46 protein-coding genes, 1 tRNA gene and 1 pseudogene (1 of these 48 running past the window's edge) are annotated in these 57,671 nt (G+C 65.5%); 24 read left to right on the top strand and 24 right to left on the bottom strand.

The window, feature by feature from the left end; translation table 11 throughout:
• The 4 genes from J6525_RS26675 to J6525_RS26660 form a co-directional block, all read left to right on the top strand.
• Positions 1–3,240 carry the 3' portion of a helicase-related protein gene (locus J6525_RS26675; RefSeq protein ID WP_225646891.1) on the top strand. The gene continues 294 nt to the left of window position 1, outside the view, so only the last 3,240 of its 3,534 coding nucleotides appear in the window; the start codon falls outside the window, past its left edge; its stop codon occupies positions 3,238–3,240.
• 30 nt (positions 3,241–3,270) lie between these two features.
• Positions 3,271–3,555: an RNA-binding S4 domain-containing protein gene (locus tag J6525_RS26670; RefSeq protein ID WP_225646890.1), complete on the top strand. Its 285-nt coding sequence runs from the start codon at positions 3,271–3,273 to the stop codon at positions 3,553–3,555.
• 136 nt (positions 3,556–3,691) lie between these two features.
• Positions 3,692–4,030 carry a ferredoxin FdxA gene (gene fdxA, locus J6525_RS26665; RefSeq protein WP_016844914.1) on the top strand — a complete coding sequence of 113 codons (339 nt, stop codon included), beginning with the start codon at positions 3,692–3,694 and terminating at the stop codon, positions 4,028–4,030.
• 411 nt (positions 4,031–4,441) lie between these two features.
• Positions 4,442–5,248: a CarD family transcriptional regulator gene (locus J6525_RS26660; protein ID WP_080686805.1), complete on the top strand. Its 807-nt coding sequence runs from the start codon at positions 4,442–4,444 to the stop codon at positions 5,246–5,248.
• Positions 5,249–5,360: 112 nt separating this feature from the next.
• Here J6525_RS26660 and J6525_RS26655 read toward each other — a convergent pair whose 3' ends face one another.
• From J6525_RS26655 to cyoA, 8 genes are all read right to left on the bottom strand, one after another.
• Positions 5,361–5,723, bottom strand: coding sequence for a hypothetical protein (locus J6525_RS26655; protein ID WP_225646889.1), 363 nt, complete (start codon positions 5,721–5,723; stop codon positions 5,361–5,363).
• A gap of 190 nt (positions 5,724–5,913) precedes the next feature.
• Positions 5,914–6,450 (bottom strand): response regulator transcription factor, encoded by a 537-nt coding sequence (locus J6525_RS26650; protein WP_057015515.1) that lies wholly within the window; start codon positions 6,448–6,450, stop codon positions 5,914–5,916.
• Positions 6,440–7,825 carry an ATP-binding protein gene (locus J6525_RS26645; protein WP_225646888.1) on the bottom strand — a complete coding sequence of 462 codons (1,386 nt, stop codon included), beginning with the start codon at positions 7,823–7,825 and terminating at the stop codon, positions 6,440–6,442. The genes J6525_RS26650 and J6525_RS26645 overlap by 11 nt, the downstream gene beginning before the upstream one ends.
• Entirely contained in the window at positions 7,797–8,627 is an 831-nt protein-coding gene (locus J6525_RS26640; protein WP_225646887.1) for an SURF1 family protein, read from the bottom strand. The genes J6525_RS26645 and J6525_RS26640 overlap by 29 nt, the downstream gene beginning before the upstream one ends.
• A 2-nt stretch (positions 8,628–8,629) precedes the next feature.
• Positions 8,630–9,031 carry a cytochrome o ubiquinol oxidase subunit IV gene (cyoD, locus tag J6525_RS26635; protein ID WP_076824778.1) on the bottom strand — a complete coding sequence of 134 codons (402 nt, stop codon included), beginning with the start codon at positions 9,029–9,031 and terminating at the stop codon, positions 8,630–8,632.
• Positions 9,028–9,660, bottom strand: a complete 633-nt coding sequence (cyoC, locus tag J6525_RS26630; protein WP_225163208.1) for a cytochrome o ubiquinol oxidase subunit III — start codon at positions 9,658–9,660, stop codon at positions 9,028–9,030. The genes cyoD and cyoC overlap by 4 nt, the downstream gene beginning before the upstream one ends.
• Positions 9,657–11,660 (bottom strand): cytochrome o ubiquinol oxidase subunit I, encoded by a 2,004-nt coding sequence (cyoB, locus tag J6525_RS26625; protein ID WP_225646886.1) that lies wholly within the window; start codon positions 11,658–11,660, stop codon positions 9,657–9,659. Before cyoB ends, cyoC begins: the two co-directional genes overlap by 4 nt.
• A 10-nt stretch (positions 11,661–11,670) precedes the next feature.
• A complete protein-coding gene (gene cyoA, locus J6525_RS26620; RefSeq protein WP_225646885.1) occupies positions 11,671–12,837 on the bottom strand; it encodes a ubiquinol oxidase subunit II in 1,167 nt (388 codons plus the stop codon).
• Positions 12,838–13,070: 233 nt separating this feature from the next.
• Between cyoA and J6525_RS26615 the strand changes: the two genes are divergently transcribed.
• Positions 13,071–14,360, top strand: a complete 1,290-nt coding sequence (locus tag J6525_RS26615; protein ID WP_168858674.1) for an MFS transporter — start codon at positions 13,071–13,073, stop codon at positions 14,358–14,360.
• Between the two features lie 137 nt (positions 14,361–14,497).
• Here the strand turns inward: J6525_RS26615 and J6525_RS26610 are convergent, their stop codons facing one another.
• Positions 14,498–15,307: a transporter gene (locus J6525_RS26610; protein WP_225646884.1), complete on the bottom strand. Its 810-nt coding sequence runs from the start codon at positions 15,305–15,307 to the stop codon at positions 14,498–14,500.
• Positions 15,308–15,499: 192 nt separating this feature from the next.
• On the opposite strand from J6525_RS26610, the gene J6525_RS26605 reads away from it, so the two are divergent.
• A complete protein-coding gene (locus J6525_RS26605) occupies positions 15,500–15,901 on the top strand; it encodes a c-type cytochrome (RefSeq protein ID WP_225646883.1) in 402 nt (133 codons plus the stop codon).
• A gap of 114 nt (positions 15,902–16,015) precedes the next feature.
• Here J6525_RS26605 and J6525_RS26600 read toward each other — a convergent pair whose 3' ends face one another.
• Positions 16,016–17,509 (bottom strand): M48 family metalloprotease, encoded by a 1,494-nt coding sequence (locus tag J6525_RS26600; RefSeq protein ID WP_225646882.1) that lies wholly within the window; start codon positions 17,507–17,509, stop codon positions 16,016–16,018.
• Positions 17,510–17,581: 72 nt separating this feature from the next.
• A complete protein-coding gene (locus tag J6525_RS26595; protein ID WP_225646916.1) occupies positions 17,582–18,328 on the bottom strand; it encodes a thermonuclease family protein in 747 nt (248 codons plus the stop codon).
• Positions 18,329–18,806: 478 nt separating this feature from the next.
• On the opposite strand from J6525_RS26595, the gene J6525_RS47290 reads away from it, so the two are divergent.
• From J6525_RS47290 to J6525_RS26550, 5 genes are all read left to right on the top strand, one after another.
• Positions 18,807–26,258 carry an Ig-like domain-containing protein gene (locus tag J6525_RS47290; RefSeq protein ID WP_312009833.1) on the top strand — a complete coding sequence of 2,484 codons (7,452 nt, stop codon included), beginning with the start codon at positions 18,807–18,809 and terminating at the stop codon, positions 26,256–26,258.
• A gap of 158 nt (positions 26,259–26,416) precedes the next feature.
• Positions 26,417–27,622: an ABC transporter substrate-binding protein gene (locus tag J6525_RS26565; RefSeq protein WP_225646879.1), complete on the top strand. Its 1,206-nt coding sequence runs from the start codon at positions 26,417–26,419 to the stop codon at positions 27,620–27,622.
• Between the two features lie 145 nt (positions 27,623–27,767).
• Positions 27,768–28,562 (top strand): enoyl-CoA hydratase, encoded by a 795-nt coding sequence (locus tag J6525_RS26560; RefSeq protein WP_028336217.1) that lies wholly within the window; start codon positions 27,768–27,770, stop codon positions 28,560–28,562.
• Between the two features lie 3 nt (positions 28,563–28,565).
• The gene (locus J6525_RS26555) at positions 28,566–29,321 is read left to right on the top strand and encodes a VOC family protein (RefSeq protein WP_092083163.1); all 756 of its coding nucleotides are present in this window, start codon (positions 28,566–28,568) and stop codon (positions 29,319–29,321) included.
• Between the two features lie 298 nt (positions 29,322–29,619).
• Positions 29,620–31,731: an acetate--CoA ligase family protein gene (locus tag J6525_RS26550; protein WP_225646878.1), complete on the top strand. Its 2,112-nt coding sequence runs from the start codon at positions 29,620–29,622 to the stop codon at positions 31,729–31,731.
• 148 nt (positions 31,732–31,879) lie between these two features.
• On the opposite strand, the gene J6525_RS26545 is transcribed toward J6525_RS26550, so the two are convergent.
• From J6525_RS26545 to J6525_RS26515, 7 genes are all read right to left on the bottom strand, one after another.
• On the bottom strand, positions 31,880–32,680 hold the full coding sequence (locus tag J6525_RS26545) for an enoyl-CoA hydratase/isomerase family protein (RefSeq protein WP_028341859.1): 801 nt from the start codon (positions 32,678–32,680) through the stop codon (positions 31,880–31,882).
• Between the two features lie 40 nt (positions 32,681–32,720).
• The gene (locus J6525_RS26540; RefSeq protein ID WP_225646877.1) at positions 32,721–33,881 is read right to left on the bottom strand and encodes an acyl-CoA dehydrogenase family protein; all 1,161 of its coding nucleotides are present in this window, start codon (positions 33,879–33,881) and stop codon (positions 32,721–32,723) included.
• 30 nt (positions 33,882–33,911) lie between these two features.
• The gene (locus tag J6525_RS26535; RefSeq protein ID WP_225646876.1) at positions 33,912–34,979 is read right to left on the bottom strand and encodes an acyl-CoA dehydrogenase family protein; all 1,068 of its coding nucleotides are present in this window, start codon (positions 34,977–34,979) and stop codon (positions 33,912–33,914) included.
• A gap of 230 nt (positions 34,980–35,209) precedes the next feature.
• On the bottom strand, positions 35,210–36,061 hold the full coding sequence (locus J6525_RS26530; protein WP_225646875.1) for an IclR family transcriptional regulator: 852 nt from the start codon (positions 36,059–36,061) through the stop codon (positions 35,210–35,212).
• A gap of 2 nt (positions 36,062–36,063) precedes the next feature.
• A complete protein-coding gene (locus J6525_RS26525) occupies positions 36,064–37,197 on the bottom strand; it encodes an NADH:flavin oxidoreductase/NADH oxidase (RefSeq protein WP_225646874.1) in 1,134 nt (377 codons plus the stop codon).
• A gap of 58 nt (positions 37,198–37,255) precedes the next feature.
• A complete protein-coding gene (locus tag J6525_RS26520; RefSeq protein WP_225646873.1) occupies positions 37,256–38,473 on the bottom strand; it encodes an ABC transporter substrate-binding protein in 1,218 nt (405 codons plus the stop codon).
• Positions 38,474–38,488: 15 nt separating this feature from the next.
• On the bottom strand, positions 38,489–40,117 hold the full coding sequence (locus tag J6525_RS26515) for an AMP-binding protein (RefSeq protein WP_225646872.1): 1,629 nt from the start codon (positions 40,115–40,117) through the stop codon (positions 38,489–38,491).
• A 200-nt stretch (positions 40,118–40,317) separates the two neighbouring features.
• Between J6525_RS26515 and J6525_RS26510 the strand changes: the two genes are divergently transcribed.
• Both J6525_RS26510 and J6525_RS26505 read left to right on the top strand, forming a co-directional pair.
• Entirely contained in the window at positions 40,318–41,079 is a 762-nt protein-coding gene (locus J6525_RS26510) for an N-acyl homoserine lactonase family protein (RefSeq protein WP_225646871.1), read from the top strand.
• 91 nt (positions 41,080–41,170) lie between these two features.
• Entirely contained in the window at positions 41,171–41,953 is a 783-nt protein-coding gene (locus tag J6525_RS26505) for an SDR family NAD(P)-dependent oxidoreductase (RefSeq protein WP_225164107.1), read from the top strand.
• A gap of 188 nt (positions 41,954–42,141) precedes the next feature.
• On the opposite strand, the gene J6525_RS26500 is transcribed toward J6525_RS26505, so the two are convergent.
• Both J6525_RS26500 and J6525_RS26495 read right to left on the bottom strand, forming a co-directional pair.
• The gene (locus tag J6525_RS26500) at positions 42,142–42,420 is read right to left on the bottom strand and encodes a GlsB/YeaQ/YmgE family stress response membrane protein (RefSeq protein WP_024582682.1); all 279 of its coding nucleotides are present in this window, start codon (positions 42,418–42,420) and stop codon (positions 42,142–42,144) included.
• A 36-nt stretch (positions 42,421–42,456) separates the two neighbouring features.
• Complete coding sequence (locus tag J6525_RS26495; protein WP_092083224.1) at positions 42,457–43,062, bottom strand: YidB family protein; 606 nt, start codon at positions 43,060–43,062, stop codon at positions 42,457–42,459.
• 151 nt (positions 43,063–43,213) lie between these two features.
• On the opposite strand from J6525_RS26495, the gene J6525_RS26490 reads away from it, so the two are divergent.
• From J6525_RS26490 to J6525_RS26480, 3 genes are read left to right on the top strand one after another with little or no spacing between them, the layout of a single operon-like run.
• Complete coding sequence (locus tag J6525_RS26490) at positions 43,214–44,236, top strand: 2-dehydropantoate 2-reductase (protein ID WP_225646870.1); 1,023 nt, start codon at positions 43,214–43,216, stop codon at positions 44,234–44,236.
• 40 nt (positions 44,237–44,276) lie between these two features.
• Positions 44,277–44,483, top strand: coding sequence for a hypothetical protein (locus tag J6525_RS26485; RefSeq protein ID WP_092083171.1), 207 nt, complete (start codon positions 44,277–44,279; stop codon positions 44,481–44,483).
• 22 nt (positions 44,484–44,505) lie between these two features.
• Positions 44,506–44,928, top strand: coding sequence for a CAP domain-containing protein (locus J6525_RS26480; RefSeq protein WP_092083172.1), 423 nt, complete (start codon positions 44,506–44,508; stop codon positions 44,926–44,928).
• A 108-nt stretch (positions 44,929–45,036) separates the two neighbouring features.
• Here J6525_RS26480 and J6525_RS26475 read toward each other — a convergent pair whose 3' ends face one another.
• From J6525_RS26475 to J6525_RS26465, 3 genes are all read right to left on the bottom strand, one after another.
• Entirely contained in the window at positions 45,037–45,702 is a 666-nt protein-coding gene (locus tag J6525_RS26475) for a hypothetical protein (protein ID WP_225646869.1), read from the bottom strand.
• A 192-nt stretch (positions 45,703–45,894) separates the two neighbouring features.
• Positions 45,895–46,992: a helix-turn-helix transcriptional regulator gene (locus J6525_RS26470; RefSeq protein WP_057020156.1), complete on the bottom strand. Its 1,098-nt coding sequence runs from the start codon at positions 46,990–46,992 to the stop codon at positions 45,895–45,897.
• A gap of 200 nt (positions 46,993–47,192) precedes the next feature.
• On the bottom strand, positions 47,193–47,843 hold the full coding sequence (locus J6525_RS26465; RefSeq protein ID WP_092083175.1) for a TetR/AcrR family transcriptional regulator: 651 nt from the start codon (positions 47,841–47,843) through the stop codon (positions 47,193–47,195).
• Between the two features lie 84 nt (positions 47,844–47,927).
• Here J6525_RS26465 and J6525_RS26460 point away from each other — a divergent pair, with 84 nt between their 5' ends.
• The 6 genes from J6525_RS26460 (at position 47,928) to J6525_RS26435 (ending at position 54,948) form a co-directional block, all read left to right on the top strand.
• Complete coding sequence (locus tag J6525_RS26460; protein ID WP_225646868.1) at positions 47,928–49,430, top strand: flavin-containing monooxygenase; 1,503 nt, start codon at positions 47,928–47,930, stop codon at positions 49,428–49,430.
• 118 nt (positions 49,431–49,548) lie between these two features.
• Positions 49,549–49,625, top strand: a tRNA-Arg gene (locus J6525_RS26455).
• Between the two features lie 157 nt (positions 49,626–49,782).
• On the top strand, positions 49,783–51,213 hold the full coding sequence (locus tag J6525_RS26450) for a UbiA family prenyltransferase (RefSeq protein ID WP_225646867.1): 1,431 nt from the start codon (positions 49,783–49,785) through the stop codon (positions 51,211–51,213).
• 32 nt (positions 51,214–51,245) lie between these two features.
• Positions 51,246–52,601, top strand: a complete 1,356-nt coding sequence (locus J6525_RS26445) for an FAD-binding oxidoreductase (protein ID WP_225646866.1) — start codon at positions 51,246–51,248, stop codon at positions 52,599–52,601.
• Complete coding sequence (locus J6525_RS26440; RefSeq protein WP_225646865.1) at positions 52,601–53,347, top strand: SDR family oxidoreductase; 747 nt, start codon at positions 52,601–52,603, stop codon at positions 53,345–53,347. The genes J6525_RS26445 and J6525_RS26440 overlap by 1 nt, the downstream gene beginning before the upstream one ends.
• Positions 53,347–54,948 carry a DUF8728 domain-containing protein gene (locus J6525_RS26435; RefSeq protein WP_225646864.1) on the top strand — a complete coding sequence of 534 codons (1,602 nt, stop codon included), beginning with the start codon at positions 53,347–53,349 and terminating at the stop codon, positions 54,946–54,948. Before J6525_RS26440 ends, J6525_RS26435 begins: the two co-directional genes overlap by 1 nt.
• A gap of 36 nt (positions 54,949–54,984) precedes the next feature.
• On the opposite strand, the gene J6525_RS26430 is transcribed toward J6525_RS26435, so the two are convergent.
• Positions 54,985–56,238, bottom strand: coding sequence for a glycosyltransferase family 87 protein (locus tag J6525_RS26430; protein WP_225646863.1), 1,254 nt, complete (start codon positions 56,236–56,238; stop codon positions 54,985–54,987).
• Positions 56,239–56,466: 228 nt separating this feature from the next.
• Between J6525_RS26430 and J6525_RS26425 the strand changes: the two genes are divergently transcribed.
• Together J6525_RS26425 and J6525_RS26420 are read left to right on the top strand one after the other, a co-directional pair.
• Positions 56,467–57,303 (top strand): tetratricopeptide repeat protein, encoded by an 837-nt coding sequence (locus J6525_RS26425; protein ID WP_225646862.1) that lies wholly within the window; start codon positions 56,467–56,469, stop codon positions 57,301–57,303.
• 255 nt (positions 57,304–57,558) lie between these two features.
• A pseudogene (locus J6525_RS26420) lies at positions 57,559–57,671 on the top strand (IS5/IS1182 family transposase); the annotation flags it as partial.

Raw genomic sequence — 57,671 nt, 5'->3', positions numbered from 1 at the left:
TCCTTTCTCGCGGTCGACGAGATCCAGATCGCGGCCGATCTCGAGCGCGGGCATGTGTTCACCGATCGCATCCTCAACCGCCGCGGCCGCGACGAGACGCTGCTGCTCGGCGCGGCGACGATGCGGCCGATGATCGAGCGGCTGTTGCCGGGTGCCTCGATCATCACGCGGCCGAGGCTGTCGCAGCTCGAATTCGCCGGCGACCGCAAGATCACGCGGCAGCCGCGCAGAACGGCAATCGTCGCGTTCTCGGCGGACGAGGTCTACGCGATCGCCGAATTGATCCGCCGACAGCATGGCGGCGCGGCCGTGGTGCTGGGCTCGCTCTCGCCACGCACGCGCAATGCGCAGGTCGCGATGTTCCAGAACGGCGACGTCGATTACCTCGTCGCCACCGACGCGGTCGGCATGGGGCTCAATCTCGACGTCGATCATGTCGCCTTCGCTTCCGACCGCAAATATGACGGCTATCAGTTCCGCCGCCTGACCCCGGCCGAATTCGCGCAGATCGCGGGCCGCGCCGGGCGCGCGACGCGCAACGGCACATTCGGCACCACCGGGCGCTGCGCGCCGTTCGAGCCGGAGCTCGTCAACGCGCTGCAGAACCACACCTTCGATGCCGTCAAGGTGCTGCAATGGCGCAACGCGAAATTGGACTTCGCCTCGCTCGGCGCGTTGCAGGTGTCGCTGGCGCTGTCGCCCAATCATGAGGCACTGACGCGGGCCCCGGTGGCCGAGGATCTGCGCGTGCTCGAGCATGTCGCGCGCGACGCCGAGGTGCGCGATCTCGCGCATGGGGCGGCCGCGGTGGAGCGGCTGTGGGAGGCCTGCCAGGTTCCAGACTACCGAAAGCTGTCGCCGGCCGCCCATGCCGAACTCGTGACCACGCTGTATGGCTTCCTGATGCAAAAGGGCCGTATCCCTGACGCATGGTTTGCCGCCCAGGTCGACCAGGCCAACCGGACCGACGGCGATATCGACACGCTATCGGGCCGGATCGCGCAGATCAGGACCTGGACCTTTGTTGCCAACCGGCCGGACTGGCTCTACGACCCGGACCACTGGCAGGGGATCACGCGCGAGCTCGAAAATAAATTGTCCGATGCGCTGCATGAACGGCTCACGGAGCGTTTCGTTGACAGGCGGACCAGTGTATTGATGCGCCGCCTGCGGGAGAACTCAGTTTTGAATACGGAAATTGGCAAGACCGGTGAAGTGATCGTGGAAGGCCACGTGATCGGCCGGCTCGATGGTTTCACCTTCGCACCTGATGCGGCCGAGGCCGGCAGCGACGCCAAGGCGCTGCAAGCCGCCGCCCAGCAGGTGCTGGCGCGCGAGATCGATGCGCGTGCCGAGAAACTGGGCGCCGCCCCCGACGAGCAGTTCGTGCTGACCTCCGACGGCACCATCCGCTGGACCGGCGATGCGGTGGCCAAGCTGGTGGCCGCCGAGGACGCGCTGCATCCGCGGCTGCGCATCATCTCCGACGAGCGGCTGACCGGCGCCCCACGCGAAGCGGTGCAGACCCGGCTCGATCTCTGGCTCAAGACGCATATCGAAAAGCTGCTCGGGCCGCTGTTCGAACTGTCCAAGGCCGAGGATCTGCAGGGCATTGCCCGCGGCATCGCGTTCCAGCTGGTCGAGGCGCTCGGCGTGCTCGAGCGCGCGAAGATCGCGGCCGAGATGAAGGATCTCGACCAGCCCTCGCGCGCGGCCCTGCGCAAATACGGGGTGCGGTTCGGCGCCTACCACATCTATTTCCCGCAGCTCTTGAAGCCCGCGGCGCGCTCGCTGGCCTCGCTGCTGTGGGCCGAGAAGCAGAGCAATGCCGACATGGCGGCGCTGTCGAATGTGCAGCATCTGGCCTCCAGCGGCCGCACGTCGTTCCCGGTCGATAAGGCGTTGCCGCGCGATGCCTATCGCGTGCTCGGCTATCGCCAGTGCGGCGAGCGCGCGGTGCGCGTCGACATCCTGGAGCGGCTCGCCGACCTGATCCGCCCCGCTCTGGCCTGGCGCGAGACCTCGCCGGGCGAGAAGCCTGCGGGCGCGTTCGACGGCCGCGGCTTTGTCGTGACGCAGGCGATGACCTCGCTGACCGGCTCCGCCGGCGAGGACTTTGCCTCGATCCTGCGCGCGCTCGGCTACCGCATGGACCGCCGTCCGCCGCTGCCGCCGAAGCCCGTCGAGGCCGCGCCGGCCGAGACCACGGAGGCCGTCGCCGAGACCACGGAGGCCGTAGCCGAGACCACCGAGACGGTCGCCGCCGAGACGCCGCCAGTCGAGGCGACCTCTGAGGCCGCCGTGGATGCGCCGGTTGGTGCCACCGCCGAGGTTGTGGCCGAAGCGCCGGAGGCCGCCACGGATCAGCCGGTGTCCGGCGATCCCGCACCGTCGGCCGCGCTGCTGCCCGATGTCGGCTTTGCCGAGGTGGTGTCCAGCGAGGCGACGCCGGTCGTCGTCGAGACCAAGCCCGAGCCCGCGGCAGAAGTTGCCGCGGAGCCCGCCGCTGTCGCCGAAGAGCCCGCCGCTGAGGAGCCCGCTGCGGAAACGGCATCCGAGCCTGGGCCTGCCGCGGAAGCCACTGCAGAGATGCCGTCCGAGACCGCCACTGAGGCGGCCGCGGAGACCGCGAGTGCTGAGGCAGCACCGGCTGAAGCCGCTGTCGCCGCCGCGGAGACGCCGGCCGAGCCGCAGCTGGTCGAAGTCTGGCGTCCCGGTGGCCGTTCCGACGAGCGCCGTCCGCATCATCGCGGCCATGATCGCAACCGCGGCCGTCACCAGGGCAAGCCCGCCGAGGGCGCGCAGGCCGCTGAAGGCGGCGGCGAGGGCGACAGCAAGCGCGAACAGCATCGCCGTCCGCGCCGTCACCAGGATTTCCGCGCGCCGCGTCCAGGCGCGCCAGCGGATCCGTCTGCGGCACCCGCCGAGGGCGCGCAGGCCCGCGACAACAGGGACGACAAGGGCCAGCGCCGCGAGCGCTTCGAAGGCAAGGGTCGCGATCGCGACAATGAGCGTCGCCGCGACAACAAGTTCGGCGGCGACCGCAAGGGCGAGCGCGGCGATCGTGATCGCGGCGGCCGCGATTTCGGCAAGGGCGGCCGCGACAAGCGCGAGGGCGGCCCGTCGCATCGGCCCTACGCCTCGAGCGCGCCGCGCGAGCGCGACCGGCCGATCGATCCGAATTCGCCATTCGCCAAGCTCGCTGCCCTGAAAGAGCAGCTCGCAGGCCGGAAGGAATAGTCCAACCCTTGGTTTAACGCTTGGTCTAGTTTGGATCGACAGCGCCTCGACAAATGGCTGTGGCATGCGCGCCTGGTGAAGGCCCGCACCAGCGCCGCTGAACTCGTCGTATCGGGTCATGTCCGGATCAACGGCACGCGCGAGAAATCGCCGGGCCATGCGGTGAAGGCGGGTGATGTCGTCACCGTCGCGCTGGACCACAGCGTCCGCGTGCTCAAGGTGATCGGCTTTGCCGAGCGGCGCGGCGATGCCAGTTCGGCGCGGGTGCTGTACGAGGATTTGCAGGCCGGCAATTTGCAGGCCGGTAAGGAGTAGTTATCTAGCGCTTGCTATCTCAATTTGGGTGGCAGGAGCGTGAGAATACTGGCGTTTTTCGAGGGCCGCTTCCCTTGCGGCCCCGGTATTCCTGCGCTACGCAACCCCAGAAAAATCGATCGTTCCGGAGTTTTGGATGACCTACGTCGTCACTGAAGCCTGCATCAAGTGCAAATATACCGACTGCGTCGAGGTCTGCCCCGTCGATTGCTTCTACGAGGGCGAGAACATGCTGGTCATCCATCCCGACGAATGCATTGATTGCGGCGTGTGCGAGCCGGAATGCCCGGCGGACGCCATCAAGCCGGACACCGAGCCGGGCCTGGAAAAGTGGCTCGAGGTCAACCGCGACTACGCCAAGAGCTGGCCGAACATCACCCAGAAGAAGGACTCGCCGGAAGACGCCAAGGAGTGGGAAGGCAAGGAAGGCAAGTTCGAGAAATATTTTTCTCCGAATCCCGGCAGCGGCGACTGATTCGTTAGGGAATACCGTGGTAAGGTCGGGCTCTGGTCCGCCGCGGCCCTCCGTTCGGCCGCCGATTTAACCCTAATGACGGACATATGACCTGAACGGCCCCTGTTATGCCCGGAATCGGGCGTAAACCATTGATTTTTGCGGAAAATGTGCTATATCTGACACATTACAGGCCAAGAACCCCCTGCCATGCGTACCTTGTGGCTTCGAGGTTCCCGCAAACTCGAACAGGGGCGTGGCAGTTTCCGCGCGCAGGCTGTGTCACAGAAAACGCGTAAAAAGAGTGCTTCAAAGACGACGAAAAAAGCCGCTGTCGTTGCTCGCAGCGCAACCAAGGGCCGTGCCAAGGCGTCCGTGAAGGGGGCCAAGAAGGCGGCGGCTGCAAAGTCCTCAAAGAACAAAAGAAGCGTGATGCCAGAAAAGACTGCCAAGACTGCCGCGAAAGCGGCAGCTGCGAAGCCCGCTGCTGCCAAGGTCGCCCCCAAGCCTGCCGCGACCAAGACGGCTGCTGCGCCGAAGCCGGCCGCCCCGAAGGCTGCCGTCCCCGCCGCTGCTCCGAAGGCCGCCGCCAAGCCGGCCGCCGCGCCGCGCGTCGAGGAGCCGAAGAAGGTCGTGACGCAGCGTCAGGGCTTCAAGGCTAATGAATTCGTGGTCTATCCCGCTCACGGCGTCGGCCAGATCCTGGCGATCGAGGAGCAGGAGATCGCGGGCGCCAAGCTCGAGCTGTTCGTGATCAATTTCATGAAGGACAAGATGACGCTGCGCGTCCCGACGGCGAAGGTCGCCAATGTCGGCATGCGCAAGCTGTCGGAGCCGGCGCTGGTCAAGAAGGCGCTGGAGACGCTGAAGGGCCGCGCCCGCGTCAAGCGCACCATGTGGTCGCGCCGCGCCCAGGAATACGAAGCGAAGATCAACTCGGGCGACATCGTCGCGATCGCCGAGGTGGTCCGCGACCTCTATCGTTCGGAATCGCAGCCCGAGCAGTCCTATAGCGAACGCCAGCTCTATGAAGCGGCGCTCGACCGTCTGTCGCGCGAGATCGCGGTCGTGCAGCACTCGACCGAGACCGAGGCGATCAAGGAGATCGAAGGCCAGCTCGCCAAGAGCCCGCGCCGCGGCGCCAAGGCAGAAGCCGAGGGTGAAGGCGAGGGCGATGCCGACGGCGAGGATGCCGATACCGATGGCGACGATACCGCCGTCGAGGACGAAGCCGCCTGAAAGGGTTCGACGGATTGAAAACAAAAGCCCGGTCGCAAGACCGGGCTTTTTGCTTTGGCGCCGAGCGGGCAGCTTCTGCTGGCGACGCTGCCATTGCTGCCGCGCCGTGTGCTCAATACGAGCGCTGCTTGATGCCCCAGTGGTCGTTCTCGGACGTCACGATCCACAGATTGCGGTGACGGCTGGCAACCGACCCGTCGGCGCGGTCGCGGCTGTATTCGACCAGCAGGTGCACCTTGCGCGGACTGACCAGCACCGCCTCCTTGCGCTGATAGGTGCTCTTCGCCCATCCCGTGGTGCGCGCCAGATCGTCGAAGAACGACGTCGGCAGCTGGCCGGGGCCTTCCCAGATCACGAGCTGCTCGCCGGAGAGGATGACGTGCGGGAAGTGCAGCAGCGCATCCATGCCGGCGAGATCGCGGGCGTTGAAGCGGTCGGTGAATTCGTCGATGCGGCGGATCGCCGCCGCGATCATGGCCGCGTCGTCGGCGTCATCTGTGCTGGGCTGGAAGAGGTTGTCGGCACTGCTCGGCCGCTGCTATACATCCGCGGCGAAGCGAACGGCAACGGCGTGGCGGATCCGTAGCATGGATGAAGCGCAGCTTGACCGCGGATGGTTCGATCCCGGATTGCGCTTCGCTCCATCCGGGCTACGCTAGCCTGTGCTACTTCACCCGCTGCTTCTCGAGCTTGCGCGCCAATGTCCGGCGGTGCATGCCGAGTCGGCGGGCGGCTTCCGAGATGTTGAAGTCGGTCTCCATCAGGGTCTGGTGGATGCGCTCCCATTCCAGCGTCTTGATCGACGTCGGCCGCGCACCGACCTCGATGGCGGCATTGCCCTGCGCTTTAAGGAACGCGGCCTCGATGTCATCGGTGTTCGACGGCTTGGCCAGATAGTGGCAGGCGCCGAGCTTGATCGCCTCGACCGCGGTTGCGATGCTGGCAAAGCCGGTCAGCACGACGATCAGCATCTCAGGATCATGCGTGTGCAACGCCTCGACGCAGGCAAGGCCCGATGCACCGCCGGCGAGCTTCAGGTCGACGACCGCATAGCCGGGCGATTGCTGCTCGAGCAGCTGGCGGACCTCGTCGAGCGAGGCCGACACCGCCACATCATAGCCGCGGCGCTCGAACGAGCGCTTCAATGTGCGGGCGAAACCCGCATCGTCCTCGACGATCAGGAGCTGGCGTTCATCCGTCAAGATGGTCTCCGATCCCGAGCGTCGAGAGCGGCAGCTCGAGCCTGACCGCGGCGCCGATGTCCGGCCGGTTGCGCGCCGTCACCACGCCGCCCAGCTTGCGCACCACGTTGACCACCAGGAACAGGCCGAGGCCGCTGCCGGGGCTGCCCTTGGTCGATTGATACGGCTTGCCGATATGCGCCAGCATCTCGCGCGAGAAGCCCGGGCCGCGATCGGTCACCGACAGCACCAGCGTGTCGGCATTGCGCTCGGCGGTCAGCTCGATCCAGTCGCGCGACACCTCGGCGGCGTTGTCGAGCACGTTGAAGATCGCCTGCTTGAGCGCGATGTCGGATACGATCGCGAGATCAGCGCCGAAGGCGTTGCGGAAATACAGCGTGGCCGACGGCCGCGTCGTCCGCCATTCCTCCACCAATGCCGTCAGGAACGCCGTGACCGTGGTCGGCGAGGAGCCTTCGCCGCGGGCTTCGCCCGCCGAGAGCAAGATGCCCGTCACGATCGACTTGCAGCGCTGCACCGAGATCTCCATCTCGCCGAGGTCCTGCGACATTTCAGGGTCGGAGGCGAGCGCGGGCATCCGGCGCCAGTCGCCGAGGATGACCGAGAGCGAGGCGAGCGGCGTGCCGAGCTCATGCGCGGCGCCGGAGGCCAGGAGGCCGATCCGGACGATGTGATCCTGCTCGGCGGCGTGCTGGCGCAGCGCCGCGAGGCGCAGGTCGCGATCGCGCAGATTGCGGTTGATCCGGGTCATGAACACCACGAGCAGCACGGCGTCGAGCACGAGGCCGATGAAGGTGCCGGCGATATAGAGGTTGAAGGCATCGGCGAAGCCGTGCTGCGGCAGCTCGAGCGGCCGGTAATAGCTGGTCAGCCAGGCGAAGTTCATGCAGACCAGCGCCACCAGCGACCAGGTCGAGGGCGCGTCGAGCAGCACCGCGCCAAGCGTCACCTGCAGCAGGTAGAGCGAGGTGAACGGGTTGGTGGCGCCGCCGCTGAGGTAGAGCAGGGCGGTCAGCGCCGCGACGTCGAGCGCCAGCGCGACCAGCAGCTCGCGGTTGTTGATGTCGGCGCGGTAGCGCAGCCACAGCAGGCTGACGACATTGAGTGCCACCAGCCCGGAGATCACGGCCGCCAAGGGCAGCAGCGGCACCGCGACGCCCATCCAGAACTGCACGAAGCCGATGGTGGCGATCTGGCCGATCACGGCGATCCAGCGCAGCTGGACCAGGAGGGCCATGTTCTTGCGATTGGTCGCGATGTCGGCGGGCGCTGCGAGGTCGAACGGCATGCCGGCGGCCGCGCCCGCGGCGGACGGCGTTACCGCCGCGCCGGTCGCGGCCTTGTCGTCATGCAGATCCGATGTGCGCTCGAGCATCTGGGCCTGTGTCGCGAGACAGATTGCGGGCTGCGCCGATCAAGCGGCGCACGGCGGCGCGCCGTGAACCCCACCTTGGATCGGAGGCGCCGGCGCGGCTCCTGCCGCCGATGACGCGCAGGAGCGCGCCCGCCAGCATAAGGGCCAGTGCGAACCATGTCAGCGCGTAAATCAGGTGGTTGTTCGGAAACCGCACGATCGTGAGCCCGCCGATTGGGTAGCCGCCCGGATTTGGCGTCGCATCGGCGTCGATGAAGAAGGGGGCTACATGCGACAGTCCGTGCGCGGCGGCGATGGCGGCGACGTCGCGGGAATACCAGCGGCCGGCCGAAGCATCGTTGCTGCGCAGGAAGCCGCCCTTCGGCTCCGACATCCGCAGCAGTCCGGTGACGCTGACGGCGCCCTGCGGCTCGCCATCGCGCCGTGTCGCGGGATCGCGTTTATCAGCGGGAACAAAGCCGCGGTTGACCAGCACGGTGGTTCCGTCGGCGGCTTGCAGCGGGGTCAGTACCCAGAAGCCGGGACCTTCGACCGTGACGGCCTGCACCAGCGTTTCGTCGGCGTTGAGGAACGTGCCGCGTAGGGTGACGCGGCGGTATTCATCGCTCGCGGCCGTGACCGCCGGCCATGACGATGGGGGCGGCGGCGCGACCGGCGCGGCATGCATGCGCTGCTCGACCCGCTCGATCAGCGCCAGCTTCCAGGTCCGGCGTTCGATCTGCCAGATACCGAGCGCGCTCAGCAGCACCACGCCCAGCATGCCGAGCGTGAGCAGCAACAGCGAGGGTCTGGCAGACCGCATCGTCACGGCATCTGGCTCATGTCGTGCAGCGGCATCATGTTGATGTTGAGATGATGCATGACCCACAGCGAGCCGGTCAGCGCGATCACCACCATGACCACGGTGAAGATCATCGCCATCATGGTCCAGCCGTTCTCGGACCGCGTGTTCATGTGCAGGAAGTACACCATGTGAACGACGATCTGTACCGCGGCGAGCACCAGCACGATCAGCGCGGTGACCTGCTTGTCGGCGATCGCGCCGGTCATCACCAGCCAAAACGGCACCGCGGTGAGGACGACGGAGAGACCGAAGCCGATCAGATAGCTCTGCAGCGAGCCGTGCGCCGCGCCGCCGTGATCGCCATGTCCGTGGCTGGCATTGGCTTCGAGCGTATGAGCTTTGGCGTGAGCTTTTGTTGTCATCGCAGCATTCCCAGGAGATAGACGAAGGTGAAGACGCCGATCCAGACCACGTCGAGGAAGTGCCAGAACATCGAGAGGCACATCAGCCGGCGCCGGTTGGCTTCGGTGAGGCCGAAGCGCGCGGTCTGCACCATCAGCGTCACCAGCCAGACCAGGCCGAAGGTGACGTGCAGGCCGTGGGTGCCGACCAGGGTGAAGAATGACGACAGGAAGGCGCTGCGTTGGGGTGTTGCGCCCTCGTGGATCATATGCGCGAACTCGGTGAGCTCGATGCCGAGGAAGGCGAGGCCGAACAGCCCGGTGATGGCGAGCCAGGCTTGCGTCGCGCCGATCCTCGATTTCTCCATCGTCAGCATGGCGAAGCCATAGGTGATCGAGGAGAGCAGCAGCATCGTGGTGTTGAGCGCGACCAGCTTGAGGTCGAACAGGTCCTTCGGCGATGGGCCGGCGGCATAATTGCCGCCGAGCACGCCATAGGTCGCAAACAGCATCGCGAAGATGAGGCAATCGCTCATCAGGTAGATCCAGAAGCCCAGCATGGTGCTGGCGCCTTCCGGATGATCGTGCTCGTCCACAACGTGAAAGATCGGTTCGGAGTCCTGGGTGGAGACGGTTGTTGCTACGCTCATGTCTGGGCTCCCGCGGCGAGCACGCGTGTTCGCGCGTCTTCAGTCCGCACCACCTCATCCGTCTGGATGTGGAAGTCGCGGTGATAGTTGAAGGTGTGGCCGATCGCGACCGCGAGCAGCGCAACGAAGCTGACGGCGGCGAGCCACCAGATGTACCAGATCAGGCCGAACCCCATTACCGTCGCGAGGCCGGCGAGGATGATGCCGGTGCCGGTGTTGGACGGCATGTGGATCGGCTTGAAGCCGGTCAGCGGGCGCCTGTAGCCGCGGCGCTTCATGTCCCACCAGGCGTCGTTGTCGTAGACCACGGGCGTGAAGGCGAAGTTGTAGTCCGGCGGCGGCGACGAGGTCGCCCATTCCAGCGTCCGCGCGTTCCAGGGATCGCCGGTGGTGTCCTTCAGTTGCTCGCGGCGCAGAATGCTGACCGCGAACTGCACCAGCATCGCGACGATGCCGAGCAGGATCAGGAACGCGCCGAAGCCCGCGATGATGAACCAGATCTGCAAAGAGGGATCGTCGAACACGCGGAGCCTTCGGGTCACGCCCATCAGGCCGAGCACGTAGAGCGGCATGAAGGCGAAGTAGAAGCCCGAGACCCAGAACCAGAACGACAGCTTGCCCCAGAACGGATCGAGCCTGAAGCCGAACGCCTTCGGGAACCAGTAGTTGATGCCGGCGAACAGGCCGAACAGCACGCCGCCGATGATCACGTTGTGGAAATGCGCGATCAGGAACAGGCTGTTATGCAGCACGAAATCGGCCGGCGGCACCGCCAGCAGCACGCCGGTCATGCCGCCGATCACGAAGGTCAGCATGAATGCCACCGTCCACATCATCGGCAGCTCGAAGCGGATTCGGCCGCGATACATCGTGAACAGCCAGTTGAACATCTTCGCGCCCGTCGGGATCGAGATGATCATGGTGGTGATGCCGAAGAACGAGTTGACGCTGGCGCCGGAGCCCATCGTGAAGAAGTGGTGCAGCCAGACCAGGTAGGACAGGATGGTGATGACGACGGTGGCGTAGACCATCGAGGTGTAGCCGAACAGCCGCTTGCCGGAAAACGTCGCGGTCACCTCGGAGAAGATGCCGAACGCCGGCAACACCAGGATGTAGACCTCGGGGTGGCCCCAGATCCAGATCAGGTTCACGTACATCATCGGGTTGCCGCCGAAGTCGTTCGTGAAGAAGTTGGTGCCGACGTAACGGTCGAGCGACAGCAGCGCCAGCACCGCCGTCAGCACCGGGAAGGAGGCGACGATCAGGACGTTGGTGCAGAGCGAGGTCCAGGTGAACACCGGCATCTTCATCATCGTCATGCCCGGCGCGCGCAGCTTGACGATGGTGCAGATCAGGTTGATGCCCGATAGCGTCGTGCCGACGCCGGCGACCTGTAGTCCCCATATGTAATAGTCGACGCCGACGTCGGGACTGTAGCCGATGTTCGACAGCGGCGGGTAGGCGAGCCAGCCGGTGCGGGCGAATTCGCCGACGAACAGCGACATCATCACCAGCACGGCGCCGCCGACCGTCATCCAGAAGCTGAAATTGTTGAGGAACGGGAAGGAGACGTCGCGGGCGCCGATCTGCAGCGGCACCACATAGTTCATCAGGCCGGTCACCAGCGGCATCGCCACGAAGAAGATCATGATCACGCCGTGCGCGGTGAAGATCTGGTCGTAGTGATGGGCCGGCAGATAACCGTCGGAGCCGCCAAAGGCGATCGCCTGCTGCAGGCGCATCATCAGCGCGTCCGCGAAGCCGCGCAGCAGCATCACGATGCCGAGGATCATGTACATGATGCCGATGCGCTTGTGGTCGACGGTGGTGAACCACTCGCGCCACAGATAGGTCCAGAGCCGGAAGTAGGTGACGATCGCAAACAGCGCGAGGCCGCCGGTCGCCACCACCGCAAACGTGCCGACCAGGATCGGCTCGTGGATCGGCAGCGCCTCCAGATTGAGGCGGCCGAAGATCATCTTGACGAGATCGGGATTCATGCGGTCCTCCTCAGGACTCTGATTTCGGACGCTGACCGAGCAGCAAGGATGTCGACGACGGATGCGCGGGCGAGAACGGTGGGCGCTTCAGCCCGAAGCCGCGCAGCGGCGTCAGGTCGAGCGGCGCGGTGATCTCGTGCGACGGCGCGTCCTTGATCTCGTCCATCGAACAGATGCCGGCGACGAAGGTCGGCTCAGAGCCGAGCGGCGCGCCGCGGCGGGCGTATTTGTCGTAGGTCAGCGGCAGTGTGTTGTTGAAGCCTTCGCGGCCGAGGCCGCCCTTGGCGTCGATCGCCATCATCTCGCTCATGCACATCTTGCCGGGCTCGACGCACATGTTGAGGACCGCCTTGTAGAGATCGCGGTCGACCGAGCGGTAGAGCCGGACCGGATCGTTCTGGCTCGGACGCTCGAGCTGCAGATAGTCGGTGCGGCCGAGCATATTGGCGCTGGTCTTGGCGGTGGCGATCCACTTGTCGAAATCGGCGCCAGACAGGCTCTTGAAGTCGAAGTGCATGCCGGAGAAGCCGGCGCCGCTGTAATTGGCGGAGAAGCCGCGATAGGTGCCTTCCTTGTTGGCGACCGCGTGCAGCTTGGTCTCCATGCCGGGCATGGCGTAGATCTGGCCGGCAAGCGCGGGGATATAGAACGAGTTCATCACGGAGGACGCCGTGATGCGGAAGCGGATCGGGCGGTCGACCGGAGCTGCGAGCTCGTTGACGGCGGCGACGCCGTAGTCCGGGTAGATGAACAGCCACTTCCAGTCGAGCGCGACCACCTCGACATTGAGCGGGGCGTCCTTGCTCTCGATCGGCTTGTCGGCGGCGATGCGGCCGAGCGAGCGGTAGGGATCGAGCAGATGGGTGCCCATCCAGGTCAGCGCGCCGAGGCAAATGATGATCAGCAGCGGCGCCGACCAGATCACGAGCTCGAGCTGGGTGGAGTGATCCCACTCCGGCTCATAGGGAGCCGCGGTGTTCGACTGTCGGTAGCGCCAGGCGAAGAACACGGTCAGCGCCATCACCGGAAGCACGATGATGAGCATCAGCACGGTCGAGATGACGACGAGGTCGCGCTGCTGGGCGGCGATGTCGCCGGCAGGCGCCAGGACGACGAAATCGCACCCGCCAAGGAGCGCCGCGAACGGCAATAAGGCCAATAATTTCAAGGCGCGCACGGCTCACCCCACTTGAATTTTATGAGTTCCGCCAAGGGGTAGCTGCGATGCAGCAAAGTTCACATTGGACAATTTGTCCAATGTTGCACTGCGGGATGGAAGGTCAGAAGGTGAGGTGGACCGCGTGGCAATCTGCCCGTGGCCTCACTTCTCGTTTGAGCACGGTCTGTTCGGAAAACCGGTTGGATCATGCTGAAAAGGACGGTTCTCTGGCGATGGCACAAGCCCCAGCAATGGCTCACGGCACCCCGACCGCATCAGGTCACGGGCAGGCGAAACCCGGCGAAATCGCCATCGGCGTCATCATCGGACGCACGTCGGAATTCTTCGACTTCTTCGTCTATGCGATCGCCTCGGTCATCGTGTTCCCGAAGCTGGTGTTTCCGTTCGTCAATGAACTGACCGGCACGCTCTATTCTTTCGGCATTTTTGCGCTGGCGTTCGCCGCGCGGCCGCTAGGCACCGTCATCTTCATGGCGGTCGACCGCCGCCACGGCAAGGGCGCCAAGCTCGTCATCGCGCTGTTCCTGCTCGGCACCGCAACGGTCGCGCTCGCCTTCCTGCCCGGCTACGACACGATCGGCGTCGCGGCGATCTGGCTGTTGGCCGCCGCGCGCGTGCTGCAGGGCATCGCCTGGGGCGGCGCCTGGGACGGCCTTGCCTCGCTGCTGGCGATGAATTCGCCGGCGCATCGCCGCGGCTGGTACGCGATGGTGCCGCAGCTCGGCGCGCCGCTCGGGCTGATCGTGGCCAGCGCGCTGTTCGCCTTCTTCGCCGGCAACCTCTCGGCGGATGATTTCTTCGACTGGGGCTGGCGCTATCCGTTCTTCGTCGCCTTCGCGATCAACGTGGTGGCGCTGTTCGCGCGGCTGCGCATGGTGGCGACGGATGAATATTCCGAGCTGTTCGAAAGCCGCGATCTGGAGCCGGCGCGGGTCGGCGAGACCATCGCGCAGGAGGGCCGCAACATCCTGCTCGGCGCCTTCGCGCCGCTGGCGAGCTTTGCGCTGTTCCACATGGTCACAGTGTTTCCGCTGTCCTGGGTGTTCCTGTTCACCAAGGAAAGCCCGGTGCGCTTCCTGATCATCGAGATGATCGGCGCCATGGTCGGCGTCGTCGCGATCGTCGCCTCCGGCATGATCGCCGACCGCGTCGGCCGCAAGCCGCTGCTGCTGGGCTCGGCGGTCGCGATCGCGGTGTATAGCGGGTTCGCGCCGCAGCTGCTCGACGCCGGGGCGTTCGGCGAAACGGTGTACATGGTGCTCGGCTTCGTGCTGCTCGGCCTGTCGTTCGGCCAGTCGTCGGGCGCGATCGCCTCGAGCTTCGCGCGCAACTATCGCTACACGGCCTCGGCACTGACCTCGGATTTAGCCTGGCTGTTCGGTGCCGGCTTCGCGCCGCTCGCGGCGCTGCTGCTGGCGACGCATTTCGGCCTGATCTCGGCCGGCGCCTACCTGTTGTCGGGCGCGGTGTGGACGCTGCTGGCGCTGTGGCTGAGCGGATTGCGCGAAGCCGAGGGTTGAGCTCTTCTCCTTCCCCCTGAAAGGGGGAAGGTTGGGATGGGGGTCAGCCACAGGCTCCGCTGCAAGCGGAGAGAGCAGATCCCCACCTGCTTTGCTCTGGCGAGCAAAGCGACCTCCCCTTTTCAAGGGGAGGTGGGCTAGCGAAACAGCCCGTCGACGCGGAACGAGTACCCCAGGCCGACGATGTAGGTCGGTGAGTTGCGGTTGAGTCCGAACGCGACATGGAAGTCGACCTGCTGGGTCGGCGTGATCTGGTACAGGCCGCCGGAGTTGATGAGCTGGGTCGGCCGCGCGCCGTCGGGATAGTCGCCGACATATTCGGTGAACACGCTGATCCGCTCGGTCAGCTTCTTCTCGATCACGAAGGTCGCTTCCGACATGTGCCGGCCGGTCGGCTCGGCGGGACGGAAGAATTCCGTGAACATGCCGCTGACGCCCCAGCCGTCATGCAGCTCCCATGACCACGGCAATTGGATGTAGGGCTGCGCGCCGCGCCCGGCGATTTCGGCAGCGCCCGTCGGCAGCGCGACGCCGGCTGTGATCGAGAGGTCGAGCTTCCCCGGCAGCGGGCTGATCTGCCATTTGATCCCCGGCGCGACGTCGGAAAAGCCCGAGACGCCGGGCGACTTCACAGTGCCGACATAGCTCGGCAGGTCGACCAGCACTTCGAGGCAAGGCGCAATCCCGAGCCGCCAGCGGCTGTTGCTGCCGTCGATACTGCGACCACTGCTGCGGCCGGTCAGGTTGATGCCGTTCTCGTTCTGCAGGCTTCCGACCGGCACGACGATACTCGAATTGGTGACGTCGGGCCGGTCGGTCGCGATTTCGTCGCCCGGCTTGGGACAGCCGTCCGCGCGCGCGGCGGTGGCTGCTGCGAGTGTGAGCGCAGCAAGCACGCACCCGAGTTCGGCAAGTCGAGCGACGGCGCCGAACCGATTCTGAAACACTGGGGAGGCTCCAATAGCCCGGCGCCGCTGCGGAGGTGGCAGCTTTCGATAGAGATCGGCGGCGCGCGGGGAAATTCCCGGTTGGCTCAAAAATCTTCGTCAGTCGTCGGCGGCGCGAGCGCGCGACATTTCAGGGAATAGAATCGCGGCATGGCTGCTCCCGTTGTGGTGGCAAACAGGAGAGCCCCGGGAATGACCATTCGTTCGATCGCAGGCGTGCTGGCGCCGCGGCAAGCCAAAATTGCCGCGATGGCGGCCATCGCGATTCTGCTCGCCCTGAACAGCGCCCGTGCCGCGGGAGATGCGGCGCGCGGCGCCACGCTGTACAAGGGCTGCGGCGATTGCCACTCGATCGACAAGAACGACGTCGGCCCGATGCACAAGGGTGTCGTCGGCCGCCTCGCCGGCTCCGTCGCAGGCTACGACTACTCGCCGGCGCTGAAGAACTCGAAGATCGTGTGGACCGAGCAAAATCTCGACAAATGGCTCACCGGTCCGGACACGATGGTTCCGGGCACCAAGATGTTCTACGAGGTTCAGGATCCGAAGGATCGGGCCGACATCATTGCCTTCCTCAAGGAGAAGGCGAAGTAGTATTCCTAGTAGCCCGGATGGAGCGCAGCGTAATCCGGGACTTTCCTTCCACGAATACACGTCCCGGATTGCGCTTCGCTTCATCCGGGCTACGGGTCACGTTTTCTTGCTGTCTCAATCCACCACGATCTTGACGCGGTCGCGCGGCTTGACCTGGGCGTGGGCGTCGAGGCCGTTGAGCACGCGGAAGCGCTCGGCCGGGTGGTCGACGCCGGACATGCGGTGCGACAGCGATTCCACGGTGTCGCCGGGCTGCACGTTGATGACCTTGATGCGCAGCGGCCGCGCGGCCTGGATCTCGTCGAGCGTCAGGCGGCGGAACGAATTGACGGTCTCGCGCGCGTTGCGCTCGCTCTCGGTGGACTTCTGCTTGGCGGCGAAGATGAAGCGGTAGACGTCGCTGCCGAAGCGCAGCGCATAGACCTTGAACTGCCACTGGTCGCCATGGGCGGTGGCCGACGCCGCCGGAAAGCCGTTGATGTTGAGGTCCTCGGTCGATGACTTCTCGACGCCTTCCATCCAGCCCGAATTCAGGTAATCGCCGAGCGACTGCTCGGCCGGCACCCGCACCACGTCGAAGCGCATCGCCTGGCTGCCGCCCTCGCGCACGCCGATCACCGCCTGCGCGGTGTTGTCGAGCGTGAAATTATCGGGCGCGGTGAAGGTGAAGCCGAGCTTGGGATGCAGGAAGCGGCGGCCGCGCACGAAGCCTTCGCTGGGATCCTCGCCATAGACGATGTTGTCGATCGCGGCGAGATAAGTCTCGCGATCGCGCTCGTTGCTCTCGGGCGATGAGTATTGCCGTGCGGTGGTCTGCGCGTTGTTGATGCGTTCGGGCGTCGCCGGATGCGACGAGGTGAAGTCCTGCGCGCGCGGATCGAGCGCGGTCTTGCCGATCTTGAGCGCCGCATTGCGCTCCATCGCGGTCAGGAAGCGCGCCGCGCCGTAGGGATCGAAATGCGCACGGGCGGCGATCCCGACGCCGATGCCGTCGGCCTCGAACTCCTGCTGCCGCGAGAAGCTCGCCATCGTCAGCTTGGTCTTGGCGAGCGCCAGCGCGGTGAGGTCGGGATCGGTGCTCATGTCGGTGACGACGCGCGTCACCACCGCCGCCTGGCGGGCCTGGTCCTCGCGCATCGCCGCGTGCTTGGCCAGCACATGCGCCATCTCGTGGCTCAGCACCGAGGAGAGCTCGGAGGTGTCGCTGGCGAGCGCAATCAGGCCGCGCGTGACATAGAGCTGGCCGGTCGGCAGCGCGAAGGCGTTGACCGCGCCGGAATTGAGGATCGTGACCTTGTAGGCCTGGTCGGGCCGTTCGGAGGCGGCGACCAGCCGCTCGACGGTCTTGCTGATCAGGGCCTCGAGCTTCGGGTCGTCATAGGCGCCGCCATAGGACGACAGGATGCGCTCATGCTCGCGTTCGCTCGTGGGCGTCTGCTGCACCACGCGGTTCGGCTTTACCGGCGCCACCGCTGCCGTGGGTGTGGCCTGCTCGAACCGGCCGACATTGCCACAGGCCGACAGCGTCAGGGCGGCGCAGACGAGCGCCGGCGCAGCCAAAAGGCGGCGGCCAGTCCCCTCTTCACGCCGTCCTGCGCGCTCAATCACGTCAAAAACTCACAAATTGTCCCGTAAAAAGACCGGGGCAGGGCCCCTGGGTTTCTTGAGTCCCTTGGGCCTCTAGTTCCCGCCGAGCACTTCAAGCTGCCCCACCCGGAGCAGTTCGATTCGCGGCCCACGTCGTGCTTCCACCCAGCCTCGTACACGAATCTTACGATTTTCCAGAGACTTGGGCGTAAGCCCGGCCGCCTCGAACGCAGGGACTATGCGCCTTGAAATAGTCGCGGCAAAGTCCTGAGTCCAGTTTCGACCGAAATTCAGGTAGGTCGTCGCGCCCGCCTGACGCACGGACAAAACCCTGCCCTCGACCACTGTAAAACGCCCGATCCCGGTCAAAATATCGGCGGAACTTTCGGCGTTTTTTATGACGGTGGCCTCGGCCCAGGTTCCCGATCGGGCGGCCCTTGCCTCGGCCTCGGCCGCCATCAGCGCCGCAGCACAGTCCTTGTGGGCGACCTCGGATGACGCCACAGCGAGGCCCTGGCGCAGCAGCTCGCTTTGCACGGGCTTCTCACTGCCTTCGAGGAATGCGTAGGCCGGCTGCCGGCCATAGCGGTCCGGCGTGTCATCCTGTCCGCGCAACGTCACCTCGCGGCCGACCAGCAGCGCCGTCAGTGCAGCGATGGTCTTCGCCTTGTCGGCCACCTCGATACCGGTGAGCTTGATCTCACGGCCGTCGTCGAGCCGCAGGCTGCGCGCATCGACGATGGCGGCGACGCGACCCTCGCCCTGAATCTCGAAATTGCATCCACCCGCTTCGGCGCGTCCGCTGCACGCGCCGATCGCGAGGACGCATGCTGTCATCATCACCGCCCACGGACGGCGACGCCATGCTCTTTCGCGTGGAGGCGTCATGCGGCACTCGTGACTCCGGCGCGCTCCGCTCGGAGCGTGGTCGCCAACAAGGACAGTCTGACGGAAAGATCGCTTCAGAGCCACCTCAAGCGAAGCGAAATCGCATCGAGGGATGCCATCGTTGATTCGGTGGTCAATTTTTCTGCGGCGCTTCTCATCGCGTGCACAGGCGAAATTGGTGTTTCACATCAATGCGTGCCTGTCGCGAGACGAACTCGTCTTCAGCGGCCCTTCTCGTGACGAAAATTGCCGTCCGATCGTGCGCCGGGCGGCTCTCACACGCGTCAACCTTACCCATTCATGATCGCAACTCCGTGCGCGGAATGAGAATTCGTCATTGTTGCCAATGACTTGCGGCGCAAGGTAACTATTCGGCAATTTTTTGAAAGGCGACCGGTTGCGGTCGCTCACGCATATTGCCGAGGTCCTTGTGTCGAATCCCGTTGTTCTGACGCTGACGACCAGCGATCCGCTGCACGATTATCTCCAGCTCTACAACGCGATCTCGGCGATCAGCGTCGGCGGTGGTCTGGCCGCGGCCAACACCGATTACGTCATCAACTTCTCGCTCTCGTCCGGCGCGCGCACGCTGCAATTGCTGGACGATCCGCCGGCCATCAATCTGATGAACGGCTCAACGCTGACCTTCGACGGCAACTCCGACTACAACAATCAGCTCGGCGGCCAGGACTATAGCGACGTCATCGATGCGCGCGGCTACCAGGGCTTCGTCGTCACATCCGGCACGGTGACGTTCAAGAACCTCACCATCATCAATGCTGTGGCTAGCGGCGGCAATGGCGGGGTCGGCGGTGGCGGCGGCGGCGCGGGCCTCGGCGGCGGCCTGTTCGTCGGACAGAACGCCGACGTCACGCTCAACAACGTCAATTTCGGCAGCAACACGGCCAAGGGCGGCGATGGCGGCGTGGTCGATCCGGCCGGCGGCGGCGGTGGCGGCGGCATCGGTGCCGATGGCGGCAGCGGCAATGGCGGCGGTGGTGGTGGCGGCGGCTTCGGCGGCCAGGACTATTACGGCTATCACGGCAATGGCGGCAGCGGTTACAGCGAGGCGGGCTCCGACAGCCAGCATCCCTCGACCGGGGCGCAGACCGCGGGCGGCACGCCGGCGACGATCGAAGGTGCGGCGGGCGGCGGACAGGGCGCCGACAATTACGGCGGTTCAGGCTACGGCGCACATGCCGGCGGTGGCGCGAGCGGCGGCGGTGGTGGCGGCGGTGTCGGTGGTGGCGGCGGCGGTATCGGCGGCGCCAACTCGGTGGGCGGCGGCCCCTCGGGCACCCTGATCGGCTTCGGCGGCGCCGGCGGCATGGGCGGCGGTGGCGGCGGCGGCATTTATGGCGGCGGCAACGGTGGTTTCGCCGGCGGTGGCGGCGGCTCCGGCAACGGCAGCGGATACGCGCATACCGGCGGCAATGGCGGCTTCGGCGGCGGTGGCGGCGGTTCGAACGGCACGCCCGGCACCGGCGGATTCGGCGCCGGCGGCGACATCTTCGTTCAACAAGGCGGCACGCTGACCGTCATCGGCGGCACCTTGATGGATGCCACCGAGACCGGCGGCACCGGAGCCAACGGCGCGGGCAACGGCGCCGCCTATGGCGACATCTTCATCCAGGGCACGATGGTCGTCACGCCGACGCACACCGTTTCCACGGTGTTCCAGGGCTTGCAAACCGTCACCACGCTGACGATCGCCGACACAATCGCGGACGAAAAGGGCATCAGCGGCACCGGCACGAGCGGAAAGCTGCAGGTCTCCGGCGGCGGCACGCTGACGTTGACCGGCGCCAGCACTTACGTCGGCGGTACCCAGATCGACGGCGGCAACATCGTCTCGATCACGGCCGACAATAACATCGGCGGCTCGGCCGGCGCGCTGATCCTCAATGGCGGTACGCTGACCACGACCGGCGGCTACACCTTCACCCACGACGTCCAGGTCACCGCCAATGGCGGCACCTTCGACATCTCGTCCGGCACCATCGCCGACACCGGCTCGATCGGCGGCTCCGGTACGTTCATGCTGTCCGGCGCCGGCACGTTGCAGCTCGGGATGGGGCAGCTCGCGGGGCTGACCGGGACGTTCGGTCTGAGCAGCGCGCATCTGTCGCTGACATCGAGCGGCACTTTCGACGACACGCTCTCGGTCAGCGGCAATTCGATCCTGTCGATCGCGAACGGCAAGACCGTCACCGACACCGCCCTCGTCACCGGCAGCGGCAATCTCGGCGTCGACGGCGGCGGTACGCTCGTGCTTGGCCATGCCGCCAACACCTACGGAAGCACGACGATCTATTCGGGCACGGTGTGGCTCACCGCGGCCGGCGCCGCCGGAACCGGCAACATCTCGTTCACGACCGGCATCGCCGGCACGCTGAAGATCGACAATGCCGCGCTGAGCGGCAATGCGTTCACCAACACGATCGCGAACTTCAATCCCGGCCAGTTCATCGATCTGACCGGGCTGCAGTACAACACCCAGAATCCGTCGCTCAACACGGTCAGCCTGTCCGGCAACACGCTCTCGATCTCGAACGGCACCACGACCGATACGCTGACCCTTGCCGGCGTCGGCGTCGGGGCCAGTTTCCAGCTCTCGCAGGACGCCAACGGCGGGACGATCGTGCAGATCGTCTCGACGCGCGTCTTCAACGTCTCCAACGTCGCCGAGCTCAACGCGGCGATCCTGCAGATGGATTCCGGCGGGCAGAACGCCGCGCCGAATGCCAACTACACGATCAACATCACGGCGAACTTCAGCCTGACGTCGGAGCTGTACGCGCTCAATCTCTTGAGCGGATCGAGCGTCACGATCAACGGCAGCGACGGTCATGGCGGCACCTATACGATCGACGGCCTCAACGCGCAGCGCGGCTTCTTCGTCTATGCGGGTAGCGTCAATCTCGAGAACCTGACCATCCAGAACACGGTGGCCGCCGGCGGCGGCGTCGTCCGCGGCGGTGGCGGCGGTGGCGCCGGGCTCGGCGGCGCGCTGTTCGTCTCGTCGAACGGCAGCGCCACCATCGACAACGTCACCTTCCACAACAGCGCCGCGATCGGCGGCAACGGCGGTGCCGGCGGCACTGGCAGTATCAGCTCCGGCTACGGCTACGGCGGTGGCGGCGGGATGGGCGGACGCGGCGGAAGCAGCGGCGGTGGCGGTATCGGCCTCGGCGCTCAGGGCGCGGACAGTGATCTCTTTAGAAGCGGTTCGCCCGGCATTGTCCCCAACAGCGCTGGGGGCGGCAAAGGGAGCGACGGTTACCTGATCTCGATCGGCGGCGGGACCGAGCTTTATTGGTATGGCGGAGCAGGCGGCGCCAATGGCGGTGGCGGCGGCGCGGCGGGGTGGATCGGCAGCGGCGTCCGCGCACCCTATGGCCCGGGCGGCGGTGTCGGCGGCGGCAACGGGGCTGATGGCGGCAATGGCGGCTTCGGTGGTGGCGGCGGCGATGGCGGCAATGGCGGCTTCGGCGGTGGCGGCGGCTACAATGGCGATGGCGGGTTCGGTGGCGGCGGCGGCATCGGCGGTGTTGGCGGTTTCGGCGGCGGCAACGGTGCACCCGGCGGCGGTGGCGGCCTCGGCGCGGGCGGCGACGTTTTCGTCCAGCAAGGCGGTTCGCTGACCATCAAGAGCGGCTCGCTGTCGAACGATTCCGGCTTCAGCGCCGTCAAGGGCGGCACCAACGGCATCGGCCAGGCCAGCGGCTCGGGTTTCGGCTCCGGCATTTTCATCCAAGGCAACAACGATCTCAGCTTCGCGCCCGGCAGCGGCCAGACGCTGACTGTCGCCAACGACATCGCGGACCAGAGTGGCAATGGCGGCACCGGCGCCAATGCGGGCGTCGGCGGCCTCGCCATCAGCGGCGGCGGCACCGTCATCCTCGGCGGCAACAACACCTACACCGGCAATACCACGGTCAGCGGCGCCGGCACCCGGGTGTCGATCTCCGCCAACGTCAATCTCGGCGCGCTCACCAGCATCCTGAAGCTCGGCGACGGCACCGGCATCAGCTTCACCGATGGGTTCACGCACACCCGCAACATCACCGTCGCGGGCGATCCGGTCTTCAATGTCGCCGCCGGCGAGACCGTTACCCAGAGCGGCGTGATCTCCGACGGCGCGACGCCTGGTGATGTCGAGGTGACCGGCGGCGGCCGCCTCGTGCTGTCCGCACGCAACACCTATTCCGGCGGTACCGTCATCAAGGGCTCGATCCTCGAGCTGGCGGCGAACGGCGCGGCGGGAACCGGCGCGGTCGCCTTCACCGACGGCAGTACCGAAAAACTCGTGCTCGATACCGCGGCATTCTCCGGCACCTCGTTTGGCACGTCGATCACCGGCTTTGCCGGCGGCGACACCATCGACTTCGGCAACATCGCCTATGACGCATCGGCGACGCTGTCCTATGCGAACGGCGTGCTCTTGGTGAAGAGCGGCAGCGGCACGACGCTCGCCTCGCTGAACCTGAGCTTTGGCGCTGGCGCCTCGGCCGGCTCGCTGATGCTGGCGTCCGACGGCTCGGCCTCTCCGCATCTCGAGATCCGGTCACAGGCGAGCATCGCCTCGGTCACGGCTGACACCACAGATCATCTCACGATCTTGAACGCCGGCAAGGTCGTGACCATCACCGTCAATTTCAGCAACACGGTGAGCGTGACCGGCGCGCCCGAGTTGCTACTCAGCGACGGCAAGGCCGCGACCTATCTAAGCGGCAGCGGCTCGCAGGCGCTGGTGTTCAGCTACACGGTGCAGGACGGCGACAGCACGTCTGATTTGCAGGTGCAGAGCCTCTCGCTCAACGGCGGCACGATCAGGGATCCGGGCGGCCAGGATGCCGACGTGACCCATGCGGCGACCGATTTGCATCTCGTGATCGACGCGATCGCGCCGACCGTGTCGGTTGCGGCGAGCTCGACCGCGCTGCTGGCCGGGCAGACCTCGACCGTCACCTTCACCTTCTCCGAGGCGGTCACCGGCTTCGCGCTGACGGACACGACGGTGAGCGGCGGCGCGCTGAGCAACCTCGTGCATGTCGGCGTCAATGCCGCGCACCAGGACATATACACGGCAACCTTCACACCCGACGTGACCAACGCCGAGGCGGGCTCGGTGCAGGTCAACGCGTCAAGCTATACCGACAGCGTCGGAAACGCCGGCGCGGCAAGCAGCGCGATCAGCTTCACCGGTGATACCAAGGCGCCGACGGTGGCGGTTGCAGCCGATCACACCACGCTGGTTGCCGGCGATAGCGCGGTTGTCACGTTCACCTTCTCCGAGGCCGTCAGCGGCTTTGGATTGGATGATGTCACGGTCCAGGGCGGTTCGCTGGGCAACTTCACCCATGTCGGCATCGATGGCGCCGGCCACAACGTCTACACCGCGACCTTCACGCCTGACGTGACCAACACCGAGGCGGGTTCGGTGCAGGTCAATGCATCGAGCTATAGCGATACGGCCGGCAATTCCGGCTCGTCGAGCAACACGATCAGCTTCAGCGGCGACACCAAGGCGCCGACTGTATCGGTCTCGGCTGACCATGGTACACTGCTCGCCGGTCAGACCGCGGTCGTGACCTTCACCTTCTCCGAGGCCGTCGCGGGCTTCGCGCTCGGCGACATCAGCGTCAGCGGCGGCGCGCTGGGCAGCCTTGTCCATGTCGGCGTCAACGGCGCCGGCCAGGACATCTACACCGCGAACTTCACGCCCGACGTGACCAATGCAGAGGCTGGCTCGGTGCAGGTCAATGCATCGAGCTATAACGACACGGCCGGCAACGCCGGCGCCGCCAGCAACGCCATCAACTTCACCGGTGACACGCTGGCGCCGACGGTCTCCGTCACGCTCAATCCCGACACGGTGCTGGCCGGCGACCTCTCCGTCGCGACCTTCACCTTTTCGGAGGCGGTGTCGGGCTTCGCCCTTGGCGACATCACCGTCCATGGCGGCGCGCTGAGCAATCTCGTGCATGTCGGGCTCAACGGCGCTGGGCAGGACGTCTACACCGCGACCTTCACGCCCGATGTCAGCGACACCGAGACCGGCTCGGTGAAGGTGAATGCGTCCGGTTACAGCGATGTGGCCGGCAATGCCGGCGCGGCAAGCAACACCGCCACGATCGGCGGCGATACGCTGGCGCCGACGGTGTCGATCGCGGCGGATCGTAACGCGCTGCTGGCGGGCCAGACCGCGCTGGTGACGTTCACTTTCTCCGAACAAATCGCGAGCTTCGCGCTCGGTGACGTCACGGTGCATGGCGGGGCGTTGGGCAATCTGGTCCATGTCGGCGTCAACGCATCGGGCCAGGACGTCTACACGGCAATTTTCACGCCGGATGAAAGCAACACTGAAGCGGGCTCGGTGCAGGTCACAGCGTCCGGTTACACCGACGTCGCCGGCAATGGCGGTGCGGCAAGCAACGCCATCAATTTCACCGGCGATACCAGGGCCCCGACCGTGTCGGTTGCGGTGAGCCCAAGCATGGTGCTTTCCGGCCAGACTTCGGCCGTCACCTTCACCTTCTCCGAAGAGGTCGCGGGCTTTGCGCTCGGCGACACGGCCGTCGCCGGTGGCACGGTGACCAATCTGGTCCATGTCGGGCTCAACGTGTCGGGGCAGGACGTCTACACCGCGACCTTCACGCCCGATATCAACGACGTCGTGGCGGGCTCGATCCGGGTCACCGCCGCGAGCTATGCCGACGTATCAGGCAATATCGGCGCGGCGAGCAATACCGCGACGATCGGTGGCGACACGCATCCGGCGACGGTATCGGTGGCGGCCGATCACACCCTGCTGCACGCCGGCGACACCGCGCTGATGACGTTCACCTTCTCCGAGGCGGTCGCAGGTTTCGGACTCGGCGACGTCACCATCCATGGCGGCCTGCTGGGCAGCCTCGTCCATGTCGGCATCACCGGCGCAGGCCACGATATCTACACCGCGACCTTCACGGCCGATGTCACCGACCATCTGTCGGCTGACCTTTCGGTTGCCGGGGCGAGCTACACCGACATCGCCGGCAATGCCGGCGGAGCGAGCAATGCGGTCAGCTTCACCGGCGACACCAAGGCGCCATCGGCGCCGACGCTGGCACTGCACCGCGACACCGGCGTCTCCAGCGCCGACCACATCACCAGCAATCCGCTGATCGATTACACCAAGTTCGATGCGGCCGACACGCTGCGCTACAAGGCCGACGGCGCGTCGGGCTTCTCCACGGCGGCGCCGGTCTTTACGACTGATGGTATGCACTCCGTCACGGTGCAGGAGGTCGACGCCGCCGGCAATGTCAGCGCATCCTCCAACCTGACCTTCACCCTCGACACCACGGCGCCTCATCTCACCGGAATCACGGCGACGCCCTCCGGTGGCGTCGCGACGCCGGGTTCGCTGGTCCAGCTGACGGTCGGCTTCAACGAGGCGGTCCACGTCAATGGCGGCACGCCGAGCCTGACGCTGAACGATGGCGGCACCGCAATCTACGACGCCGCGGCAACGGTGCTGCTCGGCGATTCCTCGAAGCTGGTGTTCGATCACATCGTGTCGTCGACCGATCGCGCCGGCTCGCTGGCGGTGACCAGCTTCGCCGCCAATGGCGCCGATGTCGTCGACCTGGCCGGCAATGCGGCCTCGCTTTCGGCGGTGTCCGCCGTCTTCGACGCCCTGCATATCAACGAGACCATCGTGCCGGCCTACACACTCGGGGCCATTACCCGGCCGGAATTGCATCTGGATCTCGGCGGTCGCATCATCATGGATGCAACGGCATCGGCATTCGCCGGACATTATGGCATGCAGTATCTGTTCCTCGGCCTGCCGGCGGGAACGCCCCATCAGACCGTTCCCGACTTTCATCTCTGATCGCAGCGCAGCCGGAAGCTCCGGCGCGGCGCTTCATTCCGCTTAGCGGAAAACAGATTGCTGCCGCTGCGGCTTGCTGCAGTACAGGCCATGCGGCATGATCCGGCCCTCGAAACGGACCTGATGGAACGAGGTCCGCGCTGCAAGGGAGGATTGGAATGAGACGAGTTTTGGCCGGCGTGTTGGCCTGTGCGTTTGCGATCTCGGCGAATGCGTCGCTGGCGCAGGACAAGCCTCCGCTGAAGCTCGGCGGCATCCTCGATATGTCGAGCCTCTATGCCGACATCACCGGCTCGGGCAGCGAAACCGCCGCCAAGATGGCGGTGGAGGATTTCGGCGGCGAGGTGCTTGGCCGCAAGGTCGAGATCGTGGTCGGCGACCATCTCAACAAGGCTGACCTCTCCGCCAACATCGCCCGCGACATGATCGACAACCAGGGCGTCGAGATGATCTTCGACGTCGCGGCATCCGCGACCGCGCTCGCCGCTGCCGAAATCGCCAAGGCGCGCAACAAGATCATCATGTTCAACGGTCCGGGTTCGATCCGCCTCTCCAACGAGGCCTGCGGCCCCTATACCGTGCACTACGTGTTCGACACCTTCGCGCAGGCCAATGTGACCGGCCTTGCCGCGGTGAAATCCGGTCTCGATACCTGGTTCTTCCTGACCGCGGACTACGCGTTCGGCCAGGACCTGGAAAAGGACACCAGCAATGTCGTGGTGAAGTCGGGCGGCAAGGTGCTCGGCAGCGTGCGACATCCGATCAACACCTCGGACTTCTCCTCCTTCCTGCTGCAGGCGCAGGCCTCGAAGGCCAAGGTGATCGGCCTTGCCAATGCCGGCGGCGACACCATCAACGCGATCAAGCAGGCGGCGGAATTCGGCCTCACCAAGAGCGGCCAGAAACTGTCGCCGCTATTGGCCTTCGTCACCGACATCGACAGCGTCGGGCTCGAGACCGCGCAGGGCCTGTTGCTGGCGGAAGCCTTCTACTGGGATCTCAACGACGACAGCCGCGCCTTCACGAAGCGCTTCATGGAACGCACCAAGCGGGTGCCGACTTCGGCACAGGCCGGCGTCTATTCCTCGGTGACGCACTATCTCAAGGCGGTGAAGGCCGCCGGCACCACCGATCCAGCCGCCGTCATGAAGGTGATGAAGGAGACCCCGATCAACGACATGTTCACCAAGAACGGCAAGATCCGCGAGGACGGCCGTATGGTGCACGACATGTATTTGTTCGAGGTCAAGAAGCCGTCGGAATCGAAGGGCCGCTGGGACGACTACAAGCTGGTGGCGACCGTGCCGGGCGACCAGGCCTTCCAGCCGCTGTCGGAGTCGCGCTGCCCGCTGGTGAAGAAGTGACGCGAAGCGTCATTCCGGAGCGATGCGCAGCATCGAATCCCAATTCGCAATTGCGAATTGTGGAATCTCGAGATTCCGGGTCTGGTCCTTCGGACCATCCCGGAATGACGCCGTAACAATCAACAACAACGAAAGGCAAAACGCCATGAGCGATAATCAGATGGTCCTCCAATCCCTCGACAAGGGCCTGCTCACCATCACTATGAATCGTCCCGATCGGCGCAACGCGCTCAATCCCGACATGACGCGCGGCCTCGTCGAGGCGGCGCGGCGGGCGCAGGACGATACCGAGGTGCGCGCGGTGCTGATCCGGGGCGCCGGCGGCACCTTCTGCGTCGGCGGCGACGTCAAGTCGATGGCGGAAGGCCGCGCGCCACTGCCGTTCGAGGCCAAGATGGCCAACCTGCGCCGCGGCATGGAGGTCTCGCGCATCCTGCACCAGATGCCGAAGCCGGTGGTGGCGCAGCTCGACGGCGCGGCGGCCGGCGCCGGGCTTTCGATCGCGCTGTCCTGCGACCTTCGCGTTGCCAGCGCCTCCTGCAAGATCACCACCGCCTTCGCCAAGGTCGGCTTCTCCGGCGACTACGGCGGCACCTATTTCCTGACCAAGATGCTCGGCAGCGCGAAAGCGCGCGAGCTCTACATGATGTCGCCGGTGCTGTCGGCGCAGGAAGCCTACAACCTCGGCATGGTTTCCAAGGTGGTGCCCGATGCCGATGTCGAGGCCGAGACTCTGGAACTGGCGCGCTCGCTGGCGCAGGGCCCGTCGGTGGCGCTCGGCTACATCAAGCGCAACATCAACAACGCCGAGACCATGACGCTAGAGGCCTGCTTCGACGGCGAGGCGATCCACCACACGCGTGCCGGCGAGACCACGGACCACAAGGAAGCGGCAAAAGCCTTCGTCGAGAAGCGCAAGCCCACCTTCCAGGGGCAGTAGACCATGGCCGAGTACATGCGGCTGCGACAGATCTGCCTGGTGGCGCCGCAGCTTGCGCCCGTGATCGCGGACATCTCCGCGATCATGGGCCTCGACGTCTGCTATCGCGACGGCAACGTTGCGAAATACGGCCTCGAGAACGCGCTGCTGCCGGTCGATACCATCCTGCTCGAAGTCGTCGCGCCGTTCCAGCCGGGGCCGGGCACGGCGGCCGGGCGCTTCATCGAGAAGACCGGTGGCCGCGGGGGCTATATGGCGATCTTCGTTTGTGAGGATCCCGACGCGCGCGGCGCCAAGGCCAACGCGATGGGCGTGCGCACCGCGAACGTGATCACGCACGCGCCGTATCACGGCGTGCAGCTGCATCCGCGCGACTGCCGAGCCGCCTTTATCGAGTTCAACCACACCGACGACAGCGACGACGTGCTGGGGCCGTACCCGCCGGCTGGCCCCGACTGGCAGAAGTCGATCCGCAAGGACACGACTTTGGCGCTGACCGAGGTCGAGATGCAGAGCCCCGAGCCTGAGGCGTTGGCGGCGCATTGGGGCAGGATCATCGGCATTCCCGCCGATGGTACCGTGGTGAAGCTGCCGAACAGCACCTTCCGCTTCGTCAAGGGCGACAGCGAGATCATGAGCGGCCTGACGTTCAAGGTCGCCGACAAAGCGAAGGTGCTGGAAGCGGCGAAGGCGAGAGGCTGTGCGGTGAAGGGCGACGGGTTCCAGCTCTGCGGCGTGACGTTCAAGCTGACGGCGTGACGTCGTAGCCCGGATAGAGCAGAGCGAAATCCGGGACTGTGCTCTCCGCGGGTAGACCGACCCCCGGATTGCGCTCCGTTGCATCCGCGCTACGCATCTTTCTCCCGTCATCCTGAGGAGCGCGGAACGCGCGTCTCGAAGGGTGCACGGCCCGGCTGGTGGCCGTGCACCCTTCGAGGCTCTCTTCGCTCGCACCTCAGGGTGACGGTGAACGATTGGTGCTTGCGGGGAGAGCGGTTGAGCCGGCGGCGGTGATCCAATATCGTCAAGAGCAATAACAACAATTGGAACACGCCCCATGCCGCATCCGCTCGATACCTTCTTCGCCCCAAAGAGCATCGCGCTGATCGGCGCCTCGCGCGATCACGAGAAGATTCCCGGGCGGCTGCTCGCGATGCTGCGCAAGAACGGCTATCCCGGCGCGCTCTATCCGATCAACCCGAATTATGACGAGATCGACGGCTTGAGGTGCTTCAAGTCGGTTGCCGAGATCGGCGCGCCGATCGATCTTGCCGTTATCGTCATTCCCGCCCGTGCGGTGCTGCCGGCGCTGGAGCAGTGTGCCGCCACCGGCGTGAAGAACGCCGTCATCATCTCGTCCGGCTTTGCCGAGGAAGGCGGCGACAGCGCTGACATGCAGGATGCGATCGTCGCGCTGGCGAAGCGGACCGGGATGCGGATCAGTGGGCCGAACGCGGAAGGGTTTTACAGCCAGGCGCAGAAGGTAGCCGCGACCTTCAGCCCGACCGTCGACGTCAAGCCGGATGCGCCCGATCTGGTCGCCAGCAAGCGGCGGATCGGCATCGTCGCGCAGAGCGGCGGCATCGGCTTTGCGATCTATCATCGCGCCAAGGCGCTCGGCGTCGCGCTGAGCTATGTCGTCAGCGCCGGCAATGAGAGCGATCTCGGCGCCGGCGAGTTCCTCGACTACATGGTGCAGGATGCCTCGACCGACGTGATCTTGCTGTTCATCGAGGGTATCCGCGACGTCGACAAGTTTTTGGCGGCGGCGAAGCGCGCGGCAGAGCTCAAAAAGCCCGTGATCGTCACCAAGGTCGGGCGCTCCGGCGCCGGCGAGCGCGCGGCGGCCTCGCACACCGCGAGCATGGCGGGTTGGTCGGCGGCCTATGATGCGGTGTTCGCGAAATACGGCTTCATCGTCTCCAACGACCTCGACGAGGCCGTGACCATTGCCGCGGTTCTGACCACCAATCCGCTGCCGAAGGGCGATCGCGTCGCGGTGCTGACGGTGTCCGGTGGCGCCGGCATTTGGGGCGCCGATACCGTCTCGATGCAGGGCCTGCGCGTGCCGGAGCTTTCAGCCGCGATCCAGAGCCAGATCAAGCAATGGATGCCGTCCTACGGCGCGGCGGGCAATCCGGTCGACGTGACCGCGCAGGGCGTGTCATCCGGCGGACTGCAGAAGAGCATCGAGCTGTTCGACACGTCTGATGAAGTGGACGCGACGTTGGTCGTGCTGTCGCTGTCGAGCGAGACGCGGATGCCGTTCAAGGAAGCCGAGCTGAAGCCGGTGATCGCGGCGCAGAACAAGCCGGTGGTGTTCTATTCCTACACGCTGCCGTCGCAATTCGCGCGGCAGGAGCTGGCGAAGTCGGGCGTGGTGGTGCTCTCGGGACTGACCCATGTCGGCGTCGCAATGCGGCGGCTGGCGGACTATGCCGCCTTCGAGCCTGCGCCGGAGATCTCGGCATCAGCGTCGCCGGCGCACGATCTCTCCATGCATCTCACGTCGAAGACGTTGTCGGAGTATGACAGCAAATCGCTGCTGCGCGCGGCCGGCATTGCGCTGCCGGATGAGGTGCTGGTGACCGACCGCGACGGGCTCGACGCTGCGATCGAGCGCGCCGGATTTCCACTGGTCATGAAGATCCAGTCGCCCGCGATCGCGCATAAGAGCGAGGTCGGCGGCGTCCGCGTCAACATCGCCGCCAAGGGCGCGGCATTCACGGCCTATCGCGACATGCTGGAGACGGTGCAGAAGCAGCGGCCGGGCGCTGAAATCCAGGGCGTGCTGGTCGGGCCGATGGCGAAGAAGGGCGTCGAGATCATCATCGGCACCATGCTGGACGCGACCTTCGGGCCGATGGTGATGGTGGGGCTCGGCGGCATCACCACCGAACTGTTCAAGGACGTGGTCTATCGCCCCGCGCCGGTGAGCCCGGCTGAAGCGAGCACGATGCTTGAGACGCTGAAGGCCGCGCCGCTGCTGCACGGCTTCCGCGGCGCGCCGAAGGCCGATGTCGCGGCACTGGCGCGGTTGATCTCGCAGATTTCAGTGCTGGCGGCGCAGCACCGAGGCGAGATCGCCGAGATCGAGGTCAATCCGGTGCTGGTGCACCCGGAGGGGCAGGGCGTCACGATCGTCGATGCGCTGGTGGTGCCGAAATAACTCGGTGTCGTCCCGGCGAAGGCCGGGACCCATAACCACCGAAGTGAGTTGTAAGAGAAGCCGACGCCGCTTGTGCCCCTTCCATGGGCCGCGGCGTATGGGTCCCGGCTTTCGCCGGGCCGACCCGTGGAGAGAGCGGCGCTTGCGGCTACCGCCCCTTGAAGTTGGCGACGCGGCGCTCGGCGGTGGCCTTGACGCCTTCCTTGAAGTCTTCGGTCGCGCGCAGCTTGGTCTGCTCGGCGAGCTCATGGTTGGTCGCGGCCAGCACACGGTCGGCAAGGCCGGCGCGCATGGTGGCGCGGGTCGAGACCAGGCCGAGCGGCGAGCATTCGGCGATCTCCTGCGCGAGCTTCATCGCTTCCGCCCGCACCTGATCCTGCGGCACCAGCACATTGGCGAGGCCCCAGCGATAGGCCTCTTCGCCGGTGACGCGGCGGCTGGTGTAGAACATCAGCTCGGCATTGTTCTTGCCGATCAGCTCCGGCAGCGTCGCGGTCAGGCCGAAGCCCGGATGGAAGCCGAGCTTGGTGAAGTTGGCCGAGAAGCGCGCCTCGGGGCAGGCGACGCGGAAGTCGGCGGAGACGGCAAGGCCGAGGCCGCCGCCGATCGCGGCGCCATGGATCGCCGCTACGATCGGCTTCTTGTTGCGGAAGATGCGCACCGCCTGAACGTAGAGATGGTTGATCGGCAGGTTCGAGGCCGGATCGCTCTTGGCGCGCTCCTCCTGCTCCTGGCGGGCGGGATCGCCGAAATTGGCGCCGGCGCAGAACGCCTTGCCTTGCGCCGCCAGCACCGAGGCGCGGATCTCGATATTGTTGTCGAACTCCTCCAGCGCGTCGGCGATCTGATTGATCAGCGCGACGTCGAAGAAGTTCAGCGGCGGCTTGCGAATTTCGATCAGGCCGACATGGCCGTGGGTTTCGACGCCGATATCAGTGTACTTGGTCATGATCTGTCCTCGTTGAATTAGCGCAGGCGAGCCGGCGCGGCTAGCGCAGACCAAGTCCGCGGGCGATGATGCCGCGCAGCACTTCCGTGGTGCCGCCCTGGATCGTCAGCTTGGGCGCGGTCTTGATGGCGAAATCGAGCTGCTTTTCCAGCGTCTCGCGGTTGGTCGCGGTCTCCTCGACGAACGCGGCGAGATCGCGCACGCGATGCGGCAGCTGCTGCTCCCACACCGTGCCGATGTCCTTGACGATCGACGCCTCCACCACCGGCTCCTTGCCGGCCTGCAGCATGCCGGCAACCGACACCGACATGCGGCGCATGGTGTGCACCTGCGCCACCAGGCGTCCGATGCCCTCGGCGCTGCGGGTGTCCGGGTTCTTGCCGACCGCGCGTACGAGCTCGGTGAGCACGTAATAGGTCTCGAGAAACCGCTCGGGACCACTTCGCTCATAGGCGAGCTCCGACGTTGCCTGCTTCCAGGCGCCGTCGACGTCGCCCAGCACGTGATCGTCGGGCACGAAGTAGTCGGTGAACACGACCTCGTTGAACTCGAACTGCCCGGTGATCTGGCCGATCGGATTCACCTGGATGCCCGGCTGCTTCATCTTGACCAGGAACTGGGTCAGGCCGTGGCGGCGGTTTTCCTTGGTCGGCGGCGAGGTGCGGAAGATCGCGATCATGTAGTCGGCGATGTGCGCCGACGAGGTCCAGATCTTGGTGCCGTTGATCAGGTAGCCGCCGTCGGTCTTGGTCGCGCGGGTCTTCGCCGCGAACAGGTCGGACCCGGAGTTCGGCTCGCTCATGCCGATGGCGAAGCAGACCTCGCCGCGGCAGATGCGCGGCAGGATATCCATCTTGATGTGCTCGGGCGCGTATTTCAGCAGCACCGGCCCGCTCTGGCGGTCGGCGACGAAGAAGCGCCGGGTCGGCGCGTTCGCCACCCGCATCTCCTCGGTCACCACGTAGCGCTCGAGGAACGAGCGCTCCTGGCCGCCGTATTTCTTCGGCCAGGTCATGCCGAGCCAGCCCTTGGCGCCGACGCGACGGGAGAATTCCGGCGCGTCATTGTCCTCGCGGTTCGGCGCGTGGGGATCGAAGGTGCCGGCGGCGATTTCCTCGGCGAGGAAGGCGCGCACCTCCTTGCGGAGCTGCTCGCATTTTTCCGGCAGGCGGATCGGATCGAAACGAAGGGCTGCAGTCATGATGTCCAGTCCTGATCTTTCTGCCTGATCTCAGCGCGAAGCCACCAGCGGCCACAATTCATCGGCGCCACGATTCGCGACGAGCTTGCCGAGCTCGACCGCCCAGTAGCTCTCCGAGCCGAAATCGTCGCGCCAGGCCAGCGCCCGCAGCGAATAGCGGTGCAGGATGTGCTCGATGGTGAAGCCGATCGCGCCATGCACCTGATGCGCGATGCCGCTGCCCTTCTCCGCCGCTTCCGAGCAGCGGACCTTGGCCGCTGCGGCTTCCAGGAACACCGCACCAGTGTCCAGCGACTTGGCGTTCACGATCGTGTCCGCCGCGGAGGTCGCGGCGGCGAGTGCCGCGGCGTTTTCGCCGGCGAGCCGCGCGAGGTTGTGCTGCACCGCCTGGAATTTCGAGATCTTCTTCTCGAAGGCGACGCGCTCGTTGGAATAGCGCACGGAGATGTCGAGCATCGCTTCCAGCGCGCCGGCGATTTGCAGGCTGCGCACCACGCCGCCCATCAGCATCAGCGTGGTCTGGTCAAAGCCCTTCGGCGCCGGCCTGGTGGCGACCGGCTGCACCTTGTCGAGCGTGACGGTGTCGTTGTGATCGCCGCCAAGCCCGATGCCGGACTCGATCCGGCACTTCGCGGCATCGACCAGCGCGACCGACACCCCGCCATTGCCGCTTGCCAGCACCGCGAAATGTTTTGCCTCCTTGGCGAACGGCACGCCGCGGGCGCGGCCAGAGAGGCTTCCGTCGGCGTTGAGCGTGACGCGGTCCTTCGGGCTTGCCGGCACCACCGTCATCTCGCCTTCCGGTGAAGCGATCTTGCCTTGCGTCAGCAGCCAGCCGGCTAGCATTGTTTCGGCCAGCGGAACAGCGATCGCATGCCGCCCAGCGACGTTGAGGACGCTAAATCCTTCGGCGAGGCTGGCGCCGGAACCGCCGAGATCGTCGGGCACCCAGGACAGCGGCAGGCCGGCTTCGGTCAGCGCCTGCCACAGCGGCGCCTTCCACGCGCCCTGCTTGTCGTGATTGATGGTTTGGGCATCCGCGAGATCGGCGAAAATCTTTTCCGCGGTCTCGGCGACGATGTTTTCACTCTCCGCCACAGCGTTCCTCGTGTTGATTGGCTCGGGCTGGCTGTTCGGCCATGCCCTGCTTGCGATGTTGTCTTGCGCTCAATGATGCGGAAAAGCCATAGCCGTGACAAGCGCTGCCCGCAGGGCCACTTGCGCGGATGGCATGAAGCCGGACTTGGCGCATGAATTCCGCATAGTGAACTTTCGATGGTCCCCGTTTGTATGCCACGCACACGCGCAAACCGGCCGCCGACATAAGTTCAGTCCGCCAGGTGAAACTCGATTGCCTTCCGCATCAGGTCGGCGAACTCGGTCTCCTGGGTGACCAGCGCGTCGTTCAATCCAGCCACGCACAGCACCAGCGGTTCGTTCGATTCCGCAATCGGCGGCAGGTTCATGGCGACGGCGCCCGCGCCCGGCGTGACCAGGCCGAGCGAGAAGGCGTGCCCCTTGGCGCGGACCTTCTTCAGCTCAAGCAGCAGCGCCTTGATGTCGACCTGACGATCGGGCCGGCTCTCGTTGGCGTTGATCAGGCGCACCAGGCGGCGCACCTCCTTGTCCGGATAGGCCGACAGCAGCGCGTAACCCGACGCGGATCGCGCCAGCGGCCGCAGCGTTCCGGCCTTGACATACAGCCGCATCGGCAGCTTGGCCTGAATGATATGGACATACTGCGCGCTGAGCCCGTTGCGCACCGCGAGCATGACGGTCTCTCCGGTCCGCGCGGAGAGCTCTTCCATCAGATTGACCAGGCGTCCCTTCGTGAACAACGCCGGGCTCAGCCAGTGCCCCAGCATCGAGATCCGCGGCGTCGGGATATAGGTGCGGCGGCTGGTGTCATAGTGGAGATAGCCGAACGCCGTCATCGTCCGCATCAACGCCGAGGTGCTGGATTGCGGGAACTTGAGCGCGGCCGCGACTTCGATCGCGGAGGCGGCGCGCTGGTGCTCCTCGAAGAATTCGAGCACGTCGAACACGCGCCGCGCCGACTTGACTGCATTGTCCATCTTCGGCAGGTCGCGCGAGGTGTCGCCGGGGAAATCGGGGCGGTCGAAAGTCCGCGCGCCGGCAGCCGTGCCGGCCTTCGCCAAGTCTTTCTTCGCCACCGGCATCGCTATCGTCCCTGCTGTGCCACCCGCCGCTTCAGCCACCAGCCATATTGCTCGGGCCAAATCGTCCACTCCGGATCGCATCCGAGCGCAAGTGCCGTCTGCGCGGGCCAGTTCGGATTCCACAGCAGTTCGCGGCCGAGTGCAATAAGCGTCGCCTTGCCGTCCCGCAAAATGGCTTCGGCGTAGTCCGGTTCGCGGATCAGCCCGACCGCCACCGTCGGCATGCCGACTTCCTTCTGGATGCGCTCGGCGAACGGCACCTGGAAGCCCGGGGTGCGCGACACCAGCGAATTGCCGCGCGGTAGCTTCATGCCGCCCGACGAGCAGTCCACCATGTCGATCCCGATCGCCTTCAGCTCCGCCGCAAACGCGATCGAGTCCTCGATCGACCAGCCGATGTCGACGCCGTCGACCGACGAGATGCGGACGAAGGCCGGCAGATGGCTGGGCCACTCCTCGCGCATGATCGCCGCGATCCGCAGCGGCAGGCGCATGCGGTTCTCGCGCGACCCGCCATACTCGTCGTTGCGGTTGTTCGCCAGCGGCGACAGGAACGAGTGCATCAGATAGCCGTGCGCGCAGTGCAGCTCGATGACGTCATAGCCGGCCGCCCTGGCGCGACGAAATGCCTGGCGATAGTCGTCCACCAGGGCATCGATCTGCTCTGAAGTCATCATCTGCGGTGCCGGCCAGCCGTCATCGAAGGGAATGCCGCTCGAGGCCGCGATCTGCCATGGGCCTTCGCCGCGTGCCTTGATGTCAGCTTCGCCGAGCGGGTTGCCGCCTTCCCACGGCCGCTGCGAGGAGCCTTTCCGGCCGCCATGTGCGATCTGGATCGCGGCCTTGGCGTTGAAGCTGTGGATCAGCGCGGCGAGGGCGGCGTGGTCCGCGATGTGCGCATCGTCCCAGATGCCGAGGCATCCATGGGTGATGCGCCCCTGGGTGTTCACCGAGCTCTGCTCGACGAACACGAGGCCGGCGCCGCCGGCGGCGAGCTTGCCGATATGCGCGGTGTGCCAATCGGTGGCGCGCCCCTCCTGCGCCGAATAGGTCGCCATCGGCGAGACCATGATCCGGTTCTTCAGTTCGAGGTCGCGCAGTTGCAGCGGGGTGAACAGCAGCGGCAGCTCAGTCATGGGATGTCCAGCCTTGCCTGTGGTTTCTTGCCTGTGGTGCGTGGATTCGTGCGCGCAGTCATTTCTTCAGCAGCGGACAGGCGCTCTCCTCCGGCGTCGCAAACGCCTCCTTGCCCGGAATCACCTGAACCAGCTTCTCGTAATCCCAGGCGCCCTTCGATTCGGTCGGCGATTTCACCTGCACGAGATACATGTCGTGGATGAGCTGGCCGTCCTCGCGCAGGAATGCGTTGCGGGCAAAGAAATCGTCGATCGGCATGTCCTTCATCTGCGCGATCACCTTGGGGCCGTCGTCGGTGCCGGACTTCTCGACCGCCTTGAGATAGTTCATCACCGCGGAGTAGAGGCCGGCCTGCACCATGGTCGGCCGCTTCTTGGTCCTGGCCATGAAGCGCGCGGCAAAGTCGCGGGTCTTGTCGTCGAGATCCCAATAAAAGGCGGTCGCGAGCTGCAGCCCCTGGGCGGCCTGCAAACCGATCGCGTGGATGTCGCTGGTCTGCATCAGGAAGGCCGCGAGCTTCTGCGTGTGCGCCATCCCGAATTCCTGCGCCTGCCGGATCGAGTTGGCGAGGTCGCCGCCGGTGTTAGCAAAGGCGATCACGTCAGCCTTCGAGCTCTGGGCCTGCAGCAGATAGGACGAGAAATCCATGCTGTTGAGCGGATGCCGCACCTCGCCGGCGATGCTGCCGCCGACCTTCTCCACGGTCTTGGCCGCGTCGTTGCGCAGGGCGTGGCCGAAGGCGTAGTCGACCGTGACGAAGTACCAGCTCTTCGCGCCTTCCTTGGCCAGCGCCCGCACCGTGCTGTTGGCGAGCGCATAGGTGTTGTAGGTCCACTGCACCGAATTCGCCGAGCAGCCCTTGCCGGTCAGATCGGAGGAGCCGGCCGACGACACCAGCATCGCCTTGTTCTTCTGCTTGGTGAGTTCGAGCACGGCGAAAGCGACGGCGGAATTGGCGAAATCGACGATGACGTCGACATTCTCCTGCTCATACCAGCGCCGCGCGATGCCGGCGCCGATGTCCGCCTTGTTCTGATGGTCGGCATCGACCATCGCGATCGGCTTGCCCAGCACCTTGCCGCCGAAATCCGCGATCGCCATCCGGACCGCTTCGACCGCTCCGGGGCCGGCGGCGTCGGCGTAGAGGCCGGCCTGATCGGTCAGCACGCCGATCTTCACCGCGTCGTCGGAAATCTGCGCGTGGGATGGCGCGGCGGCGAAGGCGACTGAGAGGATTGCAGCGCTCGCGGCGATCCATCCGTATCTCGATGTCATTGTCCCTGGTTTCCTCTAGTTCGATTGCCTTATGGCGTTGGTCTTGTCTTGCCGCAGGTCGATCATGCCCGGATGCGACTGCGGATCCCTGTCCGCGCCGAGCAGCACGTGCTTCTGGATCTTGTTGGTCGAGGTCAGCGGCAACTCGGCGACGAAAGCGATCCACGCCGGTAGCTTGAACGCCGCCAGGCGTTCGCGGCAGAAGCGGAAGATGTCCTGCGCGAGCTCGCGTGAAGCATCGGCGCCGTCGTTGCTCACGATGAAGGCCGCAACTTCCTCGTCGCGGATCGGATCGCGCGCGGCGACGACGGCGGCCTGCTTGACCAGAGGCGACGTCGTCAGCACGGCCTCGACCTCCGCCGCCGAGATGTTCTCGCCGGCGCGCCGGACCAGGTGCTTCAGCCGGTCGACGAACACGAAGGCGCCGTCCTCGTGCTGCCAGGCGCTGTCGCCGGTGTGAAACCAGCCGCCGCGCCAGGCCTGCTCGGTAGCCTCGGGGTCTTTCAGATAGCCGGAGAACAAGCCGCGCCGCGGCGTCGCTTCCGAGTGGCGCACGCAGAGTTCGCCGACCGCGCCTGCCGGCAGAGCATTGCCGTCGGCATCGAGGATCGTCATTTCGAGCCCCGGTACGCTGCGGCCGATCGTGTTGGTCTCGAGATGGCGCGGCTCGACCGTGTTGAACGGACTGCGCCCGGTCTCCGTCATGCCCCAGCCTTCGACGAAGGGGATGCCGAAGCGCTCGCGGGCCCGCGCGCGCTGCTCGGGATTGGCGCCGACGCCCATCGAGAAGCGCAGCGCATGGGCTTTCTCGTCCGGCGTCTCCGGCTGCGCCAGCAGGGCCGCGACGATCACGCCGAGATAATGCAGCACGCTGGCGCGGCATGCGACGATGTCGCGCCAGGCAAATTTCGCGTTGAAGCGTTCCGGCAGGATCAGGCAGCCGCCGGTCAACATCATCGCGATCGGAGTCAACGTCAGGCCGGCCATGTGGAACAGCGGCAGCGGGCTGTAGAGGCGCTCCGTTCCGGCATGATACGTCGCCTCGCCGCCGTGGCTGACGTACCAGCGGCCGGTCGAGACCACGTATTCATTGGTCAGGATGCATCCCTTCGGGCGCGCCGTCGTGCCGGAGGTGTAGAGCAGCGCAGCCTCGGTCTCGCTTCCCGGCTCGTCGGCGCGCGGTGGCGGCCGCTGGGCGTGCGGGAGTGTCTCGACGCCGGCGCCGAGATCGTCACCGGAGACGATGAGCAGCGGAATGTCGCCGGTCAGCGTCTTCTGCAATTCCTTCTGATCGGCCAGCGTGACGATCAGGTCGGGTTCGGCATGCGCGATCAGGTATGCGATTTCCGCCGCGCGATAGGCCGGGTTGATCGGAACGATCGAGACGCCGAGGCCGTTGAGCGCCAGCCAATGCACGATGAAATCGGGCCGGTTCTCCAGCAGCAGGCAGGCGCGGTGTCCGTGGCCGAAGCCTGCTGCGCGGTACTGATCGCGCAATGCGCAGACCTGCCGCGCAATGTCGCCATAGGACAGTTCGATGCCGTCGGGAAAGTATGCGCGGTCGGCACGCGCGGGAATGCAGAGAAAGGGTTTGAACGCTGCCGCATCGGATGTCGCAGCGAACGTGCTGAACACGGTGTACATCGTGGCGAAACTTCCCTTTGACGGCCGCTGATCGATGCCAACGATGCCGATCCGAAGGAGCCCGGGTGCTTCGTTGAGCGCATTTGTCATGCGATCGCGACGTTGCGCGGAAGCTATAAGGACGAATAGTATGCTGTCAAATCCATTATGAGTTTTCATAAAACTCATATGTAGTTTGAAGCAAGAATGGAGGTAACGAGATGAAGATGCATATGTTGTCGGGCGGCCGTCTCCAGATGTCGAAGCGGACCTATCTGCCCGATGCGGCGCGCGGCGAGATGATCGAGCTTCCGGTCGCCTGCGTGCTGTTGCGGCATGCGCAAGGCAATGTGCTGTTCGATACCGGATGCCATCCCGATGTCGCGACCAATCCTGAAGGACGGCTCGGCACGCTCGCCAAATACATGCGCCCGATCATGCCGGCGGATGATCATGTGCTGACCAGCCTGACGGCCGTTGGCCTTGGCGCTGACGACATCGACGTGGTGATCTGCTCCCACCTGCACACCGACCATTGCGGCTGCAACGCCTTCTTCAAGAAGGCGACGATCTTCGTCCACGCACTCGAGATCGAGGCCGCGAATGCCGATAACGCGTTCGATCGCGGATACATCAAGGCGGATTGGGATCATCCGCTGAAGATGGAGATCTTCGATAAGCAGATGGATGTGTTCGGCGACGGCAAGCTGACGCTGGTCCCGCTGCCCGGACACTCGAAGGGAACGACCGGCGCGCTGGTCAAGCTCGACAACAGCGGCGAATTCCTGCTCGCCTCCGACGCGCTCAGTGTGCGCGCCAATCTCGACCAGCGGACCTCGCCGAGGAACAGCCTCGATGTCGACCAGTTCCTGAAGTCGCTCGACGAAATCGCCAGGCTCGAGGCGTCCGGCGTCAAGATCATCTGCGGCCATGACGAGGCGCAGTGGGCCAGCCTGCAAAAGGGGCTGAATGCCTATACGTGAGGATTTGGGCGCGGCTTGCAGATGTCGTTCCACGCGATATGGTGTGCCGCCGCCGGAGTTCATCTGGCTCACAACAACAAGGAAAATGCAGATGTCCAAGGATGGTTTGTGCGCGATCGTGACGGGATCGGCATCGGGACTCGGCGCCGCCACCGCGCAAATCCTCGCCACGCAGGGCGCGCGCCTCATCATCAATTATTCCAACAGCAAGGCGGAAGCCGAGGCGACCGCGGAAGCCTGCCGCAAGCAGGGCGCCGAGGTGCTGGTGGTGCAGGGCGACGTCTCGCGCGATGAGGACTGCAAGAAGATCGCAGCCGCCGCGCAGGGCTGGGGCCGCCTCGACGTGCTCGTCAACAATGCGGGCACCACCAAGCACGTGCCGCATCACGATCTCGACGGCCTGACCGCGGAAGATTTCCAGCGCATCTATGCCGTCAACACCATCGGCCCGTTCCAGATGGTTCGTGCCGCGCGCGCGCTGCTCGAAGCCGGCGCGAAGGCATCTAGCCGTCCGTCGGCTGTGGTCAACGTCTCCTCGGTTGCAGGCATCTCCGGCGGTGGTTCGTCGGTCGCCTATGCCGCGAGCAAGGGCGCGCTCAACACCATGACGCAGTCGCTGGCGCGCGCGTTGGCACCGTTGATCCGCGTCAACACGGTGTGTCCGGGTTATATCGATACGCCCTGGTTCACCAAGGGCCGCGGCGAGGCCGGCGCCAAGCAGGTGCGCGATGCCGTGGTGGCGCGCGTGCCGCTGAAGGTCGCCTCGACGGCCGAAGACATCGCCAACCTGGTCTGCTTCCTGGCGAGCCCGGCCTCGAGCAACATGACCGGTGAGTTCGTCCGCATGGACGCCGGCATGCATCTGATTCAGTGACACGGCTGCGGAGCGGTTTGCCGAAACGAAAATGCCCGGGCGAGGCCCGGGCATTTGCATTTTGAGACAGGCTTTGCGGTTATTCGGTCATTCCGGGGCGATGCGTCAGCATCGAACCCGGAATCTCGAGATTCCGGGTTCTCGCTTCGCGAGCCCCGGAATGACCGTTGAGGATGACGCCTAAGGCGTCATCTGTTGCCGATATCCGGGATCACGCGCGCCGCGACCAGCCGGTTCCAGATGAACAGCACCACCAGCGCGCCGATCGTGGCGGTGATGAAGCCGGCACCTTGTTCGGGACCGTAATGGCCGATCGCCTGGCCGATGAAGGTCGCAAGAAACGCGCCGGCGATGCCGAGCACGGTGGTGAGAATAAAGCCGCTTGGATTGTTCGGTCCCGGCGACAGGAATCGCGCGATGATCCCCGCGACAAAGCCGACGATGATGACCCAGATGATGCCGCCCATGACTGTCGTCCTCCTCAGATGGAATCAACGCTACCGTCAGAGCCTGCGGTGCAGCTCGTCGCCGCTCGGCAGCCGGCCGTCCGGCGTCAGATGATTGATCGCGTCGGGCAGATACTGGCTGAGGCCCTGCAGCAGTTCGTCGCGCGACAAGCCGCTCTGCGATGCCAGCGAGTTGATCTGGTCGGCGCCGAGCGCGTTGGCGAGATCGCCGGGCGCGATCTGCTTGTTGGGACCGTTGCTGACCCAGGAATTGGCCGCGTCGCCATGACCCTTCTGCTGCAATTGATTGAGCAGATCGCCGAGGCCGCCGCTGAGCACGGTGCCGGCTGCGCCGCCGGCGAGCAGGCCGCCGAGGCCGCCCTTCAGCAGATCGCCGAGCCCGCCGCTGCCGGCGCCGCCGGGCAGGCCTGCGGTGACGTTGCCGGGAGGAAGCGGCGGCGCCTGCTCCGGCTTCGGCTCAGGGGCGCTCGCGTCCGCCTGGCCGCCGGAGAAATGCTTGACCGCCTTCCAGGCGAGCAGCGCGAGGATCGCCATCGTCATCGGTGACATTCCGCCGCCGCTCGAGCTGTCGGATGAGGTGCTTGGCGCGCTCGGACCGCGCGGGCCGTTCTGCATGCCGTTGAGTACGTCGAGTAAACCCATGATCGTCTCCTGCCGCAACCGTGCCCCGAGCGGGAAACATAGCTTCCGCCCATGACGGTTACAAGGCGGGCCACCCGGCCCGCGGTGCGTCGAAATAGGCAGGCAACCCAAGGTCTGCTATCGAGCCAATGATGAATGGACGTTTGGCCACATGAACGAGGACCGGCCGATCGGCATTGCGGGCGCGGGAAGCATCGGCTGCTTCGTCGGCGGCACGCTCGCGGCTGCGGGGCGCCGTGTCGTGCTGCTGGCGCGGCCGCGGCTGATCCAGGAGATCGCAGGCAACGGCTTGCGGGTCAGCAGCTTTGACGGCTCCGAGCGGACGGTATCCGCGGACCGGCTCATTGTGTCCGACGATCCGTCGATCTTGTCCGACGTCCAGACCGTGCTGGTGACGGTGAAGAGCGCCGACACCGCTGCGATGGCCGACGTGATCGCGCGCCACGCGCCTGACGATGCCGCGGTGATCAGCCTGCAGAATGGCGTCGGCAATGTGCCCTTGCTGCGCGACCGTTTGCCGGGCCGCAACGTGCTCGGCGGCATGGTGCCGTTCAACGTGGTCGCGCTCGGCGACGGCCGCTTCCATCGCTCGACCTCCGGCGACATCGTCATCGCGCAGGATGACGCGGGCACCGCGGCGCGGCTGTCGGTGCCGGGCCTTGCGATCAAGCCCACCGGCGATATCGACGGCGTGCAGTGGGGCAAGCTGATCGTCAATCTCAACAATGCGCTCAATGCGCTGTCCAATATTCCGCTGCGGCAACAGCTCGCGCAGCGCGGCTGGCGACGACTGCTTGCCGATCAGATGGCCGAGGGCCTGGCTGCGGTGCGCGCCGAAGGCATTGCGCCGGTGTCGCCGACGCCGCTGCCGTCGAGCTGGATGCCGCCTTTGCTGCGGCTGCCCGATGCGCTGTTCGACATGCTGCTCGGCCGCACCGTGAAGATCGATCCCGAGGCGCGCTCCTCGATGTGGGAGGATCTGCAGCGCGGCCGCCGCACTGAGGTCGACTATTTGCAGGGCGTGATTACCGCGATCGCGGATCGCCGCGGGCTCGAGGCGCCATTGTCGCGCCGCGTCATCGCGCTGATCCGGAAGGCGGAGGCGGACGGCAAGGGCTCGCCGGGGCTAACGCCCGAACAGATCCGCGATGGCGGCGACCATGAACGCCGATGATCGTCCGCCACGTCGATCGAACAACAGAGGAGATGACATCATGAAACGGTCCAGCATCATGCTGTTCACGCTTGTTGCGCTCGCGGCCGGCCCGGTCCGCGCGGCGCCGCCGACCGTGACACCGTCGCCTGGCTATGATGCGCGCTTGCAGGAGCAGCGCGCGGCGGCCGCGGCAGCCAGCCGAGCGGCCACGCCTGCGCACCGATCGGTCGCGCCCCGACACCACAAGCGCACCCGCGCGCACTGATCCATTACAGAGACAACTTCAGATGAAGCTGCTGTTCCTCGCGCTCACCTTCGTGTTTGGCTTCACCACGGCCGCAGGCGCCGCCGACTATGCCGGCTCGATTAGTGCCTACCGGCGCGCCAACCGCATGCCCGCGGTGAAGCTCGACGCGAAGCTGAACGCGATGGCGCTGAAGCAGGCGCAGGCGATGTCGGCGACCGGATCGGTCAGCCACTCCGCGGGCGGCAGCTTCTTCACGCGCATCGCGCCGCTCAAGAAGCAGCGCGCCGCCGAGAATATCGGCGCCGGCTTCATCGCTTTCGCCGAGATGCTGAAGCAGTGGGAGAATTCGCCGGGCCATCGCGAGAACCTGCTGATGCCGGGCGCCAAGCGCGTCGGCGTCGCCTTCGTCGACAATCCGAAGTCGCCGTACCGCAGGTTTTGGGCGATGGTGATTACCGATTGAGCCTGCGGTGTCATTCCGGGGCGGAGCGAAGCGACGAACCCGGAATCTCGACGGCAGAGAGATTCCGGGTTCTCGCTTGCGCGAGCCCCAGAATGACTAAGCGAACCGTCAGTTTCGCTTCGCAACCTTGGTCGGTGGCGGCGGTGTCGGCGTGAACAGCTTCTTCAGGCCGTCCAATCCCTCGGAAAGCCGCGGCCATTCGCAGGAGAACGTACCCTTCACGCAGTTGCTTGTCCGCGGCCGCGGCTCGGGAATGGGGACGGCAGCGACCCGCGGCTTGACCGGCCTTGCGGCGGGGACGGGGACTTTCGCAGTCTCACTGCGCACCGGCTCATTGTGCAATGACGCCTGCTGGATCTGCGGCGGCCGCACCGGCTGTGTCTCCTGCCGCTCGAGCTGCTTCGCATTGAACGCCGCGACGATACGCGAGCGGCGCTGCTGCTCGAGGTAGCCGGTATATTCCTGGTCGATCTTCTTCTGCTCGTCCGGCGTCGGATTGGGACCGGCGATGTCGAAGCTGCGGTCCTGCATGAAGTCGTAATAGGTGTAGCCACCGCCGGGCTTGCGACGGCCGGCGAACTTGGCGTTGCAATCGGCGAGTTGCGCGGTCTTGTCTTCCCTGGTCTTCGCCTTCTCGGCGAGGTCGGCGCAGTCCTCGAAGTCCTTCGGGCCGCCGCGCCACCATTGCGCGTGCGCGCTCGTCGGCGCCAGCACGCAAGCGACGGCGAAAGCGGCAACAGCCAACGTCGATGATCGTGACGGCATCACGGACATTGAGACCAAACCCGAACGACACAGAGTGAGCAGATTGTCGCCATTTTAGTGACACTTGTCACCCGGGAACCCGACGATTTTCCCGACCTGTGGAATGTTGCCGCGGCTGATGGAACACAGCCTTCGCGATTGGAATAATTGAAGAATCTCATCGGAACGGGCCGGAGATCAGAACAATTCGCCTTTAATCGTTCACTTCACCCTGTGCAGCAACGCAACCAGTTCCGCCTGCCGGTGGGTGCCGGTCTTCTGGAAGATCGTCTTGAGCTGATTGCGCGCGGTGGCAAGGGCAACGCCGGCCGCCTGCGCGGCCGCTTCGACCGAATCGCCGCGTGCAAGCCGCGCGGCGAGGCGTGCCTGCGCCGGCGTCAGCTCGAACGTCGCCGCCAGCAGCGCCTGATCGAACGCGGCGCTGCCTTCGAGATCGCGGATCAACAGGATCGCGCGCGCCCCGAGGAACGGCGAGCGCGCCGCCGGAGGCACCGGTTGGATCTGGATCACGATCGGCCGCTTGTCGATCCTGCGCACCACGATCGGCGACGACGGCAATGGGTGCAGGTCCGAGCTGTGGGCCAACTGATCAATCAGCCTGGTCAGATCGGCATTGGCCTGCCGGTCGAGCAGGGTGAGGCGATTGTTGCGGATCGCAAGGTCGTAGCCGAGGCAGCGTTCCGCCTGGCTGTTCATGCCGATGATGGTGCCGAAGCGGCCGACGGCAATCGCAGCGACCTGGATCAGATCGAGCGCGCCGGTGATGCCCGAGAGCGCGGAGCGGCCGACGACGGCGGAGAGCGTCGCGGCTTCCGTGAGCGGCGCCGACACCCTTTGCAGCGCCTTGATCTCGTCGGCGTCGAACAAGCCTTCCCTGGGCGAACGCTGGATCGTCAGTGCCCACAACGCCGGGCCGGAGTGGAAGCCGATCGCCGCGAACCATTTCAGTCCGAACTCGCCGAGCGTGGCGTAGAGCGGATCGCGCAGCATCTCGGTTTCGGATTCGAACAGATCCGCATCGGTGATGACATCGACGCCAGCATGCATCAGCGGCACGCCGCGGGCCGCGCGGATGTCGGTGAGGTGAAGATTGTGCGGGAAGTAGGTCTTGGTGAAATACTCGGTGATCGAGTCCGTGCGCGGAATGTCTTCAGTGCGGATATCGCTCTGAAGCATCGCAGCGCCGGTCGCGCCGACGGCGGCGCAGACCTCGTCCATGAAGGACGGCCAGGTCGAGGGATCGAGAACCACATCGCCGAGGCGCGCGGTCACATCGTCAAGCCTGTGCAGATCGACCAAAATTCAGCTCCGCCGATGCAAACAGCGTTGTTTTGTCAGGCGAAACAGGCTGCACCTCGTTGCGCCCGGTACCGGGCATAAGAAAACCCAAGGGCCCGATATGCAAGTTAAATCAGCGACAGGCTAGGGGCCGGGTCCGCAAGCGCTGGCGAAACATGATCGAAAATCGGCGGGTCCCGCTGGCCGGTGCGATCCGGCCGCTACGATAAGTGACCATCCTCACGGTGGCCGGCTTCGGTCAGCGCCACGCGGCAGAAGCTGGCGGCGATCGCGACGACCTCTTCCACGGCCTGCGGATATTGCTTCGACACCCAGCGCAGCGCGATCGAGATGACGGCGCCCACCATGCCGACCGAGAGCAGCGAGGCGGCCGCGCCCTTGCCGCTGCGCTTCGGGTCGAGCGCCGGCGGCACCAGGATGTCGCTGAAGACGCGCAAGGCGTCGAGCTTGACGGCATCGACCGCCGGACTGATGCCTGAAATTTCCAGCAGAAAGACCCGGGCGGGCTTCGGGTGCTGCTTCAGACGCGTGAAATAGAGCGTCAGCGCCGCGCGCAGCCTCATCTCGGCATCGTCGCCTGCGGCTGCAGCGGCCGCGGTCATTTCCTCGTGCAGGTGGCCGACGACATGGCCGTAAGCGGCGATCAGCAGAGCCTCGCTGTTCGCAAAGGACTCGTAGAAATAGCGCTCGGTCAGCTCGGCCGCCTCGCAGATCGCCTTCACGGTGGCGCCGCGATAGCCGACCTCGCCATAGACCTCGATCGCCGCGTCGATCAGCTTGAGCCGCCGCTCGGCGCGGCGTTCCTCGGCGTCCATACCGCCATAGAGGCGGGCTTTCCGGCTGCTTGCCATGAAAGTGTATTGACACGAGGCATTGTCAGATGTCAAGTCATCTGACAATATGTATTGTCAATACTGCCACGGGAGGGTCAAGGCGTGTCCATTCATTTCGACGTGTTGATCGTGGGCGCGGGACTGTCGGGCATCGGCGCCGGCTACCATTTGCAGGCCAACTGCCCTGACCGCAGCTACGCCATTCTTGAAGGCCGCGACTGCATCGGCGGCACCTGGGACCTGTTCCGCTATCCCGGCATCCGCTCCGACTCCGACATGTACACGCTCGGCTATTCGTTCCGGCCGTGGACCGAGCCGAAGGCGATCGCCGATGGCCCGTCGATCCTGAACTATGTGCGCGAGACCGCGCGCGTCTACGGCATCGACAAGAACATCCGCTTCAACCATCGCGTCGTGCGCGCCGACTGGTCGTCCGCCGACTCGCAATGGACGGTCGAGGTCGAGCGCGGGCCGGAGAAGACGATCGAGCGCTTCACCTGCAGCTTCCTGTTCATGTGCAGCGGCTACTACAAATATGAACACGGCTACACGCCCGACTTCCCCGGCATCGCCGATTTCGCCGGCCGCGTCGTCCATCCGCAGAAATGGACCGACGACATCGACTATGCCGCCAAGAAGGTGGTGGTGATCGGCAGCGGCGCGACCGCGGTGACGCTGGTGCCGGAAATGGCCAAGACCGCCGCCCATGTCACGATGCTGCAGCGCTCGCCGACCTATGTCGTGGCGCGGCCCGACGAGGACAAAGTCGCCAACTGGCTGCGCGCGCGGCTGCCCGCGAAACTCGCCTACGGCCTCACGCGCTGGAAGAACGTGCTGTTCGGCATGTATTTCTACCGGCTCTGCAAGCGCGATCCGGAGCGCGTGAAGAAGCTGATCCTCGGCGGCGTGCGTCACGCGCTCGGCCCCGACTACGACATCGCCACCCATTTCACGCCGCGCTACAATCCGTGGGACCAGCGGCTTTGCCTGGTCCCGAACGGCGATCTCTTCCAATCGCTGTGCAACGGCAGATCGTCCGTCGTCACCGACCAGATCGAGACCTTCACGCCCGGCGGCATCAAGCTCAAGAGCGGCAATGTGCTCGACGCCGACATCGTGGTGACCGCGACCGGCCTCGATCTGCAGGTGCTCGGCGGACTCGAGATCAATGTCGACGGCGCGCGAGTCGATCTGTCGAAGACCATGAACTACAAGGGGCTGATGTACTCGGGCGTGCCGAACCTCGCCGCCGCCTTCGGCTACACCAATGCATCCTGGACGCTGAAATGCGACCTGACCTGCGAATATGTCTGCCGTATTCTCAACCACATGAAGGCGCACGGCTACGCGCAGGTTACGCCGCGGCGGAACGATCCGACCGTGACCGAACTGCCCTGGGTGGATTTCTCCTCGGGCTACATCCAACGCGCCGCCGCCAGGTTCCCCAAGCAGGGCTCGCGCCGGCCGTGGCGGCTCTACCAGAATTATGCTCTCGATATCATGACGCTGCGCTTCGGCTCGCTGAAGGATGAAGCCATCGAGTTTCTCCCGGCGCGTCGGGCCAGCGCGGATGCCGCCTCGAATCCGGCACGCCAGGTGGCGTAACGCGCGACACGCCAAACCTCGCGTAACTTCGCGCGCGCCCGATGTGGCGCGGGCTGGCGATCACCCGGCAGCTCTGCTATGGGATGGCGACGCCCGCATGCTTCGCTGCGGGCGGTGCGGTCCCGTAGCTCAGCCGGATAGAGCGACGGTTTCCTAAACCGTAGGTCGGAAGTTCGAGTCTTCCCGGGATCGCCATTTTTCGCTCACCGCGCGCTGCCGGCGAGGCTTTTCAACACGCATTCCGGCGCCATCTGCCCGGCGTTCGCTCCCCCCAAGTTCACCCGAGATCAAGTTCACCCCAAATTAGGGAAAGCCCGGGACAATGGGGAGGGGGCACCGGAAGACCGCACGTATGCGAGCTAGCGTTCCAGAACGGGTTGAGCAGGGGGGCGGCGATGCCCTTCGCGATCCGCTGCGTTCGAAGGGCCGGCCGCTCGTCGTCGATGTCGACGAGCTCATGGTGCGGGGAAGCTCCGTCCCCGCCGATATCGCATCCGATCTGATCCGCCGCCTTCGCGCTTTCGCCGCGGCGATCACCGCTTCCCTTGGATCGCAAGCGCGATCAGCGCAAGGTGCAGATCCATCGGGGTTCGATCCGTTGCGGGCGCAATTCGACCACGACGCGGTGAGGTTCCTGCTGCAGGTGCTGGGCGCAGGCCGCCCGGTCTACCTTTGCTCGGAAACCTATCCCGAGCCGTTCGTCAGCGCGGTCGCCGAGCATCTTGGCGTCTTCACCGCCTGGGCCGCCGCGCCGGAACGTCAATTGCCGCCGGCGCAGCGCGAAGAGCTGCCGCCCGTGCTTCGGCAGGGCTTTGACTATATCGGCAGCGCGGCGGTCGCGTTGCCCGATTCCGCATCGCGCCTCGCGCGCTCCGCTCGATCCGAGCCGTCCGCGCCCGCGCGGGTCAGTATGCGCGTCAGTATGCGCAGCTGGCTGAAGCTGTTCAGGGTGCATCAATACGCCAAGAACGCCCTCGTGCTGGTGCCGCTGCTGACCGCACACAAATTCGCATTGGGATCGGCGGCGACGTCGCTGCTTGCCGTGATCGCATTCTCGCTCTGCGCGTCGGGCGCCTACATCCTGAACGATCTTCTCGACGTCGAGGCCGACCGCGCGCATCCGACCAAGCGCAACCGCCCGATCGCAAGCGGCGCCATCCCGGCATCGCGGGCCGTCGGCGCGATGGCCCTGGCGCTGGTCGCCGCATTTGCGATCGCAATGTCGATATCGATCGAGTTCGGCGGCGTCCTGCTCGGCTATTTCGCGCTGACCACCTCCTATTCGCTTTGGCTCAAGCGCATCGCGACCGTCGACGTCGTCGTGCTCGCCACGCTTTACACCGTCCGCGTGATCGGCGGCGCCGTCGCGATCAGCGTGCCGATGTCGGAATGGCTGCTCGCTTTCTCGCTGTTCATCTTCATGTCGCTGGCGCTGGTGAAGCGCTATATCGAGCTCGCCGGCCAGCCGGACGGCGCCGTGCTGGCGGCGCGCGGCTACCAGGTCGGGGACAAATCGATGATCGCGATCCTCGCCGCCGCGTCAGGCTTCAACGCCGTCGTGATCTTCACGCTCTACATCTCGTCCGATACGGTGCGCGCGCTTTACAGCCATCCGCAACTGCTCTGGGTCGGTTGCCCGATCTTGATGTACTGGATCGGCCGCGTGATGTTGTTCGCGCAGCGCGGATTGATCGACGACGATCCGGTCATCTTTGCGCTGAGGGATCGCGTCAGCTGGGTCGCGCTCGGCGCGATCGGCGCCATCATGCTCGCCGCCATCTAGCGATGCCGGGGGCTGCGTTACCAGGAGCTGTGATGTCGACCTCCAGTCCGGGCGGCATTGGCCTGTCCGGCTGGGGCAACTATCCGAAGGCGTCGTCCGAACTGCTGGCGCCGCAGACGCCCGCAGGCGCGCGGGACCACATGCTTGCGCGGTCTGGTGTCGTCGCGCGCGGGGCCGGGCGGGCCTATGGCGATGCTGCGATCGGAACGCAATCGACGATTTCGTCGCGCGGCCTGAACCGGATGCGGAGCTTCGATGCCGCAACCGCGCGATTGACGGTCGAAGCCGGCGTGACCATCGCCGACATCCTTGCCGTTTTCGAGCCGCGCGGCTTCTTCCTCAAAGTCGTGCCCGGCACGAAATTCGTGACGGTCGGCGGCGCGATCGCGGCCGACGTTCACGGCAAGAACCATCATCGCGATGGCGGCTTCGGCACCATCGTCGATTCGTTCCGCCTCGCGCTGCCGGGCGGCGAGATCGTCACCTGCTCGCGATCGGAAAACGCCGCGCTGTTCGCGGCGACACTGGGAGGCATGGGCCTGACGGGCATGATCCTCGACGCGACGCTGCGGCTGCTGCCGATCGAGACCGCCTGGCTGCGGCAGGACACCCGCGTCGCCGGCAATCTCGACGCGGCGATCGATCAGCTGGAAAGCAGCGCATCGACCACCTATTCGGTGGCCTGGATCGACTGCCTCGCGCGCGGCGCGGCGCTCGGCCGGTCGCTGGTCTATCTCGCCGAGCACGCCACGCGCCGCGACAAGGATATGCTGGGACCCGGCCTCGAAGCGTTTCCCAGCCTCCGCACGTCGCGGCTCGCGGTCCCGGAGCTGTTTCCGGGATGGCTGCTCAATCGCGCATCGATGCGGGTGTTCAACGAGCTGTACTTCCGCTGCGGCGCCGCGCATTCGGGCAAGCCGCGGCTGGTCCATTGGGACCCGTATTTCTTTCCGCTCGATGCGATCGCCGACTGGAACAGGATCTACGGCCGGCGCGGCTTCGTGCAATATCAATGCGTGATCCCGCTCGACCGTGCGCGCGGCGTTCTCGCCGAAATTCTCGATCGTGTGTCGCGGCGCGGCGATGCGTCGTTTCTCGCGGTGCTCAAGCAGCTCGGCGAAGGCAGCGGGCCGATGTCGTTTCCGCTCCGCGGCTACACGCTGACGATGGACTTTCCGGTCAGCGACGCGCTGTTCGGGTTTCTTGACCAGCTCGACGCGCTGGTGGTCGATGCCGGCGGCCGGCTCTATCTCGCCAAGGACGCGCGGCAGTCCCGCGCGACATTCGAATCCGGATATCCCGGCCTTGCGGCGTTGCGGGACATCCGCCAGCAGACCGGGGCGAATACCCGCCTCGTGTCCCATCTTTCAGCACGGCTTGGAATTTGATGACCGGTACAAAATCAATTCTGGTGATTGGCGGCAGTTCGGACATCGGGCACGCGACCGCGCTGCGCTATGCCAGCGACGGATGGCGCGTGATGCTCGCCGCCCGCGATATCGGGGCGGCGCAGCGCAATGCGGACGACATCAAGACGCGAAGCGGTACCGAAACCTCGGTTGTCGCGCTCGACGTGCTGCAGACCGGGCAGCTCGGCGGCTTCGTCGCCGGTCTTTCGCCACTTCCCGACACCGTCGTATGCGTTGTCGGGGAGCTCGGCGATCAATCGCGTGCCGAGACCGATCCCGAGCTTGCGACGAAGATCATGCGCACCAATTTCGAGGCGCCCAGCCTGCTGCTCGAACTGTTCGCGCAAGCCTTCGCGACGCGCGGCTCGGGCACCATCGTCGGCGTGAGCTCGGTCGCCGGCGATCGCGGGCGGGCCTCGAACTATTACTACGGCGCGGCCAAGGCCGGCTTCTCGCAATTCCTGTCCGGCTTGCGCAATCGCCTGGCGCTTGCGGGCAAGGTCCGTGTCGTCACCGTCAAGCCGGGATTCGTGCGGACCAGGATGACGGCGCATATGAAGCTGCCGGCTCCCTTGACGGTGCAGCCGGATCGGGTCGCGGAGGATATCTTCCGGGCCGATGTGACGAGGCCGCGTGACGTGATCTATGTGGCGCGCCGCTTCCGCCTGGTGATGGCGATCATCTGCGCGCTGCCGGAGACGATCTTCAAACGGATGCGTATCTGATGCCCGGTGTCGCCGCCAACCACGCGTCGTTCCCGCGATCCAGCGCGATCCGGCAGAGCGTCCCGCTTGTGACGGCATCGCTGTGGCTCATGCTGTTCGCGGCGACGCTGATCTTCAGCGTCACGCTCTGCGACGGCAGGCTGATCTTCACCCTCGACGATCCCTACATCCACCTCGCCGTCGCCGATCACATCCGGTCCGGCGGCTACGGCGTCAATGCGTCCGAGGTCTCGTCGCCAAGCTCGTCGATCATCTGGCCCTATCTGCTGGCCGTGACGGAGACGCTGCATCTTGGCGCATTCGGTCCGCTCCTGATCAATGCCGCGGCTGCGGCAGCGACTGTCGTGGCTTTCCTGCGCATCCTTGAATCGGCTGAACTGCTCGACCCCGGCCGAGAGAAGGCGCTGCTGTTTTTCGTCGCGTTGCTCGCCATTTTTTCGTCAAGCGCGATCGCGCTGCCCATGACCGGCATGGAGCACAGTCTTCACGTTTGGGCCACGGTCGCGACCTTCGGCGGCCTGACCGAAGCCGCGCGCGGACGGTCGCCGACCGCCATGCATTTCGCGGCGCTGGTGCTGCTGCCGCTGATTCGCTTCGAGGGAATCGCGTTCGCCATCGCGGCGATGATGGGGTTTGCTCTGCTCGGCCAGCGCCGTTTTGCGGCCGCGGCCGCTGCCGTCACGCTCTGCGCTTTCGCCGCGTATTTCGCGCGAATGGCCTCGCTCGGTCTCCCGCTGTTGCCGAGTTCGGTATTGCTCAAATCGCGCATCGCCGAATCCGGCTATGAAGGAAGCGGCGTGTTCGCCTCCATCCTCCGCAATCTCGGCGACAGCTTCGCTGATCCCGCCGGCTTCAGGCTGATGCTGCTCGGTCTTGCGCTCGCCGCCGCGATGGCGCTGCTGCGCTCCGACCGCGGTGCCCTGATCGTCTGTGCGACGGTGCTCGCCGCGATCGCTGCGCATCTCGGCTTTGGCCAATATGGCTGGTTCTACCGGTATGAGGTTTACATCGTTGCGCTTGCGGTGCTGGCGCTGCTCTACGCGGTCGCACGCGCGCGAGCGGTCTTGAGCGTCCCGCAATGGACCGCCGCGACGCTCGCCAGCGTCGGGCTCGCCGGTTTTGCCAGCGTGGGCTATGTCAGCGCCGCCCTGGAGACGCCGTTTGCCTCGCGCGGCGTCTACGAGCAGCATTATCAGTTGGGGCGCTTCGCCCAACAGCTCTACCGGCGGCCGGTTGCCGTGAACGATCTTGGGCTCGTTGCCTGGGGAAATCCGAACTTTGTGCTGGATTTGTGGGGGCTCGGTTCGGAGCGCGTGCGCAAGGCGAAGCGCGCCGGCCGCTACGGCCCGGCCGAGATGGCCGCGCTCGCCGACGGGCATCATGTCGGCGTCGCCATGATCTACGACAGCTGGTTTGCGCAGGGCGTGCCGGCGAACTGGAGGAAGGTCGCGATCCTGCACACGATTCCGGTGACCGGCGCGCGCGGTGACGTAAGCTTCTACGTCACGCCGGTTGCGGAGCCGGAACTCGTCGCCGGCGCGCTGAAGGCTTTCGCGTCGACCCTGCCGGCGCGCGATCGTCTCGAAATGGTGGCGCCGTGAGCGTTGCGTGATCGCGGGGGGTGTCGCGCCGGGTGCTCAAATCCTCGCAAGAGGACCCTGCGCCGGAACGGGAGAGCCGCTGCTTGACTCGCGCAGCAGCAGGATTGCGACGATCAGCGTGATCAGCGCGGCGATTCCGAAGCCTCCGATCGAAATCACGTCGACCCAATGGACGTCCGTGCGGGGCGTGTTGTTATGGACCGTGTGCATGTAGCCGAAGGCTCCGATCGGTATCGGCGCGGCATAGATGATCGCACGTTCCCACTCGCGGGCCTTAGTCTGAAGCGCCGGCAACAGCAGCGCCATTCCGATACTGAAGATCAGGAAGTCATAATCATACGCATAGGGGCTGATGCAGACCGATACGATCGCGGTCAGGCCGAGACTCTCGCGCACCGGCATCTTGCGGTAGGCCGCGACCAGCACGATGCCGAGCGCAAGGACGGCGACGACGCCCTGGCCGATAAACGCTGCCGATGCGGAGAACCCCGTGGTTCGCAACGCGGCATAGGCCGAGACCATTCGATACAGCGGATAATAGGCTTCCCGCAGGAATACCGACGAATCGTGCACGCCCTGCAGCATCACGGTCCAGATCTGCATGCCGAACAGCGCCGTGCAGATCGCCGAGCTGATCAGCACGACGGTGCCCGCCGTCATCACGACGATCCACGAGCGCCGCAGGATGGCATAGAGTGCGAAGGCGACGGCGAAATGCGGCTTGATGATCATCAGACCAAGGGCCACGCCCGCGAGCATCGGTCGCTCTTCGAAGTACAGGCACACCAGCCCGATCAGTGCGGCGGTAAGGAAGCTGTTCTGGCCGCATGCCAGCGTGACCCCGATCGTCGGAAAGAAAACGATCAGCACGAGCACGAACCGGTTTCCGGCAAGACGCCGCAGCACGGCGAGGTAAACAGCCAGCGTCGAGGCCATGAACAACAGATAGGCCATTCCGAACGGGACCAGCGCGAACGGAGCCAGCAGCAGGTTGAATTGCGGCGGATAGGTCCATGGCATGAAGCCGTCGTGCCCGCCCGACGCCTGCTTCTCGATGATAGCGAGCTTCGCGAATTGATAGGCCTGGTCGAGGTCGCCGAGCCACACCAGCTTTGCGGTAATGTAGAAGGCGGCGAAGTCGACCAGTTCGCGGCCGTGCCCCAGCCCCAGCTGGGAGAACCACACAACCTTGAACAGGAGGGCGGCGACCAGCATCACGAGGATTCCGCGCGTGTAGTTGGTGCGCTTCGAGTCCGTCGACTGAATTGTTTCGAGCGTTGTTGCGAGCATCAGGCCGGGCCCTGTGATGGCAACCCAAGCTAGATTGAATAGGTTAAGCAGTCGAAAAATTGCAGGGGGAGGGTGGATCCCCTGTCGCCTGACAGCCGCAGGGATGCATGAAATCGGTCGGTCGAGGCTGGAACCGGACGGTATCTCGGTGTCCGGATGCGACTTTCGCTGGACGCTCCGTCGGCGGCAGTGATAACGGCTGACAAGAACCATCTCACGACGGACCGCATGCCGAAACCGCCGCCTCCTTCCAATCGCGGGCCCAGCCCATCCCCGGTACTGCAACGCGCCGTGGTCGCATTGCAGATGGGACAGGTCGTCGAAGCCGAGCGGCTGGCGGCGGAGGTCTTGAAGGCAAACCGGACCGATGTCGGCGCGGCCTCGATCCTGGCACGGGCGCTGATGATCCAGAACCGCAACGAGGAGGCGATCGCACCGCTCGAGCGCGCCGTGCGCCGCGTCGAGGATCCCGGCCTCGAGACCCTGCTCGGCGCAGCGCTCGGCGGCGCCGGTCGCGGCAGCGAGGCGATCGACGTGCTGCGGCGAACCACCGCGCGGCGGCCGCCCTACCTGCCCGCATTCCAGGCGTTGGCAGGGCAATTGCACTCGGCCGGTCGCATCGACGAGGCGGTTGCCGTCATTGAGAGCGCGCTTGCTCTCGCGCCGGGGAGCCTCGAGTTTCAGCTGCTGCTGGCGCAGTTGCTGCCCCAACGCAATGAGCGTGGCCGGGCGCGCGAGATTCTGGAGAAGTTGCGCAATGCGGCGCCGGGACATCCCGATGTTCTGGCCGCGCTTGCGCGTGTACTGCTGCTCGATGGCGAATATGCTGCCGCGGCGGATCTCTACCGCCAGGTGGTGGCGCAGCGCCCCGACGACCCGCTGACGCGTCTCAGCTTCTCCGCCAGTCTTCTGGAAATGGGCGACCGCGCGGCCGGCGAGGCCAATCTGCGTCTCGCGTTGCGCGGCCGGCCGCAAATGATCGGCCGCACGACCGCCGCGCTCATCATGTCATCGCACGGCCGCTTCTTCTTCCGCCGCAGCGCCTTTGCGGAATTTCTGAGCTAGAGCGTTTTCAAATACTGCTTGTTCCGCGGCGTTGGAGCGACGAGTCCCGCTCACAACACCCGCTGCGGCGTATGGGTCCCTGCTTTCGCACTAGCGTATATACATATCCTCCGCAGTCTTTGCGGAGTCTTCTCAAAGAGTTGGCCGAAAACCGCAGAGAACTTACTCATCTGCACTAGGACCGATCGACATTCAGGATTCCCAAGCGGTTTGATCGCTGATTCATAGAGTTCCGTGATTCGAGACACGGAGCAGATGGTGGCGGCGAAACGATATGAGCTGACGGAGGCGCAATGGGCGAGGATTGCGCCACTGCTGCCGGGGAAAGCTGGCGACCCGGGACGTACGGCTGCGGACAATCGACTGTT

It is taken from the genome of Bradyrhizobium australafricanum (assembly GCF_020329495.1).
Lineage (GTDB): Bacteria > Pseudomonadota > Alphaproteobacteria > Rhizobiales > Xanthobacteraceae > Bradyrhizobium > Bradyrhizobium australafricanum.
The sequence above is the reverse complement of the archived record's forward strand: the minus strand, read 5'-3'. Positions and strand labels throughout refer to the sequence as shown.

What these genes read in the sequence shown, in the direction of transcription:
- fdxA (WP_016844914.1), top strand. Translation starts at nt 3,692, where the DNA reads ATGACCTACGTCGTCACTGAAGCCTGCATCAAGTGCAAATATACCGAC.
- J6525_RS26660 (WP_080686805.1), top strand. Translation starts at nt 4,442, where the DNA reads ATGCCAGAAAAGACTGCCAAGACTGCCGCGAAAGCGGCAGCTGCGAAG.
- J6525_RS26655 (WP_225646889.1), bottom strand. Translation starts at nt 5,723, where the DNA reads ATGATCGCGGCGGCGATCCGCCGCATCGACGAATTCACCGACCGCTTC.
- J6525_RS26645 (WP_225646888.1), bottom strand. Translation starts at nt 7,825, where the DNA reads ATGCTCGAGCGCACATCGGATCTGCATGACGACAAGGCCGCGACCGGC.
- J6525_RS26640 (WP_225646887.1), bottom strand. Translation starts at nt 8,627, where the DNA reads ATGCGGTCTGCCAGACCCTCGCTGTTGCTGCTCACGCTCGGCATGCTG.
- cyoD (WP_076824778.1), bottom strand. Translation starts at nt 9,031, where the DNA reads ATGACAACAAAAGCTCACGCCAAAGCTCATACGCTCGAAGCCAATGCC.
- cyoC (WP_225163208.1), bottom strand. Translation starts at nt 9,660, where the DNA reads ATGAGCGTAGCAACAACCGTCTCCACCCAGGACTCCGAACCGATCTTT.
- cyoB (WP_225646886.1), bottom strand. Translation starts at nt 11,660, where the DNA reads ATGAATCCCGATCTCGTCAAGATGATCTTCGGCCGCCTCAATCTGGAG.
- J6525_RS26615 (WP_168858674.1), top strand. Translation starts at nt 13,071, where the DNA reads ATGGCTCACGGCACCCCGACCGCATCAGGTCACGGGCAGGCGAAACCC.
- J6525_RS26605 (WP_225646883.1), top strand. Translation starts at nt 15,500, where the DNA reads ATGACCATTCGTTCGATCGCAGGCGTGCTGGCGCCGCGGCAAGCCAAA.
- J6525_RS26595 (WP_225646916.1), bottom strand. Translation starts at nt 18,328, where the DNA reads ATGATGACAGCATGCGTCCTCGCGATCGGCGCGTGCAGCGGACGCGCC.
- J6525_RS26565 (WP_225646879.1), top strand. Translation starts at nt 26,417, where the DNA reads ATGAGACGAGTTTTGGCCGGCGTGTTGGCCTGTGCGTTTGCGATCTCG.
- J6525_RS26560 (WP_028336217.1), top strand. Translation starts at nt 27,768, where the DNA reads ATGAGCGATAATCAGATGGTCCTCCAATCCCTCGACAAGGGCCTGCTC.
- J6525_RS26555 (WP_092083163.1), top strand. Translation starts at nt 28,566, where the DNA reads ATGGCCGAGTACATGCGGCTGCGACAGATCTGCCTGGTGGCGCCGCAG.
- J6525_RS26550 (WP_225646878.1), top strand. Translation starts at nt 29,620, where the DNA reads ATGCCGCATCCGCTCGATACCTTCTTCGCCCCAAAGAGCATCGCGCTG.
- J6525_RS26545 (WP_028341859.1), bottom strand. Translation starts at nt 32,680, where the DNA reads ATGACCAAGTACACTGATATCGGCGTCGAAACCCACGGCCATGTCGGC.
- J6525_RS26540 (WP_225646877.1), bottom strand. Translation starts at nt 33,881, where the DNA reads ATGACTGCAGCCCTTCGTTTCGATCCGATCCGCCTGCCGGAAAAATGC.
- J6525_RS26530 (WP_225646875.1), bottom strand. Translation starts at nt 36,061, where the DNA reads ATGCCGGTGGCGAAGAAAGACTTGGCGAAGGCCGGCACGGCTGCCGGC.
- J6525_RS26525 (WP_225646874.1), bottom strand. Translation starts at nt 37,197, where the DNA reads ATGACTGAGCTGCCGCTGCTGTTCACCCCGCTGCAACTGCGCGACCTC.
- J6525_RS26520 (WP_225646873.1), bottom strand. Translation starts at nt 38,473, where the DNA reads ATGACATCGAGATACGGATGGATCGCCGCGAGCGCTGCAATCCTCTCA.
- J6525_RS26515 (WP_225646872.1), bottom strand. Translation starts at nt 40,117, where the DNA reads ATGTACACCGTGTTCAGCACGTTCGCTGCGACATCCGATGCGGCAGCG.
- J6525_RS26510 (WP_225646871.1), top strand. Translation starts at nt 40,318, where the DNA reads ATGAAGATGCATATGTTGTCGGGCGGCCGTCTCCAGATGTCGAAGCGG.
- J6525_RS26505 (WP_225164107.1), top strand. Translation starts at nt 41,171, where the DNA reads ATGTCCAAGGATGGTTTGTGCGCGATCGTGACGGGATCGGCATCGGGA.
- J6525_RS26500 (WP_024582682.1), bottom strand. Translation starts at nt 42,420, where the DNA reads ATGGGCGGCATCATCTGGGTCATCATCGTCGGCTTTGTCGCGGGGATC.
- J6525_RS26495 (WP_092083224.1), bottom strand. Translation starts at nt 43,062, where the DNA reads ATGGGTTTACTCGACGTACTCAACGGCATGCAGAACGGCCCGCGCGGT.
- J6525_RS26490 (WP_225646870.1), top strand. Translation starts at nt 43,214, where the DNA reads ATGAACGAGGACCGGCCGATCGGCATTGCGGGCGCGGGAAGCATCGGC.
- J6525_RS26485 (WP_092083171.1), top strand. Translation starts at nt 44,277, where the DNA reads ATGAAACGGTCCAGCATCATGCTGTTCACGCTTGTTGCGCTCGCGGCC.
- J6525_RS26480 (WP_092083172.1), top strand. Translation starts at nt 44,506, where the DNA reads ATGAAGCTGCTGTTCCTCGCGCTCACCTTCGTGTTTGGCTTCACCACG.
- J6525_RS26475 (WP_225646869.1), bottom strand. Translation starts at nt 45,702, where the DNA reads ATGTCCGTGATGCCGTCACGATCATCGACGTTGGCTGTTGCCGCTTTC.
- J6525_RS26465 (WP_092083175.1), bottom strand. Translation starts at nt 47,843, where the DNA reads ATGGCAAGCAGCCGGAAAGCCCGCCTCTATGGCGGTATGGACGCCGAG.
- J6525_RS26450 (WP_225646867.1), top strand. Translation starts at nt 49,783, where the DNA reads ATGCGAGCTAGCGTTCCAGAACGGGTTGAGCAGGGGGGCGGCGATGCC.
- J6525_RS26445 (WP_225646866.1), top strand. Translation starts at nt 51,246, where the DNA reads ATGTCGACCTCCAGTCCGGGCGGCATTGGCCTGTCCGGCTGGGGCAAC.
- J6525_RS26440 (WP_225646865.1), top strand. Translation starts at nt 52,601, where the DNA reads ATGACCGGTACAAAATCAATTCTGGTGATTGGCGGCAGTTCGGACATC.
- J6525_RS26435 (WP_225646864.1), top strand. Translation starts at nt 53,347, where the DNA reads ATGCCCGGTGTCGCCGCCAACCACGCGTCGTTCCCGCGATCCAGCGCG.
- J6525_RS26430 (WP_225646863.1), bottom strand. Translation starts at nt 56,238, where the DNA reads ATGCTCGCAACAACGCTCGAAACAATTCAGTCGACGGACTCGAAGCGC.
- J6525_RS26425 (WP_225646862.1), top strand. Translation starts at nt 56,467, where the DNA reads ATGCCGAAACCGCCGCCTCCTTCCAATCGCGGGCCCAGCCCATCCCCG.